The following is a 55,113-nucleotide window of genomic DNA, read 5'->3' as shown; positions in this document are numbered from 1 at the left end:
TCGCCCGCCGGCTGGGCCGCGACCGGCTCGACGCCCGCGAGATCGCCGCGCACGACCCCGACGCCCTCGTCGCCCTGTTCGCGACGCCGCGGGCGCTGCACCGCTACCCGAAGTCGATGGCCGGGCGGGTGCAGGCGCTGTGCGCGGCGCTCGTCGAGACCTACGACGGCGACGTCACGCTCGTCTGGACCGGTGTCGAGGACGGGAAGGAGCTGGTGGCCCGGCTCGTCGCCCTCCCCGGGTTCGGCAAGCAGAAGGCGCAGATCTTCACCGCGCTGCTGGGCAAGCAGCGGGGCGTCACCCCTCCCGGGTGGCGCGAGGCGGCCGGCTCCTACGGCGACGAGGGCGCGCACCGCTCGGTGGCCGACGTCCGCGACCCCGAGTCGCTGCTCAAGGTGCGGGAGTTCAAGCAGGCCGCGAAGGCCGCCGCGAAGTCCGCGAAGTAGGGCCGGGACGTGCACCAGGTCCCCGAGAAGCTCCGCGACGTGCGGGTCGTCGATCCCGACCAGGTCTGCGACGCCACCGCCGTGCTCGCCGACACCGAGCAGGTGCAGCACGCCGCGGCCGTGCTCGACGCGCTCGGCGACGTCAACCGCCTGTCGATCCTGCTCGCCCTGCACCACGCCGGCGACCTGTGCGTCTCCGACCTCGCCTTCGCCGTCGGGATGAGCGACAGCGCGGTCTCGCACGCCCTGCGCCTGCTGCGCGCCCACGGGATGGTGCTCGCGAGCCGCGAGGGCCGGCTGGTGCGCTACCGCGTCACGGGCGCGCTCACCGAGCGGCTGCTCGACGTCGTCTCCGTCGGGGTGGTCGGGGAGGTCGCGCTGCACGCGCACGGCCACGCCGCCGACAGCTGAACGGAAACAAGAACGTCAAAGATTGAAGACCTGTTCATGCTTGCAGGCGCGCCCGTCCGGGTCCTAGGGTCGACCGACCGTCGCCGTCACGACCCGGGAGTCGCGCCATGCACATCGCCGAGGGGTACCTCCCCCCGCTGCACGCGGCCGCCTGGACGGTGGCGGCGGCGCCGTTCGTCGTCCACGGCGCCCGGGCCGTCGTGCGCCAGGTCCGCGAGGACCCCGACACGAAGCTGCTCCTCGGCGCGGCCGGCGCGTTCGCGTTCGTGCTGTCGGCGCTGAAGATCCCGTCGGTCACCGGGTCGAGCTCGCACCCCACCGGCACCGGCCTGGGGGCGATCCTGTTCCGGCCCCCGGTGATGGCGCTGCTCGGCACGATCGTGCTGCTGTTCCAGGCCCTGCTGATCGCCCACGGAGGCATCACGACGCTGGGCGCGAACGCGTTCTCGATGGCGATCGTCGGGCCGTGGGTCGCCTACGGGGTGTTCGTGCTGGTCGGGAAGCTCGGGGGCGGCCTGTCGGTCGGGGTGTTCCTCGCGGCCTCGCTGGCCGACCTCGCCACCTACTCGACCACCTCGGTGCAGCTCGCGCTGGCCTACCCCGACGCGGCCTCCGGCGTGCTCGGCTCGATCGTCAAGTTCGGCGCGATCTTCTCGATCACCCAGATCCCGCTCGCGGTCTGCGAGGGGCTGCTGACGGTGCTGATCGTGCGGCTGCTGGTGAAGGTCAGCCCCGCGGAGCTGCTCCGCCTCGGCGTCCTGCGCCGCCCCGCCACGACCCCCGCCCCGCAGGAGGCCTGACGTGTCGCGCTCCGCACTGGTCAACTGGCTGCTCGTGCTCGCCGTGGTGGTGATCGCCGCCGTCCCGCTGGTGTTCATCGGCAGCGACACCGAGTTCGGCGGCGCCGACGGGCTGGCCGTCGAGCAGATCGAGGCCGACCACCCCGGCTACGAGCCCTGGTTCACGCCGGTCTTCCAGCCGGAGGCGGAGACGGCGTCGACGCTGTTCGCGCTGCAGGCGGCCGTCGGCGCGGGCTTCCTGGGCTACCTGTTCGGCACCCTGAACACCCGGCGCCGGCTGGCCCGCCCGGCCGCCGTCGCGGACGCACAGCCCGACGACCGGGCCTGATGCACGGGCTGGACACCCTCGCGCAGACGACGCCCTGGCGGCGGCGGCACCCGGGGGAGAAGGCGCTGCTGGCCCTCGGGCTGGTCGGCGCGGCGGTCGCGCTGCCGCCGTGGCCGGGCGCGCTCGTCGTCGGGGCGGTGGCGCTCGCGCTGCTGCTCGGCCCGCTGCGCCTGCGGCCCGGGCAGGTGCTGCGCGCGGTGCGGGCACCGCTCGTGTTCGTCGTCGTCGGGTCGGTGCCGCTGCTCGTCGCCGTCGGCGGCGACCCGCTGGTGCGCTGGGCCCCGGAGGGCCTCGGCCCCGCCGTCGCACTGGCCGGGCGCGCCACCGCCGCGCTGCTCTGCCTCGTCCTGTTCGCGGCCAGCACCCCGCTGGCCGACGCGCTGCCGCGGCTGGAGCGCCTCGGCGTGCCCGCCGCCGTCACCGAGGTGGCGGCGCTGGTCTACCGGCTGCTGTTCCTCCTGCTGGAGACGGCCGGCACCGTCCGCGAGGCGCAGGCCGGGCGGCTGGGCTTCCGGACCTGGCGCACCACCTACCGCTGCGTCGCGGGGCAGGCCGCTGCGGTCTTCGTCGGGGCGTTCGACCGGGCCCGGCGCCTCGAGCAGGGGCTCGCGCTGCGCGGCTACACCGGGTCGCTGCGGGTGCAGGTCGACGAGCGGCCGCTGTCGGTGCCGTTCGTCGTCGCCTCGGCGGTGCTGGTCGGGGCCGTCGTCACCGTGACGCTGGTGCTGGCGTGACGCCCGTCCTGGAGGCCCGGGGCCTCTGCTTCGCCTACGAGGCGGGCCGGCCGGTCCTCGACGGCGCCGACCTCGCGCTGCACGCCGGCCGCCGGGTCGCCGTGCTCGGACCCAACGGCGGCGGCAAGACGACGCTGTTCCGCCTGCTCGCCGGCGCGCTCGCGCCCGGTGCGGGGGAGGTGCTGCTCGACGGCGAACCCGTGCGGCGCACCCGCCGCGGGCTCACCGCGCTGCGCACGCAGGTGCAGCTGGTCCTGCAGGACCCCGACGACCAGCTGTTCTCCGCCAGCGTCGGGCAGGACGTGTCGTTCGGGCCGGTCAACATGGGCCTGCCCGCCGACGAGGTGCGCGCCCGCGTCGACGCCGCCCTGCTCGCGCTGGGCATCACCGGCCTCGCCGACCGGCCCACACACATGCTGTCGTTCGGGCAGAAGAAGCGGGTGGCCATCGCGGGGGCGGTCGCGATGGCGCCCCGGCTGCTGGTGCTCGACGAGCCCACCGCGGGTCTCGACCCGGCCGGCGTCGAGGAGCTGCTCGAGACCCTCGCCGGGCTGCACGCCACCGGCACCACGCCCGTCCTGTCGACCCACGACGTCGACCTCGCGCACCGCTTCGCCGACGAGGTCGCGGTCGTCGTCGACGGCCGGGTCGTCACCGGGGAGACGTCGGAGGTCCTCGGCGACGCCGCCCTGCTGCGCGCCGCCCGCCTCGGCCCGGCGTGGGCGCCCGCGGTGCACCGCCTGCTCGCCGCCGCGGGGTCCGGCGCACGCCCGCGCACGGCCGCCGAGCTGCACGAACTCCTCGCCGCCGTGGTGCAGACCACCTCTGCAGGGGCAGGGTCGACGGGCGCCCCGCAGGGGTGAGTGGCACCATGGAGTCGGCGGTCGAGTGGCCCGTCTCCCGTGGCCACCGCTGGTTCCCAGCGCCGCCGGTGAGGGCGCCTCACGGCGCCGGCGAAGGAGTCACCGTGGCCGACCCGCAGCATGCGGCGAACCCGGTCCTGATCACGGACGCGGCGATGTCCTACGAGGAGGAGCTCGCCGCGCGCAAGCACCGGTACAAGATCATGATGGGGATGCGGATCCCGCTCATGGTCCTCGCGGGCGTGTTCTACACGATCCCCTGGCTCGCGGTCGCCCTGCTCGTCATCTCGATCCCGCTGCCCTGGATGGCCGTGCTGATCGCGAACGACCGGCTGCCGAAGAAGCGCGAGGAGGTCAGCCGCTTCCAGGCCGACCGCCCGCAGATCGAGGCCCCCGCGGCGCGCGCGGTCGAGCACCGCGTGATCGACCAGGAGGACTGAGGCCCGGGCGGCTGCACCCGGGCGCTGCGCCGGGTGCGTCCCCGCCGGGGCGGCCGCTCAGGCGGCCTGTCCGAAACGCGTCCACAGGGACGACAGGCCGGTGACGGGCGCGACCAGGTCGTGCACCCCCTGGTCGAACAGGACACCCGCGATGCCCCCGGCGGCGAGGGTCGGGGCGAGTCCGGTGAGGTCGGCGGGCGTGATGGTCATGGCGGCGGTGGCGCCCGCGGACCCGGCGCCGTCGCGTGCTCCCGCGAACGCGGCCACGTGGTGCCGACCGGTGAACGCGAGCAGGAAGCGCTGCTCCCCGACGACGCCCACCAGCGGCCTCGGGTCCTCGGCCGTGCCGGTCGGCAGCAGCCACCAGTGCTCCAGGCCGTAGACGGCCTCCCACAGCCGGACGAGGTTCGGCCCGGAGGGGTCGGTGCGCGCGGACGCCGCGATCTCGTCGACGACGGGTGGTGGGGTCATGCCGCCATGCTAATGCTTCCGAACGGAAGGATTCTAGATCTCGCCGGCCTCGGCCCGCGCGCGGCGCGACGGCGTGAACACGCACAGGTCGAGCAGGCCGGGCGGGTCGTCGACGCCGGGCCCGCCCGCCTGCACCCAGGCGACGACCTCGTCCACCGTCTCCGGGTGCAGCACGTTGGCCAGCCAGACCGGCCTGGCCCCTGCGGCCCGGCCCGCCGGGGAGGGGCCGACGACCACGACGTTGGACCGCTCGCAGGCGTCGAGGCAGTCGGTGACGCGCACGCGCCCGGCCCCGCCGACGCCGTCCCGGAGTGCCGCGACCTGGCCCGCGTGGTCGACGCCCGGGTGCTTGCGCTCGGTGCCGCAGCAGCATCCGCGGCAGACGGTGACGGTGCACCCGGCCGGGAGCGAGGGGGAGTTGCGGCGGCGTGACATGAATCCACCCTATGCATGCACACCTGCGCAGATACCACTCGAACGGCGCAGGCGCCGTCAACATCACGGTAATACCGTGCTCCCAGACTGGTGCAGCTTCCGGCCCCGGGAGCAGCCGGGGAGGTCCCCATGGTCGCCGAGACGCTCGACGTCGCCTTCGTCGTCCCGAGCAGCGGGCCGTCCGGAATCTACGGCCCGTCCTGCTGGGCGAGCGGGCGGCTGGCCGTCTCGGAGATCAACGAGGACGGTGGCATCCTCGGTCGTGAGGTCCGGCTGCGCTCGGTCGACGGCGGGCGGTCGCCGCAGGAGGTGGCCGCCGAGGTCGGGTCGCTGGTGGCGAGCGGGGCTGTCGGCGCCGTCGCGGGGTGGCACACCTCCGCCGTCCGGCAGGCCGTCGCGCCACGCCTGGAGGGGCGGGTGGCCTACGTCTACACCGCGCTCTACGAGGGCGGGGAGCGGACGCCGGGAGTGTTCCTGACGGGCGAGACCCCGGCCGGACAACTGCTGCCCGCACTCCGCTGGATGGCGGGCGAGCTGGGCGTCCGGAGCTGGTGCATCGTCGGCAACGACTACGTCTGGCCGCGGGCGTCGGCCCGGGTGGCTCGGACGTTCGCCGCGTCGGTGGGCGCGGAGATCCGTGACGAGATCTACGTGGGCCTGGGTACCGAGGAGTTCGGCCCGACGCTGCGCCGCGTGGAGCGTTCGCGCGCGCAGGGCGTGCTGATGTTCCTCCTGGGTTCCGACGCCGTGCAGTTCAACCGGGCGTTCACCGAGATGCGCCTGCACGACCACTGCGTCCGGCTGAGCCCGCTGATGGACGAGAACATGCTCCTGGCCACCGGGGCCGCCAACACCCATGAGCTGTACTCCGCCGCGGGGTTCTTCGAGGCGCTCGGCACCCCGCACGGCCTCGACTTCGAGCGCCGCTACCTCGATCGGCTGGGGTCCACCGCCCCGGCGATCACCTCGCCGGGCGAGTCGTGCTTCGAGGGGATGACCCTGCTGTCGCACCTCGCGGCGGCGGCGCGGAGCACCGATGTGGCGCCGATCAGCGCGACCGCGGAGTCGGTCACCTACGAGGGTCCACGGGGCGCCGTGCGGATGCACGACAGGCACCTGATGCAGCGCATCTACCTGGCGAGGGCCGACGGCCTGGAGTTCGACGTGCTCGCCGAGCTCAGCGGCGGCGCCTGAGCCGGGCACGCCCGGTCGTCGGGGCGTTCAGCCGCCCGAGACGAGCTGGTCGAGCAGGTCGAGCAGCGCCGGTGCGTCGCCACCGACCCCGCCGAGCACGTCGGCCTCGACGTCCCGCACCGCGGGGGACAGGCGCGTGTGCACGGCGTGACCCTCGTCGGACAGGAACACCAGGACGCGCCTGCGGTCGCGCGCGTCCGCGAGGCGGTAGACCCGGGCCGTGTCGACGAGCCGGTCGACGAGCTTGGTGAGCGTCGGGCTCGGCACTCCGACGGCCGCTGCGATGCCGGACATTGTGTGGCCCCCGCCGTCGGAGAGCAGGTCGAGCACCCGCCACTGGTCGATGGTCAGCCCGTCGGTGGCCACGACGGCCTCGATGCGGCGTGCCACGAGGTATTCGGCCCGGCCGAGCAGTCGATCCAGCGGGGCACGTCGTCCCGAGTCCTGCCCCGTCGCCGTCACGTCGCCTCCTGCCGTCGCGCTCCCGGCCCGGAGGCCAGGAGCACGGTCATCGTAAAGCAAAGGACACCTCCGAGGTATTTCCGTTCGACACTATTCCGATAGACTGTATCTGTGCGACGGAACCGAGGTGCGGTGTGGTGACCGGCCTGCGCTACGAGCTGGCCGGCGTGATCGGCGGCGCCGACGCGCTCTCCGGCGCCGCCGCGGTGCTCGGGATCGAGGCCGTGCCGCTCGACGCGGCGGACCTCGTGCTGCTGCCGGTCACGGCGGAGCTGGCCGCGCAGGTCACGCCGGCCGCCCTGTGCGCGCTCGGGATGGACGCCATGCCGGGCGGCACGCCCCAGGCGGCGCAGCGCAGGGAGACCTGGTTGACCGGCCCGGAGTCGGGGTTCTCCGTCCTGACGCCCGGCCTGGTCGCACTGCTGGAGGCCGCGTCGACGCGGGGCTCGCTCGCCTACGTCGAGGCCGACTACCTGGGCCTGGTCGGGCACCAGACGGCCGCGGTGTGGCGTGCGGGGAGCCTCGTGACCGGCCCTCTGCTGCTGGGGCGCCAGGAGGAGTTCGTGTCGTCCACCGCTCCCGTCTCCGTGGCGCTGCGCGAACTCGGGGTCGTGGCCGCCGGCCGCAGCGACGAGTTCGTCGTCGCCGGGCTCGGCCGGCACCGGCGCACCGCCGACTGGCTGCGGCCCGGTCGTCGCCGCCCCTGAACCGCACGTGCCCGTCCCGCCGACGAGGAGCAGCAGCAGATGACGACCACGAACCCGATCGTCCCCCGGCCGGGGTGCGACCACCGCCGCGTGCTCCTCGGCCGGATCTCCGGCCCGGTGCGTCCGGGGGTCGGCGCGTGATCCCCGCCCACGACCGGGTGCGGCTCACCGAGCGGGAGCGCCTGGAGCTCGGTCGGATGGAACGGGGCCTCCTGGCGCCGTCGGCCGGCCCGACGCCCGCGACGCTGCTGACCGCGGGTCTGCTCGTCATGGTGGTGGGGGTCGTGGCCGTGAGCCCGGCCGGGCTGTTCGCCGGGATCGGGCTCTCCCTGACCGCGCTCGGCCGCGCCCTGCTGGCCGGCCGGTGAACGGGCCGGACGGGGTTGACACCTACTTCCGGCAGATATAGTTTCAGATGACAGTAATGGTCGTCGAGAGGGGTCCCCATGCCGACCTACCAGCACACCTGCGTGCGGTGCGGGCCCTTCGACGTGATCCGTCCGATGCGCGAGTCCGCTGCGGACGCCACCTGCCCGACCTGCACCGAACCGTCCCGCCGGGTGTTCGGGGCTCCGGCGCTGCGCGCGCTGCCCGCCGGTCTGCGCGGCGCGCTCGACGCCCAGTACCGCAGTGCCGACGCTCCCCGGGTCGTCACGTCGCTGCCGGGCCGGCCCGGTCGCACCCAGCGCCGCGCGACCGACCCCCGGCAGCTGCGCCTGCCTCGCCCGTAGCCCCCGCTGCGTCGCCCGTCCCCCCCGCCCGAGTGGTACTCCCAGGAGGTTCGCCGTGCCCGACGTCGTCTTCAGCGTGGACCAGGCCAAGTCGATGCGTGACCAGGTCGTCCCCGGTCACAACCGCTGGCACCCCGACATCCCGCCCGCCGCCACGGTGAAGCCGGGTTCGTCGATCCGCATCGAGTGCCGCGAGTGGACGGACGCCCAGATCGGCAACAACGACTCCGCCGACGACGTCCGCGACGTGTACCTCGACGGCTGCCACATGCTGTCGGGCCCCATCGCGATCGAGGGCGCGGAGCCGGGAGACCTGCTCGTCGTCGACATCCTCGACCTCGGACCGGTCCCGCAGGAGATCGGTGACGCACCCGGGCAGGGCTGGGGCTACACCGGCATCTTCTCCAAGGCCAACGGCGGCGGCTTCCTCACCGACCAGTACCCCGACGCGTACAAGGCCATCTGGGACTTCAGCGGGCAGAAGGCGACCTCGCGGCACATCCCCGGCGTCAGCTACACCGGGATCACGCATCCGGGGCTGTTCGGCACCGCGCCGTCGCCGCAGCTGCTCGCGAGGTGGAACGAGCGGGAGCGCGCCCTGATCGCCACCGACCCGGACCGCGTGCCCCCGCTCGCACTGCCGCCCCTGGAGGCGGCCGTCCTGGGCGGTACCGCCACCGGCGAGATGCTCTCCGGGATCGCCCGCGACGGGGCCCGCACCGTCCCCCCGCGCGAGAACGGCGGCAACCACGACATCAAGAACTTCACGCGCGGCTCGCGGGTCTTCTACCCGGTGCACCACCGCGGCGCCCTGTTCTCCGGCGGTGACCTGCACTTCTCCCAGGGCGACGGCGAGATCACCTTCTGCGGGGCCATCGAGATGGGCGGGTTCATCGACTTCCACGTCGACCTGATCAAGGGCGGAATGGAGACCTACGGCGTCACCACCAACCCGATCCTGATGCCCGGCAACGTCGAGCCGCGCTACAGCGAGTTCGTGACGTTCATCGGCATCTCGGTCGACCACGAGACCAACACCAACCACTACAACGACGCCACGGTCGCCTACCGCAACGCCTGCCTCAACGCGATCGAGTACCTCAAGAAGTTCGGGTACTCCGGCCCGCAGGCGTACCTGCTGCTCGGATCGGCCCCGATCGAGGGCCGGGTCAGCGGCGTCGTCGACATCCCGAACGCCTGCTGCTCGCTCTACCTGCCCACCGCGATCTTCGACTTCGACATCACCCCGTCGGCGTCCGGTCCGATCATGGCCGACCGCGGGGCCTGTGCGGTCTCGACGTGAACCGGGTCGGGGTCGCGGTGCTCAGCCACACCGTTCCGGCGCCGCGCACCCGCGCGGACGTGCGGCGCAACTACCTGCAGATCGCCGACCTCGTCGTCGGCATGAAACACGGTGAGCCCGGCCTCGACCTGATCGTCTTCCCCGAGCACGGCACGCACGGGTTCGGCCCCCCCGGTCGGGACGCACTGACGATGCCCGGCGAGGACGTCGCGGTCTTCGCGAGGGCCTGTCGCGCCGCCGCGGTCTGGGGCGTGTTCTCGGTCAGCGGCGGCCGCAGCCGACCCGATCCCGACCACACCGTGGTGCTCATCGACGACCGGGGCGAGGTGGTGCTGCGGCACAGCCGGGCCGCCGGCCGCCGCGGCGGCGATCCGCCCGACGTCGTCAGCGGGCCGGGCGGGCTGCGGACCGGCCTGAGCATCTGCCGCGACGACAGCGCCGTCGGCGAGGGCTGCCAGTTCCGCGGCGCGGAACTGCTGGTCCGCTACCAGGCCGAGCCCGACGTGCCCGCCTACGCACAGGTGCTGGCCGCGCGGGCGGCGGCGTGGATGGGCACCTGCTACGTCGTGGCCCCGAACGCGGCCGGCCACGCGGGTGGGCGTCGCTGGTCGGGCCACTCCGCGATCGTGGGCTTCGACGGCGTCACCCTCGGCGAGTGCGGCGACGAGGAGTACGAGTTCCAGTACGCCGAGCTGTCGGTCAGCGCTCTGCGCCGGGCCCGGGCCGGGCGGTCACTGCTGGAAAGCACGCTGCGGACGCGGGCCATGACCCGCGCCTCCTGAACGCCCCAGAAGTCCGAGAACCACCAGCCGCGAGGAGCTTGCAGACGATGTCGGACGACCACGGACACGGACACGGACACGACGATCCCCACGACACGACGCTGGCTCGCATCGAGGCGCTGAGCAAGGAGAACGTCCACCACGCCGGGGACCACGAGGGCCCGTTCTCCCTGCACGTCCTCGGCCTGGGCGCACCCGGTGCGGCCGTCGTCGCGGAGATGCTCAAGGACGCCCCCGAGGGCTTCACCGCGCTGGCGGTCAACATCGGGGACGGGCCGCTCGCGGCCGTCCGCGCCGCGGCGGGGGAGACGCCGGGCATCGTCACGGTGGACCTGCCCATCCCGAGCCGGGCCGGTTTGTCGGCGTCGCTCAACCGGTACCGCGAGTTCCTCAAGATGGAGTACCCGCGCTACTACTGGAACCCGAACTACGAGCCGTGGCTGCCCGGTGACCTGGCGCTGCCCGGCCCGGGGGAGCTCGTGCCGCGGGCGGTCGCCAAGGCGATCTACAACTGCGAGTACTACCAGAACCAGGAGATCACGACGGCGATGGAGGCGTTCGCCGCGGGCGTCCTCGCCAGCGACAAGACGCCCGTCGTGGTGATCCCGTTCTCGCTCGGCGACAGCATCGGCAGCGGGCTGGTCGTCGACATCGCCCGCCACCTGTCGTCCATCAAGCTGGGGCGCCGCCCGTGGGTGGTCGGCGTCGGCATCACCCCGACCACGCCGTCCGCCGAGTTCTTCCCGGTGATCAACGAACTCGACTGCATGATCGACACTCCGAAGAACCAGGGCGTCATGGCGGTGTGGGGCGACCTCTACAAGAACCCGTTCACCGGCGGCTTCTTCGCCGTTCCCGAGGCACCCGGTGCGGACGTCGTCCCCGGCGTCGCGAAGTTCCTGTCCGCCGGCGGTGGCAAGGACCTCTACGAGTCGCTCAAGGCGCTCAACTGGCTCGCCGTCCCCGGCGACCAGTGGCACCCCGCCATCCGGGGCGAGCAGAGCGACAAGTGGCTCAACATCCTGGCCGTCTCGACGCTGGACGACGCCGGCACGCTCGGTGACCTGGGCCTGGTCAAGGGCTTCTCGACGGAGTACGCCGAAGCCCGCGTGTTCGGCTCCGGCGAGGCGGCCGCGGCTGCGGCGGAGGCCGTGGCGGGCGCGATCGGCGAGGTCGCCACCACCCGTGTGGATCCCGTCGTCAAGACCGCGGCGGGGGCCGACTTCGTCAGCGTCGTCCTGCCGCGCGCCACCAAGCTCGACCTGGAGGCGTTCGTCCCGTCCCGCGACCTCTACGACCCGCTGGAGTGGGACGACAAGCTGCTCCTGCACTCGTGGATCCTCGACCTCGGCGTGATGCTCTGCGAGCCGTCCATCCGGTTCGACGGCATGGGCGGCGAGTGCATCTGGGGCTGCGCCTGCTGGGTCGTCGTCCCGCACGCCGCGATCCGCGGGGAGTCCGTCGCCTCCCCGATCACCGACGCGGAGGTCGCGGCCATCGCCACCTCCGGCGCCGGTGTGGCGGCGTCCGGCTGATGGCCACCGACTGGGCCGACGTCGTCACGCGCTACCGGGACGGTGCCGAGCTCCCGTCGATGCCGGGGGCCCGCACGCTCAAGGTCACCGGCGCCGACGAGGGCTACGTCTACGTCTCGCACCGGCTCTGGAAGGACCGAATCACCCGCGCCCACCTCGAGAAGGCGATGACGCTGCTCGACGAGGGGAAGATGACCCGCAACTACGGCGACGTCATCGACCACTACCGCACCTACATCGCCGACGAACGGCCGACGACGGCCGCCACCATCCTCAAGGACCTCGGCTACCTCGACTGACCGTCCGCACCCACCAGGACGTACCGCGCTGACGCACGCCCGAAACAGGAGGATCCGCAATGGGACTGTCCATGTACCACAGTGCGACCGGCGCGCAGTCGCCGCACTGCATCCACGCGATCGGCATCGGCAAGATGGGTGCCTACATGGTGGAGGCGCTGCTGCGCACCGGCGAGATCGAGGACATGCTGGAGGACCCGCGCGCCCGGTTCACCGGCCTCTCGATCGACATCGGCGACCAGGACCAGCACGAGCTCAAGGAGTACGTGAGCGGCTTCGACCAGCGCCTCGCGGAGCGCGGCATCCCGACCGAGCGGGCCCAGGTCCGCACCGTGTCGCTGGACGTGCCGGAGAAGAAGGACCTCATGACCAGCCTCAACCGCTGGCGCGAGTACCTCAAGATGGAGTACCCCCGGTACTACTGGAACCCGAACTACGAGCCGTGGTTGCCCAGCGACACCGAGATGCCGAAGGCCGGGGACTCCATCCCCCGCGCCATCGCCAAGGCCATCTACGGGCACTACTACTACGGCGAGGACAAGTCGCTGGAGAAGGAGCTCGACGACTTCGTCGCGAGCATCAACCAGACCAAGCTCCCGTCGCTCGTGCTCGTGTTCTTCTCCCTGTCCGGCGGCACCGGATCGGGCATGGTCGTCGACCTGGCGCGGCACCTGTCCAACGTCAAGCTCGGCCGCCGCATCCCGGTGGTCGGCGTGGCGGCCATGCCGTTCTCCGGCGACGAGGCGCACGTCGGCGGCGACGCCGCGCTGTACCCGACGATGAACGAGATCGACTGCATGCTCGACGACGCCAAGAACCAGGGCGTCATGGCGGTGTGGGGCGACCTCTACAAGAACCCGTTCACCGGCGGCTTCTTCGCGCTGCCGCAGGAGCACTCCTGGCAGCGCCTGGGCTCGTACACGAAGACCGGCAGGCCGGCGATCCGCGACGCGCTCCGCAAGGGCGTCACGCGGAAGTTCGTGAACGACTCCTTCATGCGCTTCGTCGTGCAGGACTACGGCCGCCTGCTGTTCAAGATGCTGCGCCCGATGGGCTTCACCGGGGCCCCGCACGAGCGCAACATCTCCGGCGACCGCACGTGGACGGTCTTCGACGTCGCGAAGTACACCCACCCGGGCGTGGAGGTGCTGCCCGGCGAGCCGCGCAGCAAGTGGCGCGCGGTCGTCAGCAAGTGGATCGGCTACATCCCGCAGTGGTCGGGCCTCAAGGAGGGTTTCAAGACCGACTACATCGAGGCGCACACCGTGGCTCCGCGCGAGCTGTGGAACGAGACGCTGGAGACCAAGCTCAAGGAGACGCTGCAGGGCTTCGTCCTCGACGGTGACGACGGCACGGTCAACACCTCGGTCGGCGAGTTCTTCGACGAGCTGACCGCGTACTCGAACATCATCATCCCGGGTGTGGCGAAGACCGACTTCACGGCCTTCTACGCGGCCCGCGACGCCTACGACGCGATCGAGTCGTGGGACGAGAAGCTGATGATGCACTCCTGGCTCCTCGACCTCGGCGTGCTCCTGTCCGAGCAGTCGATCCGGTTCGACGGCATGGCGGGCGAGTGCATCTGGGGCTGCGCGTGCTGGGTCGTCATCCCGCACGAGGCCATCCGCGGCGACGCCCCGATCTCGAAGGACGTCACCATCGTGCAGGCCGAGCACATCGCGATGATGGTCAAGACGGTCGTCCCGACCCCCTGACCGGTACCGGGCCGGCCGGCGCTCGGCGCCGGCCGGCCCTGTCCCCTCCGCCACGCCCAGGAGACAGCCATGCCCGCCATGGGAGACAGGGCCCCCGACGCCGTGACCGGGGCGGACTGCGCGCAGGAGTTCGACGAGTGGCTCGGCCGGGTCGGTGCGCTCTTCGAGGCCGTGCGGTTCACCTGCACCCACCGCCTCGCCGATCCGACGCTGGCCGAGCAGGTGAGCGTGCAGGTGGTCGCGGGGATGGTGGCCCGACCCGCGGTGTTCCGGTACTTCGGGCTGCCGTTCTCCGGCCGGATCGCGAAGCTGGCCGAGGGGCTGATCGCCACGGCCGACGCCGGTGGGCTGGCCGTCGTGTGCGGCTGGCCCGAGCTGCGCGACCGGATCGCGGACCTGCCCCAGGAGCACCGCGAGCCCTTCGTGGTGACCTGCCTGCGCGGAGGTGACGTCGAGGAGCTCGCGGCGGTGCTGTCGTGCGACGTGGCACTGGCCGAGGGCCGCCACGAGGCGATGCTCGCGCACGTGGAGGAGCTGGTCCGACCCGGCACGGCGCCGGTGCGGGTGGAGAGGGGCTGACGGTGCCACTGGACTGGACACGGGTCATGGACCGCTACGACGGCGGGGTGAGGATCCCGACGGTCGCGGGCGGCAAGACGCTGGAGATCACCGGGGTCGACGACACCGGCGTGCACATCCGCAACTCGCTGTGGCGCGACGTGCTCGCGCGCGAGCACCTGGAGAAGGCCGCCGGGCTGATCGAGTCCGACCGGATGAGCCGGCACGCCGGGCTCTTCGTCGAGGAGTACCGGGCGCTGGTGGCCGACGTGCGGGCGACGTCGGCGGCGCACGTGCTCAAGGACCTGGGCTACCTGGAATGAGTCTCGACTGGGCCTCGGTGCTGGACCGCTACCGCGGTGGCCGGACCGTGCGCCCGCTCGTCGGGAGCTCGACGCTGCGGGTGGAGGTCGACGGCGACGCGCTGGTCGTCACCCAGCGGCTCTGGCGGGCCGAGGTGACGCGCTCGGAGCTGCAGGTGGCGCTGGACCTGCTGGGGGACCGCGGGGCGCAGGTCGGTGCCGTCGGGTTCTCCGAGGAGCTGCGCCGCCACTACTCCGGTGGTCCGCAGGTGCAGCCGACCTGCTCGCGCACCCCCAACCTGAGCGCGGTGGTCCTCGTCGACCTGGGCCACCTCAGGGTGTGAGGGGCCGGGCGCCCGGGTGCCGCACGGCGGCAGCGCCGGCGGCGCAACCGGCCGCCAGCGCCTCCTCCGGGCCCGCGCCCGCCAGCCGGGCGGCCAGCAGCCCGGCGTCGAACGCGTCGCCGGCGCCCGTCGGGTCGACCGGGGTGACGGCCCGCGGCACGACCGACCAGGTCCCGGAACGGTCGACCCAGCGCGCCCCGCGCCCCCCGTCGGTGACGGCCACGGCGCCGACCACGTCGAGCAGCGCCCGCGCCGACCCGCCCAGCGCGGCGAGCTCGTCGGCGTTGGGCAGCAGCAGGTCGACCCCGCGCACCCACCGCAGGAACTCCGGCGTCAGCGCCGGCGCGGCCTGGGGGTCGACCGAGGTCGTCCACCCGGCGGCGCGCGCGGCGGCCAGCGCGGCCAGGCCCGCGGGGCGCGACGGCGGGTCGAGCAGCACGTACCCGGACAGGTGCAGGTGCCCGCGTCCGGTGAGCGGCGGCAGGTCGTCGGGGGAGAGGCGGGCGGCGGCACCGCGGTCGGACAGCATCGTGCGGTCGCCGTCGAGCAGGACGACGACCGTGCACGTCGGCGCGTCCGGGTCCACCGCCGCGGCCACCCGCACCCCGGACGCCCCCAGCTCGGCCACCGCCGCCCGTCCGGGCCCGTCGTCGCCGACGCGGGCCACGAGCGTCACCGGCGCGCCGAGGTGGGCGAGCCAGGCGGCGGTGTTCGCGCCCGCCCCGCCCGCCGTCGTCCGGATGCGGGCGGGGACGTCGGCCCCGGGGACGGGTGGCGTCGACGGCGTCACGAGCACGTCGACGCCCAGGTCGCCGACGACGACGACCGGGGTCACCCTCCGGCCAGCGCCACGGCCACCCGCGCGGCCAGCCCGGCGTTCGCGCGCACCAGGGCGAGGTTCGTGCGCAGGCTCGCGCCGTCGCTGCCGGCGTGGAAGTGCTCCAGCAGGGCCGGCGTGACGTCCTTGCCGGTGATCCCGCGCTCGGCCAGCAGCGCGAGCCCCTCGGTCAGCAGGCGGTCGTGCAGGGCGGCGTCGAGCTCGTCGTCGACGGGCACGGGCTGGGCCAGCACCGCACCGACGCCGGGGGAGAGGTCGCGGTGGGCGCGCCAGACGGCGGCGGCCTCGGCGGGGGAGTCGACGCGCCACGGCACGGCGTGGCCGGAGTCGCGGCGGTAGAAGCCGGGGAAGGCGTCGGTGCCGTAGCCCAGCACGGGCACCGACTCGGTCTCCAGCACCTCGAGGGTGGCGGCGACGTCGAGGATCGACTTCACCCCGGAGCACACGACGAGCACACCGGTTCGGGCGAGCGCGGCGAGGTCGGCCGAGACGTCCCAGGTGTCGCGCGCCCCGCGGTGCACCCCGCCCAGCCCGCCGGTGGCGAAGAGGGGCACGCCCGCGGCCGCGGCGAGCGCGGCGGTGGCGGCCACCGTCGTGGCGCCGTCGCGGCCGAGGCCGACGGCGACGCCGAGGTCGCGGACCGAGAGCTTGTCGAGATCGCCGCCGCAGACGCGGTCGAGCTCGGCGGCGTTGAGCCCGACGCGCGGCACCCCGTCGAGCACGGCGACCGTCGCCGGCACCGCGCCGTGCGCGCGCACCTCCTCCTCCAGCTCGTCGGCGGCGTCGCGGTTCTGCGGCGCGGGCAGGCCGTGCGCGAGGATCGTGCTCTCCAGCGCGACGACGGCACCGCCGGACGCGAGCGCGTCGGCCACGTCACGGGACAGGGCGGGGAACGAGACGGAACGGGACACGTGGGGCATCATGGACGACATGGCGACCCAGGTTCTGCCCGACGTCGAGACGCGGCCCGAGGGCACCGACAGCACGGGCACCGACGAGCCCAAGATGTTCCACTACGTCAAGAAGAACCGGATCGCCGAGAGCGCGGTGCTGGGCAACATGGTGCAGGCCCTGTGCGGGGAGACGTTCCCGGTCACGCGCTCGCCCAAGCCCGGCTCCCCGGTCTGCCCGGACTGCAAGAAGATCTTCGACGGGCTGCGGCCCGGCGGCGACGACTGAGCCGCGGGTGCCCACACGAGCCGCCGTGCGTGGCTGGTTGTACGACCGCGCGATCACGGGCCTCACGGCCGGCTGGTACCGCGCCGTGTTCGAACGGCTCCCCGACGGCGCCCGCATCCTCGACGTCGGCATCGGCACCGGCACCGCGCTCGCCCGCGGCGGTGAGACCGTCCGGCGGAAGAACCTGCAGATCACGGGTCTCGACATCGACCGCGACTACCTCTGCCGCTGCGTCGAGGAGATGGCCCGCGCCGGGCTCTCGGAGCACGTCACGCCGAAGCTGGAGTCGGTGTACGACCACCGCGACGGCCCCTACGACGCCGCCTACTTCAGCGCCAGCCTGATGCTGCTGCCCGACCCGGTCGCCGCGCTGCGCCACGTCTCCGGCCTGCTCGCGCCCGAGGGCCAGCTGTTCTTCACCCAGACCTTCCACCACCGGCGCTCGCCGCTGCGGGAGAAGGTCAAGCCGCTGATGCGCCACGTCACCACGATCGACTTCGGCACGGTCACCTACGAGGACGAGTTCCGCCGGGTGCTGGCCGCCGCCGACCTCCAGGTCGTGGAGCTCGTCACCCTGGGCACCACCCGGTCCTCGTCCTACCGCCTCGCCGTGGCGGTGCCCGACGGGGGCAAGCGCGCGGCCGCCTAGTGTCCTGAGTCGGAAATCCCTCAGTTAAACGCTGTCGCGGTGCAGACTCCTGTCGTCGGTGACGAGGGGAGGCGGCGGTGGCGGTACGGGGTCGGCCGGTGGCGGTGGTGGTGCTCGGCGTCGAGGACCGTGAGGTGTTGGAGCGGTGGGCGCGGCGGCCGAGTTCGGCGCAGGCTCTGGCGCTGCGGTGCAAGATCGTGCTGGCCGCGGCGGACGGGTTGTCGAACACCGAGATCGCGGAAAAGCTGGGCTGTCACAAGGTGACGGTCGGGAAATGGCGGGCCCGGTTCGTCGCCGACGGGATCGACGGGCTGTGGGACGAACCCCGACCGGGAGCGCCTCGCACGATCACCGACGCCGATGTCGAGCGGGTCATCGTGGCCACCCTCGAGCAGACCCCGCGCGATGCGACGCACTGGTCGACGAGGTCGATGGCCGCGGCGACCGGGATGAGCCAGTCCGCGGTGTCGCGGATCTGGCGGGCGTTCGGTCTCAAACCCCATCAGGTCGAGTCGTTCAAGCTGTCCCCGGACCCGCAGTTCATCGACAAAGTCCGCGACGTCGTCGGGTTGTATCTGAACCCGCCCGACGCGGCGGTGGTGCTGTGCGTGGACGAGAAGACCCAGATCCAGGCGCTGGACCGGACCGCGCCGGTGCTGCCGATGCTGCCCGGGACGCCGGCTCGGGCCACCCACGACTACATCCGGCACGGCACCACGAACCTCTACGCCGCCCTCGACGTCGCCTCGGGCAACGTGCTGACCTCGTTTGACCGTGCGGCACCGGGCCGAGGAGTTCCGCCGCTTCCTGGCCCTGATCGACCGCTCGGTACCCGCCGACCTGGCGGTGCACGTGATCGTGGACAACAGCTCCACCCACAAGACCCCGATGATCAAGCGCTGGCTGGCCCGACACCCCCGGTTCGTCCTGCACTTCACCCCGACCTACAGCAGCTGGCTCAACCTCGTCGAGCGCTGGTTCGCCGAGCTCACCCACCGCTGGCTGCGCCGGGGCACGCACCGTTCTACCAAGGAACTCGTCGCCGCGATCCGCACCTGGACCACGATGTGGAACGAGAACCCGAAACCATTCATCTGGCACAAGACCGCCGACGAGATCCTCGACAGCCTCGCCCACTACTGCCAGCGAATCTCTGACTCAGGACACTAGGAGGGTGCTGAAAAGCTCCGGCCGTAGCGAGCGGCGTCCAGGTGGTGTCCTCGCAAGGCGGGCGGATGCGGCGATACCGCTGTTGTATCGACGTATCCGCGCAACGCCGCGAGGGCGCCGCCTGGGCGTCGCGCAGTAGGCCCGAGCTTTTCAGCGCGCTCCTAGGGCCGCTTCACTCCGTCAGGAACCGGTCGATCACCGGGGCGAGCTCCTTCGCCTCGGTGAGCAGCGCCAGGTGGCCGCCCGAGTAGATGTGCAGGCGCGAGTTCGGGATGCCGCGGTGCATGATCCGGGCGTTGACCACCGGGATGATCGGGTCGTCGTCCCCGGCCACGATCAGCGTGGGCTGCCGGATCAGCGGCAGGCCGGGCAGGCTGCTCCAGCCCGCGCCGGCGAGGAGCTGGTAGTAGTAGCCGCGCTTGGGGCCCTTGCGGGTGTAGGTGTGCAGCACCTCCGACGCCCGCTCGGGATGCGTGCGCATCGTGCCGCCGTAGATCTCCCCGGCGATCGTGCGGGCGTACTCCGGGTCGCGGTGGCGGCGCGGCGTGAGCATCTTGGCCAGCACGTTCGGCCGGGCGGGCACCATGAGCGAGCCGGTGCCGGTGGCGGCCAGCACGAGCCGGCGGCACTGCTTGCGCTGCGCCGCCGCGAACTGCTGGGCGAGCCCGCCGCCCCAGGAGAAGCCCATGACGTCGACCTCGCCGTAGCCCAGGCGGCGCACCAGGGTTCCGATCAGCGGCGCGAACGTCGACATGTGGTACGGCAGCCGCGGCATCGGCGAGCCGCCGATGCCGGGCACGTCGAACCGGATGACCTCCAGCTCGGGCGGCAGCTCGTCGACGAAGGGCTGCAGCAGCTCGAGGCTCGCCCCGATGCCGTTCATCAGCAGCAGCGGCACCCGTGAGCCCGGCCCGGCGGCCCGGCGCACCGACACGCGCAGGCAGCGGCCCCGGACGTCGATCTCGAACAGCTCGTCACCCGTCACCGCGGTCACGTGGCACGCACGTAGTCGCCGGGGGCGGGGACGAGGGCCGGCAGCCCGCGCCCGCCCAGCTCCGCCGGGGCGTCGACCTCACCGCCGCAGCGCTGACCCAGCCAGTCGGCGTGGTCGGGCCACCACGACCCCTTGACGGTCTCCGCGACGGCCAGCCACGCGTCGGCGTTGATCGGCGTCGGCGTCCGCGACGCCGGGGGCGCCACGCGGAAGCTGGCCTTCGGGTTGCCCGGCGGGTTGACCAGCGAGGCGATGTGCCCGCTCGTCGACAGCACGAACCGGCTCTCGCCACCCAGGAGCTGCGTGGTGCGGAAGCAGGACTGCCAGGCGCAGAGGTGGTCGGCGATGCCCGCGATGACGTACATGTCGCGGTCGACCTTCGACAGGTCCACCGGCGTGCCCAGCATGGTGGTGGCGTTGGGCACGACCAGCGCGTTCGCGACGGCGATGTCGATGAAGTCGCGGTGCAGCCCGGCCGTCATGCGGGTGGTGTCGGCGTTCCAGAACAGGATGTCGAACGCCTTGGGCGGGCGGCCCTTGAGGTAGTTGTTCACCCAGTAGGACCAGATGAGGTCGTTGGGCCGCAGCCAGGCGAACACCTCGGCGAGCGTGCGGCCGTCGAGGTAGCCCTTCTTCTGCGACGCCTCCACGGCCTGGCGCGCGGTGTCCGGGTCGAGCAGCGCGCCGGTGGTGCCGGACTGGGCCTGGTCGAGAACGGTGACGGCGAACGTCACCGACGCCACGCGCTCCTGCGCGCCGGTGGCGGCGAGGTGGCCCAGCAGCATCGAGGTGATGATCCCGCCCGAGCAGAACGCCATGAGCGCCGTGCTGGGCTGCCGGCTGATCTTCTCGCAGGCCGTCATGGCGTCGAGGATCGCGGAGCCGTAGGTGTCGAGGTCCCAGGCCGCGTGCTCCTCGGTGGGGTTGCGCCACGACATGAGGAACACCTGCTGGCCGGACTTCAGGAGGTTCTCGACGATGCTGCGGCCCGGCGCGAGGTCGGCGACGTAGTACTTGTTGATCGTCGGCGGGACGATCAGCAGCGGCACCTCGCGGACCGTCGGGGTCTGCGGCAGGTACTGGATCAGCTCGAACACCGGGGTGCGCAGCACGACCGCGCCCGGGGTGCACGCGACGTCCTCGCCGACGGTGAACGCGTCGGGCTCGACCATCGAGGGGACGCGCGGCTTCGTCGCGAGGTCGCCGACGAGCCGCCGGACGCCGCTGACGATGCTCGCGCCGCCGGTCTTGCGCGCCTCCTGCCACAGCGCGGGGTTGAGCAGGCTGTTGCTGGGGGCCAGCGCGTCGACGACGTTGCTCACGGCGAACTGGATGCGCTCGTGGTCGGCCCAGTCGAGCCCGGCGTCCTCGACGAGGTCGGCCGCGGTGCCGCCGGCGGCGATGTGGGTCTGCACGAGCCGGTGCAGCAGCGGGTTCTCCGTCCACGCCGGGTCGGCGTAGCGCTTGTCCTTGGGGCCCGGCTCGAGCGCCGAGGCGCCGACGCCGATCTTCGCGAGCTCGGCGGCGAGGCCGGCGCCGCGGCGGGTGAGCGTGACCGGCTTCGTGGCCAGCTTGGCGGCCATCCGCAGGCCCGCCCCGCCCGGCAGGATCCGGCGCAGCGGGCCCAGCGCGCCGTCGGACAGCAGCATGTCGAGGCCGGTGGCGACGTCGGGATCGGCGGACTGCTCGGCCGTCATCGTGGCTCCTTCGTGCTGTCGGAGGCGGTCGTCCTCGCAGCATGGGCGGCGGGGGCGGTCACCGGCAAGTCGGGGCCGGGCTCGTCGGCGACCGGGGGCATGGCCGGATGGGTGCGCATGGCGCGCAGGCGGTCCGAGCGGCGCGGCCGGGGCTCGGGGCGCGCGGGCCAGGCCTCCTCGACGGCGTTGTTGAGGTGCGCGCCGAGCACGATCGAGAGGCCGAGCAGGAACCCGAACAGCAGGAACGCGATCGGCGTCGCCAGTGCGCCGTAGGTGTAGCCGGTGCTCGTCAGCACGGCGATGTAGACGCGCAGGCCGGTCGCGCTCGCGATGAACACCACCATCGCGAGCAGCGCCCCGGGCAGCAGGCGCCGCCAGGGCAGCGTGTGCGGCAGCGCGAGGCGGTACATCGCCGTGAGCACGAGCACCGTGATGAGGGCGGCGCCGGGGTAGTAGAACGCCCCGATCAGCGACGTCGCCGCGCCCCGCCACGACGCGGGCAGGACCTGGGGGAGCAGGTCGGGGCCCAGCGCGATGACGGGCAGCGTGACGATCGCGACGACGAGCGCGAGCAGGTAGACCAGCAGCGAGAAGATCCGCTGCCACACGGGGTGGCGCACGAGTTTCTGGCCGTGCGCCTCGGTGATCGAGTCGACGAGCGAGGCGATGGCCGACGACCCCGCCCACAGCGCGATGACGAACCCGACCGACACCACGTCGGCACGGCCGTTGGTCAGGATGCTCGACGCGGTCGGCGCGATGATCTCGTCGACGACCTCGGGGGTGAACACCTGCCGCGCGAACGTGACGATGGACTCCTCCACCACCCGCACGGTGTCGTTGCCGAACCAGTCGCCGACGTAGCCCAGCGACCCCAGCAGCGCGAGGAACAGCGGGGGCAGGGAAAGCGCCTGCCAGAAGGCCGCCTGCGCAGAGTGGGAGAAGATGTCCTTGTCCCAGGCGCCACCGAGCGTCCGGCCGACCACCCGTCGCCACGTCGGGGCGGGGTCGCTGCTGGTCGGCGCGTCACTCATGGTGCGCCCAGGATGGACCACGGGGGGCGCCCGCGCCGGGCGCGACGGGTCTCGGCGAGCCGGGCGAGACCACCCCGTTACCCTGATCGACGGTCCCCCCGGAAGCCCCGCAGTCTTGGAGTCGTGTGTCCCAGGCCCCCCAGCTGGCTGCGTCGGCCCGCCCGATGCGCGCCTGGCAGCGCAAGGCGCTGAGCCGCTACCTCGCCGCCGGTCCCCAGGACTTCCTCGCCGTCGCCACGCCGGGCGCGGGGAAGACGGCGTTCGCGCTGCGCGTCGCGTCGGAGCTGCTCGCCGACCGCACGATCTCGAACATCACGGTCGTCGCGCCCACCGAGCACCTCAAGTACCAGTGGAGCCAGGCCGCGGCGGCCGTCGGCATCGCGCTCGACCCGGAGTTCCGCAACTCCGCGGGCGGCACGTCGTCGGACTACACGGGCATCGTCGTCACCTACGCCGGCGTCGCGGCGCACCCGCTGCTGCACCGGGCCCGCACGGAGAGCCGGCGCACGCTCGTCGTCCTCGACGAGGTCCACCACGCGGGCGACGCGCGGTCGTGGGGCGACGCCGTCAAGGAGGCGTTCGACCCCGCCGCGCGGCGCCTGACGCTCACCGGGACCCCGTTCCGCTCCGACGACAACCCCATCCCGTTCGTCGACTACCTCCCCGACGCCGACGGGGCCCTGCGCAGCCGCTCGGACCACTCCTACGGCTACGCGGAGGCCCTCGCCGACGGCGTGGTCCGGCCGGTGGTGTTCCTGGCCTACTCCGGCGTCTCGAGCTGGCGCACCAGCGCGGGCGAGGAGATCACCGCCCGGCTGGGCGAGCCGCTGACGGCCGAGCAGACGGCGCGGGCCTGGCGCACCGCGCTCGACCCGGGCGGCGAGTGGATCCCCGCCGTCCTCGCCGCCGCCGACAAGCGGCTCACCGGGCACCGCCTCGGCGGCATGCCCGACGCCGGCGGCCTCGTCATCGCCTCCGACCAGACCACCGCGCGGGCCTACGCGGCGATCCTCACCGACGTCACCGGCACGCCGCCGGTGCTCGTCCTGTCCGACGAGGCCGGGTCCTCGGAGCGGATCGCGCGGTTCAGCGCGTCGACGGACCGGTGGATGGTCGCGGTGCGGATGGTGTCCGAGGGCGTCGACGTCCCGCGGCTCGCCGTCGGGGTCTACGCCACGAGCGCGTCGACGCCGCTGTTCTTCGCGCAGGCGATCGGGCGCTTCGTGCGGTCGCGGCGGCCGGGGGAGACGGCGTCGGTGTTCGTGCCCAGCGTGCCGGTCCTGCTGGGCCTGGCGAGCGAGCTGGAGGCCCAGCGCGACCACGTCCTGGGCAAGCCGCACCGCGCCGAGGAGCAGTGGAACGACGAGGAGCTGGCGGCGGCCAACCGGCAGGAGGACGAGCCGGGGGAGGACGAGCCGTCGTTCACCGCGCTGGGCGCCAACGCCGAGCTCGACCAGCTCATCTACGAGGGCACCTCCTTCTCCGCGGACGAGGAGGACTACCTGGGCCTGCCCGGGCTGCTCGAGCCCGACCAGGTGCGCACGCTGCTCAACCAGCGGCAGACGGAGTGGCTGTCGCGGTCGGGCCGCAAGGCCCCGGCGGTCGTCGCACCCCCGGTCGCCGAGCCGGCCGAGCGCCCGCAGCAGTCGGTGCGGGAGCGGATCGCGGCGCTGCGCAAGGAGCTCAACACCCTCGTCGCGCTGCACCACCACCGCACCAACAAGCCGCACGGGAAGATCCACAACGAGCTGCGGACGCTGTGTGGAGGCCCGCCCACGGCGATGGCCAACATGGAGCAGCTGGAGGAGCGGATCGCGACCCTCCGCAGCTGGCGCTGACCCCACACCCCGGCGGGTGTGGCGTCAGGCCCCGCGAGTTTGCGATGACACCCGGCGAGTTTGCCGCCCACGCCCGGCGAGTTGGCTGTGGCGCCCGGCGGGTTTGCCGTTGGCGCCCGGCGAGTTGGCCGCCCACGCTCGGCGAGTTTGCCGTGACGCTCCGCGAGTTTGCCGGTGGCCCGCCGAGTTTGCGAGTGACGCCCCGCGAGTTGGCGGTGCGCCCCGCGAGTTTGGCGGTGGTGCCTCGCGAGTTTGCCGGGCGCGCCCGGCGAGGCGGCCGGGGGCGCGTGGCGCGTCGGCCGGCGGCGCCCGGCGAGTTGGCCGGGGGCGCTCGGCGAGTTGGCCATCGGCGCCCGGAGATGGCCGTCTCCGACGGGCGTGGGCGGGCGACCGAGCTGCACGAGCCCGCCGCGGGACGCTCCGGCGGTGCCCGTGATCGCCGGGAGTGTGACCTGACAGCCCTCGCCGCGACCTTCCCGTCACGGTCTCGGTGATCAAGGGCAGAGGGTGAGCGGTGATCGCCGGGAGTGTGACGTGACTGCCCTCGCCGCGACCCTCCTGTGACGGTCTCGGTGGTCAAGGGCAACGGGCGGAGTGGGACCCCGGCCGGGCCGCGCCCTCCCGACCGATCGCGACGGGAGGACAGCGGCGATCACCCTGCCCGTCCCTAAGCTCGGCCGGTCCCACCGGCCCGTTGACCGAGCGCGGGCGGCGAACCCGCCCGTCGTGAGCGGCGGACTCGGCGTCAGCGGCGGGCTCGCGGGCGCCGCGGCCGATTGGCCGGCGTCAGCGGTGAAGTCGACGAGCGCCGACGGCCGAGGCGGCCTGCGTGGAGAGCGAACACGCGGAGCGCCGGCGGCGAACAGGCCCGACGCGAGAAGCGGACTCGCCGGGCGCAAGCGGCGAACTCGTAGGGCGCGAGCGGCGAACTCGCCGGGTGCGAGCCGCAAACTCGCCGGGCGTGAACCGCAAACTCGCCGGGGGTGGGCCGCGGACTCGGCGGGCGTGAGCCGCAAACTCGCCGGGCGTGAACCGCAAACTCGCCGGGCGTGAGCCGCAAACTCGCCGGGGGTGGGGGGGTGGGAGGGGCTGCGCACGCCGGAGGGCGGGGACCGTGTGGTCCCCGCCCCTCCGGGTGTCGTGTGTGGGTGGTGTGCCGGCGTCCGGGCCGGCGCCGGTCAGCTGCCGGTCTCGACGCTCGCTTCGAGCTCGCGGAGCTTGTCGGCGTGTGCCCGGCCGTGGTGCCCGCAGAACAGCAGTTCTCCGCCGGACGGCAGGATGGCACGGACCTTCGCAGCCGCTCCGCATCGGTCGCAGCGGTCGGCAAGGGTCAACTCGGGCCGGGTCAGGGTTCCTGGCTGCATGGCGGTCTCCCTCCGTCTCGGCTCCGGTAGGCCCGGAGCCGCGTTCCTGGACGACCGCTCGCGCGGTGTGTCCACTCTCCCAGACGTTGCACACCCCCGCACGTGTTCCCGGGGCGAGTCGCGACGGTCGTCACGTTTGACGGTGAGTGACCGGTGCGGCAACGCCCAGGTGGCCTGTGCGGGACCTTCGTTGACTACGAGTGAATGATGCGTGCCCGGAAGTGACACCGCAAGGTGGCGCCGCTGAAGAAGTGTGGCCTGCTTGTTACGTTCTGGAGTCATGGTCACCGCCACCCACCAGCGGGTCCCCGCGCCCGTGCTGTTCGTCGCGGGCGGCCTCTCGATGTACGTCGGGGCTGCCCTGGCCGTGGGCCTGTTCGACGTCCTCCCGCCCACCGTGGTGGCCCTTCTGCGCCTCCTGGGGGCCGCCGCGGTGCTGCTCGCCTGGCGCCGCCCGGGCCGCGCGGCGTGGCGCGGATCACGTCTGGCGCGGGCCTCCGCCTTCGGACTGGCCACCGCCCTGATGAACCTCGCGTTCTACGAGGCCATAGCCCGGCTGCCGCTGGGCACGGCCGTGGCTGTCGAGTTCGTCGGCCCGGTGGCGGTCGCGGCGGTGGCCTCGCGGCGGCCCCGGGACGTCGCCGCCGTCGCGCTGGCCGCCCTGGGTGTGGCGCTCATCGCGGATGTGCGCTGGTCAGGGAGCCCGTCCGGAGTGCTGTGGGCGCTCGCGGCGGCGGGCATGTGGGCGGCCTACATCCTGCTCGGCAAGCGCGTCGCGACCGCGGGCAACGGGCTCGACGACATGGCGGTCGGCTTCACCGTGGCCGCCGTCCTGCTCTCGCCGCTGCTGATGGTCGGCGGCCCCACCGCGCTCGGCGCGCTCGCCGACCCGGCCGTGCTGCTGCTGGCCGTCGGCGTGGGCGTGCTGTCCAGCGTCGTGCCCTACGTCCTGGACCAGCTCGTGCTCCGCCGCGTCGGGCAGGCCCGCTTCGCGGTGCTCCTCGCGCTGCTCCCGGCCACGGCGACCGTCGTCGGGCTGGTCGCCCTCGCGCAGGTGCCCGGCCTGCTCGAGGGGGCCGGCATCGCGGCGGTCATCGCCGCCGTGGCGCTGCGCTCCCGCGACGGCGACGTGGTCCCGGACGCGGACCCCCGGTAACCCGTTCACGGACCGTAGTCCGCTCCGTTGTGACGCTGCGTCACCGAGGTCGACCCGTTCGCGCCAACCCGGATCCCAGCATGCGGACGCCTCCGGCGGGGTGTCAGCCCGGCCCGGGAGTGCGCAGCCGCGCCGACAGCGCCGGGAAGTGCCCCGGCCGCTCGCCGAACTCGAAGACCTCCGCGGCCGGCCCGACGATGAGCCGGTCGGGGTCCGTGGCGACGTCGAGGTCCTTGCCCGGGTAGTCGAACAGGCGCAGCACGTGGCGCATCGCCTCGAGCCGCGCGCGCTTCTTGTCGTTGCTCTTGATCACCGTCCAGGGCGCGTCGGCGGTGTCGGTGTAGAAGAACATCGCCTCCTTCGCCTCGGTGTAGGCGGCCCACTTGTCGAGCGACGCGAGGTCCATCGGGCTGAGCTTCCACTGCCGCACCGGGTCGACCTGGCGGATCGTGAAGCGGGTGCGCTGCTCGTTCTGCGACACCGAGAACCACAGCTTGACCAGGTGGATCCCGCTGCGGACGAACATCCGCTCCAGCTCCGGCGCCTCCCGCATGAACTCCATGTACTCGCGCGCCTCGGCGAACCCCATGACGCGTTCGACGCCCGCGCGGTTGTACCAGCTGCGGTCGAACAGGACGATCTCGCCGGCGGCAGGCAGGTGGGCCACGTAGCGCTGGAAGTACCACTGCGTGGACTCGCGCTCGGTCGGCTTCTCCAGCGCGACGACCCGGGCGCCGCGCGGGTTGAGGTGCTCCATGAAGCGCTTGATCGTGCCACCCTTGCCGGCCGCGTCGCGCCCCTCGAACAGGATGACGACCCGCTGTCCGGTCTCCTTGACCCAGTTCTGCAGCTTGAGCAGCTCGATCTGCAGCAGCCGCTTGCCGCGGTCGTACTCGGCGCGCGAGAGCCGCTCGTCGTACGGGTAGCCCTCGCGCCAGGTGTCGACGTGGGCGCCGTCGGGGCCGACGAGCACGGGGTCGTCGTCGTCGGAGTCGTCGACGCGCAGGGCCGAGTGGTCGGCGAGGAGGTCGGGGAGGTCCACGCGCGCACGATCGCCGGTCGGGATGGCCGGACGGTGAACGCCGCATGGACGCGTGCGGTCGTCACACCCGCGCCGCTCCCGTCGCCGGGACTACTGGTCCGAACGGAGTAGCCCTGAGTGTCACTCACAACAAACTCGGGCCGTTGTCACCAGAACGTGACCGAAACGCGACGACTTGAACGATCCAGTGTGCTTGGCACCACTCCAGGTGGGGGCATACGTTGCCGGTCACAACATTCCCCTCCTCCGACGACGTGGAAGGTCCCACAGCATGCGCACCAGGAGAACCGCTCAGCTCGCACTCGGGCTGGGAGTAGCCCTCACGCTGGCCGCGTGCGGTCAGAACGCCGCCGCGCCGACCGCCGCGCCCGGCGCCGAGGTGGCCGAGGACGCGCCGCGCGTCGGCGTCATCCTCCCGGAGACCGAGAGCTCCGCCCGCTGGGAGGGCTTCGACCGGCCCCTGCTCACCGCCGCGATGGCCGAGGCCGGCCTCGACGCCGACATCCAGAACGCGCAGGGCGACGAGCAGACCTTCACCACGCTGGCCGACGGCTTCATCGCCAGCGGCGTGGACGTCCTCGTCATCGCCGCGATCACCAGCGAGTCCGGTGCCGCCGTGGCCGCCAAGGCCAAGGCCCAGGGCATCCCGACGATCGACTACGACCGCCTGAGCCTCGGCGGCTCCAGCGACTACTACGTGTCCTTCGACAACGAGGGCGTCGGCGCGCTGCAGGGCGAGGGCCTGGCCCAGGCGCTGACCGGGGCGCAGGGCGCCCAGGTCATCGAGATCCGCGGCGCGCCCACCGACAACAACGCGACGCTGTTCTACAACGGCGCGCAGACGGTGCTCAAGCCGCTCTACGACTCGGGCGCGCTCAGCCTGGTCGCCAGCCAGCCGATCGAGGACTGGGACAACCAGATCGGCGGCACCACCTTCGAGCAGCTGCTCACCAGCAACGGCGGCCAGGTCGGCGGCGTGCTCGCCGCCAACGACGGCCTCGCCGGCGCGATCATCACCGTGCTGCAGAAGTACGGCCTGAACGGCTCCGTGCCCGTCACCGGCCAGGACGCCACCCCGGACGGCCTGCAGGCCATCCTGCGCGGCGACCAGTACATGACGGTCTACAAGCCGATCCAGGAGGAGGCCCAGGCCACCGCGGAGCTCGCCGCCGCACTGGCCAAGGACGACACCGCGGCCGCCGACGCCATCGCGACCGACACCGTCGACGACCCGGAGGGCAACCGCCAGGTCAAGTCGGTCCTGCTCACCCCGCAGCTGATCACCCGTGACAACGTCAAGACCGTGATCGACGACGGCGCGGTCCCCGCGTCCGAGGTCTGCGTCGCCGACCTGGCCGCGGTCTGCACCGAGCTCGGCATCAGCTGACCCACTACCCCTCGTGCGCGGGAACCGTGGCCCCGGCCACGGTTCCCGCGCACAGGCACGGAGGTGCCGCATGAGCGACCCGATCCTGCAGTTGCGCGGGGTGAACAAGAGCTTCGGCGCCGTGCAGGTGCTGCACGACGTCGACTTCACGGTGCGGGCCGGTGAGGTCACCGCGCTCGTCGGCGACAACGGCGCCGGCAAGTCCACGCTGGTCAAGTGCGTCGCGGGCATCCACCCCACCGACAGCGGCGAGGTGCTGTTCGACGGGCAGCCGGCGACGGTCGCAGCCCCGGCCGACGCCGCCAAGCTCGGCATCGAGGTCGTCTACCAGGACCTCGCGCTGGCCGACAACCTCGACATCGTGCAGAACATGTTCCTCGGCCGCGAGCGCGGGAAGCCCTGGCTGCTCGACGAGGCCGACATGGAGCAGGCGGCCCGCGACACCCTCGCGTCGCTGTCGGTGCGCACGGTCACCTCCGTCCGGATGCCCGTCGCGGCGCTCTCGGGCGGGCAGCGGCAGACCGTCGCCATCGCCAAGGCCGTGCTGTGGGACTCCAAGGTCGTGCTCCTCGACGAGCCGACCGCCGCGCTGGGCGTCGCCCAGACCCGCCAGGTGCTCGACCTGGTCCGCCGCCTCGCCGAGCAGGGTCTCGGCGTCGTGCTGATCAGCCACAACATGGCCGACGTGTTCGAGGTCTCCGACCGGATCGCGTGCCTCTACCTCGGACGGATGGTGGCCCAGGTGCCGACGAAGGACGTCAGCCACGGCCAGGTCGTGGAGCTCATCACGGCCGGCCGCTCCGGCGACCTGGGCCTGCAGCGCCCCGAGGCGGTGACGGTCTGATGAGCGCCCCCGAGAAGCCCGACCTCGAGAAGAAGTCGGCGGCCGAGCGCGCCGCGCCGGCGTCGAGCCGCGCGGCCGACTTCGGCATCGACACCACCGCCCGCACGACGGGCCAGGCCGTCGCGGCCTACCTGCGCGGCCTGCGCACCGGCGAGCTGGGCGCGCTGCCCGCGCTGCTCGGCCTGCTGGTGCTGCTCGTCCTGTTCAGCGTGCTCGACTCCACCGGCACGTTCCCGAGCCTGCTCAACCTGGCCAACCTGCTCCAGCAGGGCGCCGGGCGCACGATCATCGCGATGGGCCTGGTGTTCGTCCTGCTCACCGGCGAGATCGACCTCGCGGCCGGCACGGCCTCCGGGCTCGCGGCCGCGGTGATGGCGCTGCACCTGGTCAGCGGCGGCAACCTGCTCGGCGGCATGGGCACCACGGTGTTCGTGCTGTTCCTGCTGGTCGTGGTGCTGGCGATCGTGCTGGCGCTGCTGCTGAGGATCTGGGCGGGGGCCGTGCTCAGCGCCGTGGCCCTGCTGCTCCTGGTGATCGGCTTCCCGCCGAACCCGTGGCTGCAGATGCTGCTCGCGGTGTGCGTCGGCGTCGTCATCGGCTGCATCACCGGGTTCCTGGTGGCGCGGGTCGGCATGCCGTCGTTCGTCGTCACGCTGGCGCTGTTCATCGCCTGGCAGGGCATCATCCTGGCGCTCATCGGCGACGGCGGCACGCTCGGCCTGCGCGACCCGGTGATCAACGCGGTCGCCAACGGCAACCTGTCGACGCTGGGCAGCTGGGTGCTGTTCGTCGTCGCCGCGGGCGGCTACGCGGCCGTCCTGCTCAACCGGCAGGTCTCGCGGCGCAAGCTCGGCCTGGTGGCCCAGCCCACCGGGCTGGTGCTGATCAAGGTCGGCGCCGTCGTCGTGCTGGGCGCGATCGCCACGTTCCTGCTCACGCTGAACCGCTCACCGGGCGACACCCTCATCGAGGGCGTGCCCTTCGTGGTGCCGATCGTGCTGGCGCTGCTGGTCATCGGCACCTACGTGCTCGACCGCACCCGCTTCGGCCGGCACGTCTACGCCGTCGGCGGCAACCGGGAGGCCGCACGGCGCGCAGGTATCGACGTCGTGCGCATCCGGGCGTCGGTGTTCGTCATCGCCTCGGCGTTCGCGGCGATCGGCGCGATCGTCTACTCGTCGAAGGTCGGGTCGGTCAGCCCCGGCGCGGGTGGCGGCAACACGCTGCTGTTCGCGGTCGGCGCGGCCGTCATCGGCGGCACGTCGCTGTTCGGCGGGCGCGGGCGGATCAGCAACGCGGTGATCGGCGGCGCGGTCCTCGCGACCGTCGAGAACGGCCTGGGCCTGCTCCGGCAGCCTGCGGCCGTGGTGTTCGTGGTGACCGGGCTGGTGCTGCTGCTGGCGGCGTCGGTCGACGTCCTCTCGCGGCGGCGGTCTGCGGTCGCCGGCAGGTGAACACCGCCGACGGGCCCGGGGATCGGCGGTGAACCGGGCCTGGGTGGGAGAGCACGGCAGCGGCTCGTCGGGGGCCCGCCCCGACGAGGCGCGCCGGCACAACCGGGCCGCGCTCCTGCGCCGGCTGCACGTCGACGGGCCCTGCACCCGGGCCGTGCTGGCCGCGGAGCTGGGGCTCAACCGCAGCACGATCAAGGCGGTGGTGGACGGCCTGGCGGAGTCCGGTGTCGTCACCGAGGCCGTCCCGGCGCGCCGCACGGGCGCCGGGCGGCCGTCGCTGATGGTGCTGCCGCAGCCCGAGTCGGCGGTGGTGCTCGCCGTCGACGTCCGGGTGGAGCAGGTCGCGATGTCCATGGTCGGGCTCGGCGGCCAGGTGATCGGGCGGCACAGCTGGAACCTGCGCCGCTCCACCCGCACGCCGGGCGAGGTGATCACCCACGTCGCGGAGTCGGCGCAGCTCCTCGCCGAGGAGCTGGCCGTGACCCCGTCGGGCGCGGGCATCTCGGTGCCCGGCGTCGTCCGCCGCGACGACGGCTGGGTGCACGAGGCGCCCAACCTCGAGTGGCGCGACATCGCGCTCGGCGCCCGGCTCGCGGCGGTGCTCCGGCTGCCCGTGCAGGTGGCCAACGACGCCGAGATGGGCGCGCTGGCCGAGCACGTGAGGGGCGTCGCGCGGGAGGTCGCCGACCTCGTCTACATCTCGGCGGACAAGGGCGTCGGCGGCGGCGTCATCTCCTCGGGACGGCCGCTGCGCGGCACCCGCGGCTACGTCGGCGAGCTCGGCCACCTGGTCGTGCGGCCCGGCGGGCGGCCCTGCTACTGCGGGTCGCGCGGCTGCTGGGAGACCGAGGTGGGGGAGGCGGCGCTGTGCCGCGCGCTCGGGATGCCGGAGGACACCCCGCGCGGGGTCGTCGTCGCGGAGCTGCGGTCGCTGGAGACGGCGCCGGTGCCCGGCCCGCTCGACGAGTTCGCGGAGTGGCTGGCCACCGGGCTCGTGACCGTCGTCAACATGATGGCGCCCGAGCTCGTGGTGCTCGGCGACCTGTTCACCGCGCTGCCGCCCGGGGTGGTCGGGCACGTCCGCACGCTGGTGCACGAGCGCAGCCTGGTCAGCCGGGCGGTCGGCGGGACGCGGATCGAGACCAGCCCGCTGGGCCGCGACGCCAAGCTCGTCGGGGCGGCGGAGCTGGCCTTCGAACCGGTGCTGGGCGCCGTCTGAGACCCGTGCCGTCTAGGAGCGCGCTGAAAAGCTCGGGCCTACTGCGCGACGCCCAGGCGGCGCCCTCGCGGCGTTGCGCGGATACGTCGATACAACAGCGGTATCGCTGCATCCGCGCGCCTTGCGAGGACACCACCTGGACGCCGCTCGCTACGGCCGGAGCCTTCAGCACCCTCCTAGGCCCGGGTGACGTTCAGCTCGACGTCGCGCCCCTCGATCGCGTCGACCCGCACGAGCAGGCCCGCCACCGGGGCGCTCCCACCGGGGGCCAGCGTCGCGGAGTCGCCGCGGGCCGACACCGTGACCGCCGTCGGGGTGATGGCCGAGACCCGCAGGTCGCGCTCCAGCGAGCCGATCTCGACCTCGACGGTCTGCTCTCCGGACAGCGAGATCGAGCAGACGCCGCCTGAGCAGCTGCTGGAGCGGGACGTGCCCGTGCAGGCGCCGAGGGCGAGCAGGGCGGACAGGACGACGAGGACGACGCGGGCGCGCACGGGACTCTCCGGATCAGGTCGGGTCGGGGTGTGACGCGGCCCAGTCTCGGGCACGGGGCCGGGAGGGGTCCCGGCGCGTGGCGGGGTCCAGGCGCGCCGCGTAGAGTCCGGGCCGACCCGCGGGAGCCCACGATCCGAGGCTGAGAGGGCGGCAGGACACGGCCGTCGACCGTTCGAACCTGACCCGGTTAGCACCGGCGTAGGGAGGACCGTCATGGCCCGTGCTCTCGCTGTCCTGCTCGCGACGCTCTCGCTCGTCCTGGCCGCCTGCTCCGGCGCGCCGCCCGGGCGGACCCCGATCCGGGTGGCGCTGGACTGGACGCCCAACACCAACCACACCGGCCTCTACGTCGCCCAGGTGGAGGGCTGGTTCGCCGAGGCCGGCCTCGACGTGGAGTTCCTGCCCTACAACTCCACCTCGCCCGACACGCTCGTGTCGGCCGGTGCCGCGGAGTTCGGCATCTCCTTCCAGGACTCCTTCACCTACTCCAAGGCCGCCGGCGCCGACATCACCTCGGTGATGGCCGTGCTGCAGCACTGGGGCAGCGAGATCGCGGTGCGCGCCGACCGCGCCGACATCACCAGCCCCGCCGACCTCGACGGCTCCGTCTACGGCGGCTTCGGCGGGCCGGGCGAGGCGCCGAAGATGCAGGCGGTGATCCGCGGTGCGGGCGGGGTGGGCGAGTTCGAGACGGTCGTGCTCGGCACGTCGGCCTACGAGGCGCTGTACTCCGGCGACGTCGACTTCACCGAGCCCTTCGTCGCCTGGGAGGGCATCGAGGCGGAGCTGCGCGGCGAGCCGCTCAAGACGTTCGCCTACACCGACTACGGCTTCCCCGACGCCTACAGCGTGCTGCTGATCGGCAACTCGCCCTGGCTCGCCGGCCATCCCGAGGAGGCCCGCGCGTTCGTGCAGGCCGCGCAGCGCGGCTACCAGCTGGGTGCCGACGACCCCGCGCGCGCCGCGCAGCTGCTCATGGACGCCAACCCCGGCGTCTTCGCCGAGCCCGAGCTCGTGACGCGCAGCCAGGACCTGCTGGCCGCGGAGTACCTGCGCGACGAGTCGGGCGCGGTGGGCCCGCAGACGCTGGAGCGCTGGAGCGGCTACTCCGGGTTCGTCGTCGACTCCGGGTCGCTGACGGGGCCCGACGGGAGCCCGGTGACCGAGCGCCCGGACTTCGCGACGTGGTTCACCAACGAGTACCTGGCGCCGTGACGACCCGGATCGCGACGACCCGACTCGCGCGCAGCAGCACCCCGACCCGCGGGGGGGTCGGGCTGGTGTGGCCCGCGCTGCTGCTCGTCGCGCTCGGGCTCGTGGCCTGGCAGGTCGGCGTCGACGCCTCGGGCGTGCGGCCGCAGGTCCTGCCCTCGCCGCTGCGGGTCGTGGAGCAGGGGTGGGCCTACCGCGGGCCGATCTGGGAGAACACCGTGCCGACGCTGCAGGCCACGGCCGTCGGGTTCACGGTGTCGCTCGCGCTGGCCTGGACGCTCGCCGTCGCCGTCGACTTCTCCCCGTGGCTGCGCCGCGCGCTCACCCCGCTGCTGGTGGCGTCCCAGACGCTGCCGATCATCGCGATCGCGCCGCTGCTGATCATCTGGCTGGGGTTCGGGCTGGCGCCCAAGGTCGTCGTCATCGCGCTGGTGACGTTCTTCCCGATGGCGGTGGGGCTGATCGAGGGCTTCGCGTCCACGCCGCGCCAGGCCACCAGCCTGCTGCGGAGCATGGGCGCCTCGCGCTGGGCGCAGTTCCGGCACGTGCGGCTGCCCGGGGCGATGCCCTCGTTCTTCACGGCCCTGCGCATCGGCATCACCTACGCCGTGACCGGCGCGATCTTCGCCGAGTACGTCGGCGCGACGGCCGGGCTCGGCATCTTCATGAGCGTGCAGAAGAACTCCTTCCGCACCGACCTGGTCCTCGCCGCCGTCGTCGTCACGGCGCTGCTGTCGGTGGCGCTGTTCGCGCTGACGTTCCTCGTGCAGCGGCTGGTGGCCCCGTGGAGCCGCGACGGGGGGAGCCGGGATGTCTGAGTCGAAGCTGCTCGTCGACCACGTCCACCTCGCGTTCGGCGACCTGCCCGTCCTCGATGGCGTCGCGTTCGACGTGGCGCCGGGGGAGTTCGTGTCGCTGGTCGGGCCCAGCGGCTGCGGCAAGTCGACGCTGTTCGACGTGATCGCGGGGCTGCGCCGGCCCGACGCCGGGCGGGTCGTCGTCGACGGGGAGGACGCGACCGGCCGCGTCGACCCCTTCGCCTACATGCCCCAGCAGGACCTGCTGTTCCCGTGGCGCACGGTGCTCGACAACACCGCGCTCGGGCTGGAGGTCGCCGGCGTCCCGCGGCGCGAGGCCCGGCGGCGGGCGGGGGAGCTGTTCGGCCCCTTCGGCCTGGCGGGATTCGAGCGGGCCCGGCCCGCGGAGCTGTCGGGCGGCATGCGCCAGCGCGCCGCGCTGCTGCGGACCGTCGTGCAGGACCGGGCGGTGCTGCTGCTCGACGAGCCCTTCGGCGCGCTCGACTCGCTCACCCGCGCCGACCTGCAGGCCTGGCTCGACGACGTGCGCGCCGGCTTCGGCTGGACCGTCCTGCTCGTCACCCACGACATCCGCGAGGCCGTGCGGCTCTCCGACCGCGTCGTCGTGCTCGCGCCGCGGCCGACCCGGGTGCGGCGCGAGGTCACCGTCGACCTGCCGCGCCCGCGCACGACGGAGTCCGTGCTCTCGCCCGCCTTCGCGGCGGTCGAGGCGGAGGTGCTGGCGGCGCTGCGCGAGCCCTGAGCCCGGGCTCGGGCATCAGGCCGTCAGGCGCAGGCCCTGCGGCGAGCCGACGTCGGCGAGGTCGGCGCGCAGCGCGCGGGTGTCGGGGTGGTCGGGACCGAGCAGGTCGGTGCAGTCGGCCAGCGCCCGCTCCAGCGCCGCGACGGCCTCCGGCCCGCGCCCGAGCGCGGCGAGGCAGCCGGCCAGGGCCGCGCGGACGGTGATCGTGTGCAGGTGCCGGGCGCCGTGGGCGAACTCGGTGTCGCGCAGCGCCGACTCCAGGACGGTGACGGCGGCGGCGGTCTGCCCGGCGGCGGCCTGGGCCAGGGCGAGGCCGGTGCGGGCGGCGATCGTCGAGAGGTCGGCGGGGCCGAGATCGCGGCGGCGGGCGTCGGCCACCCGGGAGGCCAGCTCGACGGCCTCGGCGTGCCGGCCGCCGAGGCGGTAGGCGGTGGCCAGGGCGTCGCGGGCGTCGACGGTGCGGGGGTCGTCGGGACCCAGGACGCGCGCCCGCTCGTCGACCGCGGAGAGCAGGAGGTCGACCGCCTCGCGGTTCCGGTCGGCGACCGCGGTGGCGACGGCGAGGTTGCCCTCCGCGACGAGCGTGTCGGGGTGGTCGTCGCCGAGCAGGGCGCGGCAGGCGACGACGGTGGACGTCAGGAGGCGCACCGCCTCGTCGGGCTCCCCGTCGGCGAGCCGGGCCGCGGCCTCCGCGTTGCGCCCTGCGAGTGCCTCGATCCGCTCCGCGCGCGTGCCGTGACGCGGCGTTCCGGAGCGACGGTCGTCCTTGCGGTTCCACCACGCCATGTCGCGAACGGTACGGTTCCTGCGCCCGTTCGTGGTAGTCGCTGTGACCTGTTCGGCGCAATCGTGCCAATTTCTCACGGGGCGTGAGGACGGGGTCACGACGGGGTGATCTCCTACGATGGCGGCGTGCGACTGACGCGCAGCGCCCGCAAGCACGGGCTCACCGCCGACGAGGTCCGCCGCGTGCTCGACGCCCCGCTGCGCTCGGTGCGCCAGCCCTCCGCGCACGGCGAGGTGGTGCTGCACATCGGGGTCACCGACCGGCGCGATCTGGTCGAGGTCGTCGTGGCGCCGGGGGACCCGCCGGTCGTGCTGCACGCCATGCGCCTGCGCCCCGCCAACTATCCGCACCTCACCGGCGTTACATCCCACGGAGAACCCGCCCGGAAGGGATGACGTGCGGGAACGCGGGCTAACCGATCCGGCCCGTCCGGCGATACCCCGGGCATGACCGTGATCACCTCGTCGCCGGCCTCCGGCCGCGTCGTCGCCCCCGGCCCGCACCTCATGGCCGTCCCCGTCGTCGACCGCGTCGTCGGCGTGCTGTTCACCCTGACCGTCGCCCTGTTCCTCATCGGACTCCTCGTCCTCGGGATCTGAGCCCGTCCCGAGGCCTGCTCCCCGCGTAGCCTGCGCGGGTGACGAGCGCCCCCGGCCACACCGTCCTCGCCGACGCCGACGGCACCGCGTACGCCTCGCTGCGGGCCCGTCCCGTCGAGCGGTCCGAGCGCCAGGCGATGGGCCGGGCGCTGCGCAAGCGGGTGCCGCGCTCCTCGCTCGCCGACTGGACGGCCCTGCCCGGCCGCCCCGACCCCGTCGCGCAGATCGCGGAGTCCCACGTCGGGCGCGTCGAGTCGCTCGTGCCGATCCGCGTCGGCCGGATGACCGCCTCCCCGTACGGCTTCCTGCGCGGCACCGCCGTCGTCATGGCCACCGACGTGGCCTCGCTGCCGCGCACCGGGATCACCCCCGTCGTCTGCGGCGACGCCCACCTGGGCAACTTCGGCTTCTACGCCTCGCCCGAGCGCGACCTCGTCATCGACCTCAACGACTTCGACGAGGCCCACCCCGGCGCCTGGGAGTGGGACCTGCGCCGGCTCGTCGCGAGCACGTGGGTGGCCGGGCGGCACGGCAAGGCGTCCGAGGAGCAGTGCGCCGAGGCCGTCCGCACCTGCGTGTCCGCCTACCGCGACGAGGTGCGGTACCTGTCGGAGAAGCCGCTGCTCTCGCGCTCCTACGAGCGCCTCGACGTCGTCCGGCTCGCCGAGGAGAGCCCGCGCGCGCTGCGGTCCGAGGTGGTCCGGGCCGCACGGCGGGCCCGGCGGCGCACCGGGGACCGCGCGCTGCCCCGGTTCACCGAGGAGTTCAACGGGACGCGGCGCCTGGTCGAGGAGCCACCGCTGATCACGCGGCTGCCCGGGAGCGAGGCCGACCTCGTCGCCGCGGCGCTGGACGACTACCTGCAGACCCTCGCCCCGCACTGGCGGCGCGTGCTCGGCGGCTACACGCTGCTCGACGTCGGGCACAAGGTCGTCGGCGTCGGCAGCGTCGGGCTGCGCGCCTACGTGGCGCTGCTGGAGGGCTCCGCGCCCGACGACGTCGTGTTCCTGCAGCTCAAGCAGGCGCGGCGCTCGGTGCTGGCCCGCCACGTGCACGGCGACTCGGCGCTGCACGCCCACCAGGGCCAGCGCGTCGTGGAGTACCAGCAGGCGCTGCAGACCGTCAGCGACCCGCTGCTGGGCTGGGCGACCGTCGGCGACCTCCAGTTCTACGTGCGCCAGTTCCGCGACATGAAGGGCTCGATCGACCTCGAGGGCATCCGGCCGGCCGCGCTCGTCGACTACGCCGGGGTGGTCGGGCACCTGCTCGCCAAGGGCCACGCGCGCACCAGCGGGGCGTCGATGATCGCGGGCTACGTCGGGCGCGGCGACAACCTCGACCGCGCGCTCAGCACGTTCGCCCGCCGCTACGCCGACCAGACCGAGGCCGACCACGCCGCGCTCGTCGCCGCCGTCGGGCGCGGGCTGGTGCCCTGCGAGCCGGGGTACTGACGTGCGGATCGCGTCGCTGCTGCCCGCCGCCACCGAGATCGCCGCGGCCGTGGGCCTCGTCGACGACCTGGTGGCGGTCACGTTCGAGTGCGACCACCCGGCCGGGATCCGCGACCGCGTGCCCGTCGTCGTCGACACCCCGCTGCCCGCCGGCCTCACCCCCGGCGAGATCGACGCCGCGGTGCGCGACCGGATGGCGCGCGGGCTGCCGATGTACGAGGTCGACGCGCCCGCGCTGGGCCGCCTCGCGCCCGACCTGATCCTCACCCAGGACCTGTGCCGGGTCTGCGCGCTGCCCGCGGGCTCGGTCGCCGACGCGCTGGCCCTGCTCGGCTCCGACGCCGAGGTCCTGTCGATCGACCCGCACTCCGTCGACGACGTGCTGGCCGCGATCACCGAGGTCGGGCACCGGGGTGGTGCGGCCGCGCGGGCCGACGCGCTGGTGGGGGAGCTGCGGGAGCGGCTGGCGGCCGTGGCCTCCGCGGTGGCGGGGCGGCCGCGCCCCCGCGTGCTGGTGCTGGAGTGGACCGACCCCCCGTTCCTGGCCGGGCACTGGGTGCCCGAGCTCGTGCGCCGGGCCGGGGGTGAGCCGGTCGGGGGCGCCGACGCCGGGCGCAGCACCACCGCGACCTGGGACTCCCTCGCCGCGCACGCCCCCGACCTCGTCGTGGTCGCGCCGTGCGGCTACGGCCTCGGCGACGCCGTCGCCCAGGCCCGGGCGGTCCGCGACCTGCTCCCGGCGGTGCCGGTGGTGGCGATCGACTCCGCCGCCTACGTGGTGCGCGCCGGCCCCCGGCTCGTCGACGGGATCGAGGCGCTGGCGTGGGCGCTGCATCCGGACGCCGTCGTGGAGCCGCCGATGGGGCGGGTGGTGCGGGTACGGGGGTGATCGGGCAACCGTCACGGGGTCGGGTGATCGTCGGAAAGGTGACGTGAGGGTCCTGGCGGGGGCGGTGGTGGTGCACTTTCGGCGATCAAGGCCGGCGGGTGAGGTGGGCGAGGCCGGTGATCGCCGAGAGTGTGACGTGAGGGTCCTGGCGGGGGCCGTGAGGTGACACTTCCGGTGATCACCCGAGTTGGCCCGGGCCGCCCGGTGGCGGGGCGGTCCACCGCGGCGATCCTCGCGGCGGTTGTCTCGGTGATCGTCGGGAGTGTGGCGTGAGGGTCCTGCCGGGGGCCGTGGTGGTGCACTCTCGGCGATCAAGGCCGGTCGGTGCGGCGCGCGAGGCCGGTGATCGCCGGGAGTGCGACGTGGCGGCCCCCGGCGGCGACCGTGGCGTGACACTTCCGCCGATCACCGGCCGTCTGGTGCGGCGCCAGGCTGCGACGGCGAGGCACCGCAGGGACGGCGGCCGTGCCCCCCGTCACCCCCGCGTCAAGATCGCGTCAACACCGGGCCCCCGACCGTCAAGCACCCGTAGCGGCGGGCCCGCGGCGCCCCGGGCCGGCGCAGGCTCGGCCCGTCCACCGGAACGGCCGGTGGGGTGGAGGGGTGGCGTGATGGCGGACGTCGCGTACGTGCTGCTGGTCGTCGGCGGGTTCCTGGTGCTCGCGACGGTCCTGCGCGGACTGGAGCGGCTGTGAGTGCCACGAACGTCGTCGGGGCCGTGCTGGCGCTGGCGCTGCTCGCGTACCTGTTCGTCGCGATGGTCCGCCCGGAGCGGTTCTGATGACGACGACGGTGGCCGGGCTCGTGCAGGTCGGTGCGCTCCTGGTGCTGCTCGCGGTCGTGTACGTCCCGTTCGGCGACCACATGGCCCGGGTCTACGGCAGCGACCGGCACTGGCGGGTGGAGCGGGCGTTCTACCGCGTGGTCCGGGTCGACCCGGACTCCGAGCAGCGCTGGCCGGTCTACGCCGCCGCGCTGCTCGCGTTCTCGTTCGTCTCGGTCCTGTTCCTCTACCTGCTGCAGCGCCTGCAGGGCCTGCTCCCGCTGAGCCTGGGGCGGGGAGCGGTGGAGCCGGGCGTCGCGTTCAACACCGCGGTGTCGTTCGTGACCAACACGAACTGGCAGTCCTACGTGCCCGAGACCGTCATGGGCCATCTCGTGCAGATGGCCGGGCTGACGGTGCAGAACGTCGTGTCGGCGGCGGTCGGGATGGCCGTGGCGGTCGCGCTGGTGCGCGGGTTCGCCCGCAGCGGCGGCGACGGGCGCATCGGCAACCTGTGGGTCGACCTGACCCGCGGCGTGGTGCGGATCCTGGTGCCGGTCTCGGTGGTCGCGGCGGTGGTCCTGCTCGCAATGGGCGTGACGATGTCGCTGCGCGCGGGCGTCGACGTCACCGGCGTCGACGGCTCGACGAGCACCATCGCGCTGGCCCCCGCGGCGAGCCAGGAGGCCGTGAAGCTGCTGGGCACCAACGGCGGCGGCGTGTTCAACGCCAACTCCGCGCACCCCTTCGAGAACCCCGGCCCGCTGTCGAACCTCCTCGAGGTCTTCCTGCTGCTGGTGATCCCGGTGTGCCTGACGCGCACGTTCGGGACCATGATCGGCGACGTCCGCCAGGGCCGGCTGCTCGTCACCGTGATGGCCGGGCTGTGGGGGCTGCTGCTCGCGGTGGCCTGGCTGGCCGAGTCGTTCCCGAACGGCCCCGCGCACCTGCTGGCCGGCGGGGCGATGGAGGGCAAGGAGACGCGCTTCGGGATCCCGGGGTCGGTGCTGTTCGCGATCTCCACCACCGGCACGTCGACGGGCGCGGTCAACAGCGCGCACGACGGCTTCACCGGCCTCGGCGGCGGGACGGCGCTGCTCGCCATCCTGTTCGGGGAGGTCGCGCCGGGAGGGGTCGGCGCGGGGCTCTACGGCATCCTCGTGCTCGCCGTGGTCGCGGTGTTCCTGGCCGGGCTGATGGTCGGGCGCACGCCGGAGTACCTGGGCAAGAAGCTCGGGCGCGTGCAGATCACGGCCGCGGCCGTCGCGATCCTGGCGATGCCGACGGTGGTGCTGCTCGGCACCGGCGCCGCGCTCGCCCAGCCCGCGGAGATCGACGCCGCGCTGGCGAACTCGGGCCCGCACGGCCTGTCCGAGGTGCTCTACGCCTACGCCAGCGCGGGCGGCAACAACGGCAGCGCGTTCGCCGGGCTGACCGCCACCAGCGGCTGGTTCCAGGCCTCGCTCGGGATCGCCATGCTCGTCGGCCGGTTCGTGCCGATCCTCGCGGTGCTCGCCCTGGCCGGGTCGCTGGCCACGCAGCGCCGCACCGCACCGGGGGCGGGCAGCCTGCCCACCTCCGGCCCCCTGTTCGGCGTGCTCCTGGGCGGCACCGTCGTCCTCGTCGCCGCCCTCACCTTCTTCCCGGCGCTCGCGCTGGGCCCGTTCGCGGAGGCACTGCTGTGACCGCCGGCCTTGCCACCCCCCGACCCCCCGTGCGGGACCGGCCGGAGCAGTCGCCGGTCGCCGCGGGCGCCTTCGCGCCGTCGCAGCTCGTGGCCGCGCTGCCCGCGGCGCTGCGCAAGCTCGACCCGCGCACGCAGCTGCGCAACCCCGTGATGGTCGTCGTCTGGGTCGGGTCGGTGCTGGTCACCGTCCTGACCGTGCTCGACCCGAGCGTGTTCTCCGTGCTCATCGCGGTGTCGCTGTGGTTCACGGTCCTGTTCGCGAACCTGGCCGAGGCCGTGGCGGAGGGCCGCGGGAAGGCGCAGGCGGAGGCGCTGCGCCGCACGAAGACCGAGGCGGTCGCGCGGCGGCTGCGCGCCGACGGCACCGAGGAGCGCGTGCCCGGCACGCAGCTCGCGATCGGCGACCGGGTCGTGGTCGAGGCGGGGGAGCTCGTGCCCGGCGACGGCGACGTGGTCGAGGGCATCGCCACCGTCGACGAGTCGGCGATCACCGGCGAGTCCGCGCCGGTCGTGCGGGAGTCCGGGGGCGACCGCTCCTCGGTCACCGGCGGCACGACCGTGCTCTCGGACCGGATCGTCGTGGAGATCACGACGCGGCCGGGGGAGTCGTTCGTCGACCGGATGATCGCGCTGGTCGAGGGCGCGCAGCGGCAGAAGACGCCCAACGAGATCGCGCTGACGATCCTGCTGTCCGCGCTGACGATCGTGTTCCTGCTGGCCGTCGTGGCGCTGCAGCCGATGTCGGCGTACTCGGGGCGGGAGCAGTCGCTCGTCGTGCTGACGGCGCTGCTGGTCTGCCTCATCCCGACGACGATCGGCGCGCTGCTCTCCGCCATCGGGATCGCCGGGATGGACCGGCTCGTGCAGCGCAACGTGCTGGCGACGTCCGGGCGGGCCGTGGAGGCCGCGGGCGACGTCGACACGCTGCTGCTCGACAAGACCGGCACCATCACCTTCGGCAGCCGGCAGGCCACCGGGCTCGTCCCCGTCGACGGGACGCCGCCCGCGGAGCTCGCGGCCGCGGCCCGGCTCTCCAGCCTCGCCGACACCACGCCCGAGGGCCGCTCGATCGTCGCGCTGTGCGCGGCCGAGCACGGGCTCCCGGCCGAGGCGACGGCCGACGAGGCCGTGCTGGAGTTCGTCCCGTTCACCGCGCAGACCCGGATGTCGGGCGTCGACGCCGACGGGCGGGAGATCCGCAAGGGCGCGGCGTCGGCGGTGCTGGCCCGGGTGGCCGCGCCGTCGGCGCAGGTGCGGGAGGTCGTCGACCGGATCGCCGGCGAGGGCGCGACGCCGCTGGTCGTCACCGACGGCGACCGGGTGCTCGGCGTCGTCCGGCTCTCCGACGTCGTCAAGCCGGGCATGCGCGCGCGGTTCGACGCGATGCGGGCCATGGGCATCCGCACCGTGATGGTCACCGGTGACAACGCGCTCACCGCGGCGGCCATCGCGCGCGAGGCCGGCGTCGACGACGTGCTGGCCGAGGCCACGCCCGAGGACAAGATCGCGCTGATCCGGAAGGAGCAGGAGGGCGGACGGCTGGTCGCCATGACCGGTGACGGCACGAACGACGCCCCCGCGCTCGCGCAGGCCGACGTCGGCGTCGCCATGAACACGGGGACGGCCGCGGCCAAGGAGGCCGGCAACATGGTCGACCTCGACTCCGACCCGACGAAGCTGATCGAGATCGTCGAGATCGGCAAGCAGCTGCTCATCACCCGCGGCGCGCTCACGACGTTCTCGGTGGCCAACGACCTCGCCAAGTACTTCGCGATCCTGCCGGCCATGTTCGCGGCGCTGTACCCGCAGCTCGGCCGGCTCGACGTCATGGCGCTGGCCACGCCGCAGTCGGCGATCCTGTCGGCGGTGGTCTTCAACGCGCTGGTCATCGTCGCGCTGATCCCGCTGGCGCTGACCGGCGTGCGCTACCGCCCCACGAGCGCGGCGAACCTGCTGCGCCGCAACCTGTTGATCTACGGGCTGGGCGGCGTCGTCACGCCGTTCGTCGGGATCTTCCTCATCGACCTGCTCGTCCGCCTCATCCCGGGGATCTGATGCTCACCACCATCGCCCGCCAGTCCGCGGCCGCCGTCCGCGTGCTGCTCGTCCTGACCCTGCTGCTCGGGCTCGCCTACCCCCTGGGGATCTGGCTGGTCTCCCGCCTGCCGGGGCTGTCCGGGCCGGCGGAGGGCTCGATCCTGCGCTCCGCGGACGGCACGGCCGTGGGGTCGTCGCTGATCGGGATCGACCCGGTCGCCGCCGACCCGGCCGCCGACCCCTTCTTCCACACCCGGCCCTCGGCCACGGCGCAGGACGGGCTGGGCCTGGGCCCGGGCGACCCGTCGACGTCGGCCGGCGCCAACCTCGGCGGCTTCGACGAGGGGCTGGTCGCGACGGTCGCGGCGCGGCGGGAGGCGATCGCGGCCCGCGAGGGCGTCGACGTCGCCGCGGTGCCGGTGGACGCGGTGTCGAGCTCGGCCTCGGGGATCGACCCGGGCATCAGCCCCGCCTACGCGGCGCTGCAGGTGCCGCGGGTGGCGCGGGTGACGGGGCTCGGCGAGGAGGAGGTCCGGGCGCTGGTGGCCGGGGCGACGGACGGCCGGGCCCTGGGGTTCCTCGGCGAGCCGACCGTGAACGTGACGGAGCTGAACCTGGCGGTGGTGGGGGCGCGGCGGGGCTGACCGGGACTTGCAGGAAAGCCACGTTCCCGCCGTCGGATTGCGTGAACGTGGCTTTCCTGCAACGGGGGGACGGGAGCGTGCAACGGAGCCGGGAGCCTCCGACGGGGCGGGAGCAGGAGAGGAGGATGGTCCACGTGGGTGAGCGCGGTGAGCTGCGGATCTACCTCGGCGCGGCACCGGGGGTCGGCAAGACCTTCGCGATGCTCGGCGAGGCCCACCGGCGCCGCGAGCGCGGCACGGACGTCGTCATCGGCCTCGTCGAGACCCACGGCCGCGCCCGCACCGCGGAGCTCGTGGAGGGGATCGAGGTCGTGCCGCGCCGCCGGTCGGTGCACCGCGGCGCCGTCCTGGAGGAGATGGACGTCGACGCCGTGCTGGCCCGCCGCCCCGAGGTCGCCGTCGTCGACGAGCTGGCCCACACCAACGCCCCCGGCTCCCGGCACGCGCGGCGCTGCCAGGACGTCGCGGAGCTGCTCGACGCGGGCATCGACGTCCTCACGACGGTCAACGTGCAGCACCTGGAGTCGCTCAACGACGTCGTCGAGCGCATCACGGGGGTCCGCCAGCTCGAGACCGTGCCGGACGAGGTGGTGCGCCGCGCCGAGCAGATCGAGCTCGTCGACATCACCCCGGAGGCGCTGCGCCGCCGCATGGCGCACGGCAACGTGTACGCGGCGGAGAAGGTCGACGCGGCCCTGTCCAACTACTTCCGGCCCGGCAACCTCATCGCCCTGCGCGAGCTGGCGCTGCTGTGGGTGGCCGACCAGGTCGACGTCGCGCTGCAGCGCCACCGCACCGACCGCGGCGTCACCGACACCTGGGAGACCCGCGAGCGCGTCGTCGTCGCGCTGACCGGTGGCCCGGAGAGCGAGACGGTCCTGCGCCGGGCCGCGCGGATCGCCCAGCGCGCCGGGTCGGCCGAGCTGGTGTGCGTGCACGTGCTGCGCGGCGACGGCCTCGCGGGCGCGCCGGTCGGCGCGCTCGCCCGGCTGCGCACCCTGGCCGACGACGTGGGCGCCTCGTTCCACACCGTCGTCGGCGGCTCCGGCGACGGCGGCGTGCCGGCCTCCCTGCTCGAGTTCGCCCGCGGCGTCGACGCCACGCAGCTGGTGCTCGGCACGTCGCGCCGCTCGCGGCTGGCCCGCGCGCTCGACGAGGGCATCGGCACGCGGGTCGTGCAGGAGTCCGGCCCGATCGACGTCCACATGGTCACCCACCCCGAGGCCGGCGGGCGCGGGATCCGGGCGCCGGGGCTGCGCCTGCGGGTGCCGGGCCGGCGCGGCGTCGTCGGCTGGGGCCTGGCGGTGGCGCTGCCCGCGCTGGCGACGGTCGCCGGGCTGCTGCTGCTCGACCTCGTCGACCTCTCCACCGACGTCGTCCTGTTCTTCCTCGCGACGGTGGTGGTCGCGCTGGTCGGCGGGCTCGGCCCGGCGGTGCTCGCCGCGCTCGCGGGCGGGCTGATGCTCAACTTCTTCCTCACCCCGCCCACCGGCAGCCTGACGATCGCGCAGCCGGAGAACGCGGTGACGATCGTGGCGATGGTGGTGGTGGCGGTGCTCGTCGCGCTCGTCGTCGACCGGGCCGCGCGGCGCACCGAGCAGGCCCAGCGGCTGCGCACCGAGGCGGCGCTGCTGGCGTCGTTCTCGCGCACCGTGCTCACCCGCACCGACCCGCTGCCCCGGCTGCTGGAGAAGGTGTCCGAGGCGTTCGGGCTGGCGTCGGTCGCGGTGCTGGAGCACGCGGAGGGGGAGTGGCGGCGGGTCGCGGGCGTCGGGCCGCCCGCGGGGGACGGGCAGCCGGGCTCGTGGGACGTCGACGTCGCCGTGGAGCCCGGGCTGCACCTCGTCGGGCACGGGCGCGCGCTGCCCGCGGCCGACCGGCGGCTGCTGGAGACCGTCGGCGGGCAGGCGCTGCTCGCCCTGCGCAGCCAGCGCGACGCCGCCGCGGCCGCGGCCGCCCGCCGCCGCGCGGAGGCCACCGAGATGCGCGGTGCGCTGCTCTCGGCCGTCGGGCACGACCTGCGCACGCCCCTGACCTCGATCAAGGCCGCCGCCGGCAGCCTGCGCGACGAGCGGCTGCGCCTCTCGGCCGCCGACCGCGCCGACCTGGCCGCCACCGTCGAGGAGTCGGCCGACCGGCTCACCGCGCTCGTCGACAACCTGCTCGACTCCTCCCGCCTCGCCGCCGGCGCCGTCGCCCCGCTGCTCGCACCCGTCGGCTACGACGAGGTCGTGGTGCGCGCTCTGGACGGGCTGGAGGGGGCGTCGCGGGTGGAGGTGGAGGTCGACGAGGCCCTGCCCGACGTCACGGCCGACGCCGGCCTGCTGGAGCGGGTCGTGGCCAACCTCGTCGACAACGCACTGCGCCACGGCCGCGGCGCCCCGGTGGCCGTGCGCGCCAGCGCCCACGCCGACCGCGTCGAGCTCCGCGTCGTGGACCGCGGGCCGGGCACCGCGCGCGAGGACCTGTTCGTCGCCTTCCAGCGCCGCGGCGACCGCCACCCCGCGGGCGGTGTCGGTCTCGGGCTCAGCGTCGCGCGGGGGTTCACCGAGGCCATGGGCGGTGCGCTGACCGCCGAGGACACCCCCGGCGGCGGGCTCACGCTCGTCGTCGCCCTGCCGGCGGCGCGACGACCCACCCCCGCGGTGCCCGCGTGACCCGCGTCCTCGTCGTCGACGACGACCCGCAGATCCTGCGCGCGCTGCGGATCAACCTCACCGCGCACGGCTACGACGTCACCGTGGCCCCCGACGGCGCCGGGGCGCTGCGCGCGGCCGCCGACGTGCCGCCCGACGTCGTCGTGCTCGACCTGGGCCTGCCCGACCTCGACGGCACCGAGGTCATCGCCGGGCTCCGCGGCTGGACGCCGGTGCCGATCATCGTCCTGTCCGCGCGCGTCGGGTCGAGCGACAAGGTCCACGCGCTCGACGCCGGCGCCGACGACTACGTCACCAAGCCGTTCGGGATGGCCGAGCTGCTCGCGCGGCTGCGGGCGTCGGTGCGGCGGGCGGCCGTCGCGACCGTCGACGGCGAGCCGGTCGTCGACGCCGGGGGGTTCCGCGTCGACCTCGCCGCGAAGAAGGTCGTCCGCGACGGCGCCGAGGTGCACCTGACGCCGACCGAGTGGGGGATCCTCGAGCTGCTCGTGCGCCACCGCGGCAAGCTCGTCGGGCAGCGCGAGCTGCTGCGGGCGGTGTGGGGCCCCGGGTACGGCACCGAGACGAACTACCTGCGGGTCTACCTCGCGCAGCTGCGCCGCAAGCTGGAGGCCGACCCGTCGCGGCCCGAGCACTTCATCACAGAAGCGGGCATGGGCTACCGGTTCGAGGTCTGATCGGGGGGTGCCCGCAGTGAAGGAGTCCCTCGCCCTGGTCGCGCGCGAGCTCGCCCCGGTCCTGGGCGTCGGGCGCCGCAGCGCGCGCCGGCACCCGGTCTGGACCGACCCGGACCCGGTCGACGGCCGCGGGCTCGGCGTCGTCGTCGTGCCCGGGTTCGGCGGCGCGGACGCGTCCATGGCGGTGCTCCGCGGGTGGCTCGCCTCCCGCGGCTACCGGCCCGCCGGCGCCGGCCTGGGCGTCAACGTGGGCTGCAGCGCCGACCTCGTCGACCGGCTGGAGCGCCGCGTGGCCGAGCACGCCGCCGCGACCGGCGGCCCGGTCGTCCTGCTCGGGCACAGCCGCGGCGGCTGGATCGGGCGCCTGGTCGCCGTCCGGCGCCCTGACCTGGTGCGCGGGCTGGTCATGATGGGCACGCCGGTGCTGAACCCCCTGGACACCCGCGGCGCGGTGACGGTCGCCTGCCGCGCGCTGATGGCGCTGTCGGACCTCGGCCTGCGCGGGCTGCTGGAGCGCGACTGCGTCGACGGCACCTGCCGCGCCGCCACCGAGGCCGGCCTCACCGCGCCGCTGGAGATGCCCGTGGTGGCCCTCTACTCGCGCAGCGACGGGCTCGTCGGCTGGCGCTCCTGCCTCGCGCCCGGGGCCGAGCACGTCGAGGTGACGTGCAGCCACACGGCGATGGTCCACGATCCGGCGCTGTTCACCGCACTGGCACCGCGCCTGGCCGCATGGGTACCCCGTCCGGAGTAACCCGGGGTACGGTTCTCCCACGACGTGCACGTGGCCCCATCGGGGCCGGCGGCACGCAACACGAGGGAGTCACCGCGTGAGCTGGACCGGAAGCCCGACGACGAACGACGAGGGCGGCCGCTTCGCCGCCGCGCAGGCCGCGAACGAGACCAACACCGACCTGCAGAACCGGCGCGCCGCACGCGTGGTCGCGGGCCGCGCGATCGACGTCGACGACTGCGCCGAGATGCTGGCGATGCTCGGCCTGGACGCGAACGACCGGGTGGCCGTGGACTGAGGTCCACCGCTCCGGGAGACCCGGTCTGCCCTGCGTGACGCGGGGCCGGCCGGGTCTTCGTCTGCCCGGGTCGTCTGGCCGGAGCCCCGTCACCGCCTGCGGGTTAGAGTCACGCCGTCACACGTCCGGGCCCGACGGAGAGGCGGACATGCTCGCTGTGCCCCGTCTCTGGTGGCTGCGGCGGCCCGTGCGCACGGGTGCCGGGCCGGAGGCCGTCGGCGCGCTCACGGCGGGCCGGCGGATCGCGACGGAGCTGCGGGGCGGGCTCGACGGGCCGGGCGCCGTCGTCGCCGCGCGGGAGCTGCGCCGCCTGCTCGACGTCGCCTCGGTCGGGCTGGGCGGGCTCGAGGGCGAGGTGGTGTGGGGCGGGCGGCCGTCGGATCCGCGCGCCGCGGCGGCCGTCGTCGAGGGCGTGCTGCGCACCGACTCCCGGCACCGCCGCGCCGACCTCGTCGCGGTGCCGGTGCACGCCCGGGACGAGCTGACCGGCGTGCTCGTCGTCCAGGGCGGGCTGTCCACGGCCCAGGTGCGCGAGGCCGCGGCGTGGGTGGGGGAGGCGCTGGAGCGGGCGCGGCTGGAGGCGTCGGCCGGCGTCGCGGAGGCCGCCGAGCTGCGGGCGCTGCGCGCGGAGATCTCGCCGCACTTCGTCTACAACTCGCTCACCGTCATCGCCTCGTTCGTGCGCAGCGACCCCGAGCGGGCGCGGGAGCTGATGCTCGACTTCGCCGCCTACACCCGCCACAGCCTGGCCCGCAGCGGCGACTACACGACGGTCGCGGGCGAGTTCGCGGCCATCGAGGCCTACCTCGCGCTGGCCCGCGCGGTGCTGGGGGAGCGGCTGCGCGTGCAGGTCCGGATCGCGCCGGAGATCCTTCCGGTGGCGCTGCCCTACCTGGCGCTGCAGCCGCTGGTGGAGAACGCGGTGCGGCACGGCGTCGAGCTGGGGCCGGGCGGGCTGGTGCAGGTCACCGGGGAGGCGCAGGGGGGCGAGTGCGTGATCAGCGTGGAGGACGACGGCCCGGGCATGGACCCCGCCTACGCCGCCGCCGTGCTGGCCGGGCGGGGCAACCCGGGCAGCCTCGGGCTGGTCAACGTCGACCGCAGGCTGCGCCGCGTGTTCGGACCGGGTTACGGGCTCGTGGTCGAGACCGCCGACGGCGCCGGGACGAAGGTCGTGCTGCGGGTGCCGCGGTTCCAGCCGGGCGTGGCGGCGTCGTGACCCCCGCCGTGCTCGTCGCGGGGGTGGCGCGGTGAGGGTCCTCGCCGTCGACGACGTGGCCCCCGCCCTGGAGGAGCTGCGCCGGCTGCTGCTGGAATCGCCCGGGGTCGAGGAGGTCGCGACGGCGCCGGGGCCGGTCGAGGCGCTGCGCCGGATCCAGGCCGACCGGTTCGACGTGGTCTTCCTCGACGTCTCGATGCCCGCGATGGACGGCATGGAGCTGGCGTCGCTGCTCGCGCGGATGACCGACCCGCCCGCGATCGTGTTCGTCACGGCCTTCGAGGAGCACGCGGCGTCGGCGTACGGGATCGGGGCGGTCGACTACCTGCTCAAGCCGGTCGGGCCCGAGCGGCTGGCCGCCGCGCTCGACCGGGTCCGGCGCTTCACCGCGGCGGCGGCGCCCGACCCGGGGACGGAGACGGGCGGGCCGGTCGACGCGCTGGCCGCGGTGCCGGTGGAGCTGGGTGGCCGCACGCGGTTCGTCCGCCGCGACGACGTGCGGTTCGTCGAGGCCCAGGGCGACTACGTCCGGCTGCACACGACGACCGGCGGGCACCTGGTCCGCATCCCGATCTCGCGGCTGGAGGAGCACTGGGCCCCCGCGGGCTTCGTGCGGGTGCACCGCAGCTACCTGCTGGCCGTGCCCGCGGTGCGCGAGCTGCGCAGCGACGTCAGCGGGGGGCTGCTCGCCCACACCGACGCCGGCGACGTCCCGGTGAGCCGCCGCCACGCCCGGGAGCTGCGCGAGCTGCTGCTCGAGGCGGCCACGCGCGGCGACTTCGACCCCCGCGGGCAGCGATGACGGGGTGGGGGCGGTGACCAGGCAGCGGCGCGTCGCCGTCACCAGTCCGCAGACCCGGCTGGTGATCGCGCGCCGGCGCTCGGGGGCGCGCGTCGACCCGCCGCACCTCGCGGCGCCCGAGATGGAGCGCGCCCGCCGCGTGCACCGCGAGCAGCTGCGCCGGGCCATGGGCGCGGTCGCCGGGCTCGCCGGGCTGATCATCGGTCTGCCGCTGGTGCTGGCCGCGTTCCCGGAGCTGGACGCCGTGCGGCTGTCCGGCGTGCCGGTGTCGTGGCTGGCGGTCGCGGTGCTGCCCTACGCCGTGCTGGTCCTGCTCGCCGGGTGGCAGCTGCGCCGGGCGGAGGAGGCCGAGGAGTGATCGCCGCGGGGATCGTCCTGGTCGTCCTCGCCACGCTCCTGATCGGCGCGCGCGGGGTCGCCGCGATGCGCAGCACCTCGGACTTCCTGGTCGCCTCGCGGCGCATCTCGCCCGCCCTCAACGCCGCCGCGGTGTCGGGGGAGTACCTGTCGGCGGCGTCGTTCCTGGGCGTCGCGGGGCTCGTGGTCAAGGACGGGATCGGGGCGCTGTGGTACCCGGTCGGGTTCACCGCGGGCTACCTGGCGATGCTCGCGCTGGTGGCGGCCCCGATGCGGCGGACCGGCGCGCTGACCGTCCCCGATTTCGCCGAGGCCCGCCTGGGGTCGGCCGGGCTGCGGCGGCTCTCGGCCGTGGTCGTGCTGGTGATCGCCACGCTGTACCTGGTGCCGCAGTTCAAGGCGGCCGGGCAGGTGCTCGCCGTGGTGGCGGACACGCCGTACTGGGTCGGGGTGGTCGTCGCGGGGGCGGCGGTGAGCGTCACGCTCGCGCTCGGCGGGATGCGCGCAGCCACCTACGTGCAGGCGTTCCAGTTCGGGCTGAAGCTCGTCCTGTTCGTCGTCCCCGCGCTCTGGCTGGTGCTCAGCGTGAGCGCCGAGACGCGCGGGGCGGCGCTGTCGCCGGTGGAGTTCACGACGTTCGCGCGCACCACGCCCGTCGACTTCCGCCTGGGCACCGAGCTGTCGCTCACCGAGCCGACGTCCGTCGCGATCGACGGCCGCACGCCCGAGCTGCTGGGCCCGGGCCGGTACGAGGTCGAGGGCGGCAGCCGGTGGGTGTTCGCGGCGGGCTCGGACGTGCCCGACGTCGACGGGGCGGTACCGCCGGGCGGCTCGGGCTGGTCGCGGCCGCTGCTCGACCCGGGCGGCGCCGGCTACCCCGTGCTCGCGACGCTGTCGATCCTCGTCGCCACCGTCCTCGGGACGATGGGCCTGCCGCACATCCTGGTGCGCTTCCACACCAGCCCCGACGGGCGCGGCGCGCGGCGCACGGCGGCGATCACCGTGGCGCTGCTCAGCGCGTTCTACCTGTTCCCGGCCGTGTACGGCGTGCTCGGCGCGGTGCTGCTGCCCGAGCTGTACCTCTCCGGCGGCACCGACACCGTCGTCGTCGCCCTGCCCGCGCGCGTCGACGGCGGGTGGGCGGGCACCTTGTTCACCGCCCTGCTGACGGCGGGCGCGTTCGCCGCGTTCCTGGCCACGTCGCTGGGGCTGCTGCTCGCGCTGTCCGGCGCGGTCTCGCACGACCTGCTGCCCGGCACCACGCTGCGGCGGCTGCGGCTGACCTCGCTCGCCGCGGCCGCGCTCGTCGTCGCGCTGGCGCTGCCGGCGGTGCACCTCGACGTCGGCGTGCTCGTGACCTCGGCGTTCGCCGTGGCCGCCTCGACGTTCTGCCCGCTGCTGGTGCTGGGCATCTGGTGGGCCGGGCTGACCGCCCGCGGCGCGGCCGTCGGCATGGTGGTGGGGCTGGTGGCGTCGGCGGGCGTGATCGGCGTCGACCTCACCCTGGGCTCGCCCGACGGCATCGCCTCGATCCTGCTCGGCCAGCCCGCGCTCTGGTCGGTGCCGCTGGCCTTCGCGACGATGGTGCTGGTGTCGCTGCGCGGGCACCCGCCGGCGTGGGCCGCGGCCGCGATGCTGCGGCTGCACCTCGACGAGACGCGGCCGCGGCCCTGACCGCTGACCCAGCGTGACCGCTGGACGGCGACGACAACCGTTCGTCGACCGTTCGTCGCCCGTGCGGGTGTTGTGTCGTGCGCCACTTCCGGGCTACGGCGGGAACCGCTTTCCTGGGCGCCCATGTGTGCGGGCGAGTGCGAGGAGGCACCGTGAGTACCACCGATCCGGATCCGGTTCCGGCAACGGGGACCCGGGACTGGCAGGCCATCGAGGCCGAGCCGGACTTCCAGGAGCTCCGCCGCCGGCTGCGCGGTTTCGTCTTCCCGGTCACCGGCCTGTTCCTGGGCTGGTACGTGCTGTACGTGCTGCTGGCGACGTACGCGTCGGGCTTCATGTCCATCAAGCTGTGGGGCAACATCAACGTCGGACTGGTGCTCGGGCTGCTGCAGTTCGTGTCGACGTTCGCGATCACCGCCTGGTACGTGAAGTTCGCCGACCGCCGGCTCGACCCGCTGTCGAGCTCCATCCGTGAGGGCATCCAGGGGGCCGACAAGTGACCACCACCGTGCTGGCCCAGGGCGTCGAGGGCAGCAACCCGGTCCTCAACATCACGATCTTCGGGCTGTTCGTCGTCATCACGCTCGGGATCGTCGTCTACGTGAGCCGCCGGGCCACGTCGAGCGCCTCGGACTTCTACACCGCGGGCGGTGGCTTCTCCGGCCCGCAGAACGGCGTCGCCATCTCCGGCGACTACCTCTCGGCCGCGTCGTTCCTCGGCATCGCCGGCGCCATCGCGCTGAACGGCTACGACGGCTTCCTCTACTCCATCGGCTTCCTCGTCGCGTGGCTCGTCGCGCTGCTGCTGGTGGCCGAGCTCCTGCGCAACACCGGCAAGTACACGATGGGCGACGTCCTGGCGTTCCGGATGCGGCAGCGGCCCGTCCGCGCCGCCGCCGCCACGTCGACGCTCGCGGTGTCGTTCTTCTACCTGCTCGCGCAGATGGCCGGGGCCGGCGGCCTCGTCGCGCTGCTGCTCAACGTGACCGACAAGTTCATGCAGGGTGTCGTCATCGCGATCGTCGGCGCGGTCATGATCGCCTACGTCCTCATCGGCGGCATGCGCGGCACGACCTGGGTGCAGATCATCAAGGCCGTCCTGCTCATCGCGGGCGCCGGCATCATGACGATCTGGGTCCTCGCGCTCTACGGCTTCAACTTCTCCGCCGTGCTGGCCGACGCGGTCCGCGCCGGCGGCGAGACCGGTGAGGCGCTGCTCAACCCGGGCAAGCAGTACGGCAAGACCGCGATCACCCAGATCGACTTCCTGTCCCTGGGTCTCGCGCTCGTGCTCGGCACCGCCGGCCTGCCGCACATCCTCATGCGCTTCTACACCGTGCCCACGGCCAAGGAGGCCCGCCGCTCGGTGGTCTGGGCGATCTGGCTGATCGGCCTGTTCTACGTCTTCACCCTGGTCCTGGGCTACGGCGCGGGCGCGCTGGTCGGCCCCGAGGAGATCCGGGCGGCTCCGGGCGGCGCGAACTCCGCGGCCCCGCTGCTGGCCTACGAGCTCGGCGGCACGGTGCTCCTGGGCGTCATCGCCGCGGTCGCGTTCGCCACGATCCTCGCGGTCGTCGCGGGTCTGACGATCACCGCCTCGGCGTCGTTCGCCCACGACATCTACGCCAACGTGATCAAGAAGGGCGAGCTGACCGACCCGAACGAGGAGGTGAAGATCGCCCGCATCACGGCGGTCGTCATCGGCATCGTCGCGATCCTGGGCGGCATCCTCGCCAACGGCCAGAACATCGCGTTCCTCGTGGCGCTGGCCTTCGCGGTCGCCGCCTCGGCGAACCTGCCGACGATCCTCTACTCGCTGTTCTGGAAGCGCTTCAACACCCAGGGCG

At 74.0% G+C, this 55,113-nt stretch carries 60 protein-coding genes and 1 pseudogene (2 of these 61 running past the window's edge); 49 read left to right on the top strand and 12 right to left on the bottom strand.

The features are described 5' to 3' along the window. From HOP40_RS29075 to HOP40_RS29045, 7 genes are all read left to right on the top strand, one after another. Window positions 1-446 carry the 3' portion of an HhH-GPD-type base excision DNA repair protein gene (locus HOP40_RS29075; RefSeq protein ID WP_172164769.1) on the top strand. The gene continues 130 nt to the left of window position 1, outside the view, so 446 of the gene's 576 nt are visible here — the last part of the coding sequence; its start codon lies beyond the left edge, outside the window; the stop codon is at window positions 444-446. 9 nt (window positions 447-455) lie between these two features. Then, a complete protein-coding gene (locus HOP40_RS29070) occupies window positions 456-857 on the top strand; it encodes an ArsR/SmtB family transcription factor (protein ID WP_172164766.1) in 402 nt (133 codons plus the stop codon). Window positions 858-964: 107 nt separating this feature from the next. Further along, the gene (locus tag HOP40_RS29065; protein WP_172164763.1) at window positions 965-1,657 is read left to right on the top strand and encodes an energy-coupling factor ABC transporter permease; all 693 of its coding nucleotides are present in this window, start codon (window positions 965-967) and stop codon (window positions 1,655-1,657) included. A gap of 1 nt (window position 1,658) precedes the next feature. After that, window positions 1,659-1,985 carry an energy-coupling factor ABC transporter substrate-binding protein gene (locus HOP40_RS29060; RefSeq protein WP_172164760.1) on the top strand — a complete coding sequence of 109 codons (327 nt, stop codon included), beginning with the start codon at window positions 1,659-1,661 and terminating at the stop codon, window positions 1,983-1,985. Continuing rightward, entirely contained in the window at window positions 1,985-2,719 is a 735-nt protein-coding gene (gene cbiQ / locus HOP40_RS29055) for a cobalt ECF transporter T component CbiQ (protein WP_172164757.1), read from the top strand. Before HOP40_RS29060 ends, cbiQ begins: the two co-directional genes overlap by 1 nt. Further along, window positions 2,716-3,582 carry an energy-coupling factor ABC transporter ATP-binding protein gene (locus tag HOP40_RS29050; RefSeq protein ID WP_172164754.1) on the top strand — a complete coding sequence of 289 codons (867 nt, stop codon included), beginning with the start codon at window positions 2,716-2,718 and terminating at the stop codon, window positions 3,580-3,582. The genes cbiQ and HOP40_RS29050 overlap by 4 nt, the downstream gene beginning before the upstream one ends. Before the next feature lie 104 nt (window positions 3,583-3,686). Further along, window positions 3,687-4,022, top strand: coding sequence for a DUF3099 domain-containing protein (locus HOP40_RS29045; RefSeq protein WP_275691317.1), 336 nt, complete (start codon window positions 3,687-3,689; stop codon window positions 4,020-4,022). A 57-nt stretch (window positions 4,023-4,079) separates the two neighbouring features. Here HOP40_RS29045 and HOP40_RS29040 read toward each other — a convergent pair whose 3' ends face one another. Both HOP40_RS29040 and HOP40_RS29035 read right to left on the bottom strand, forming a co-directional pair. Further along, window positions 4,080-4,493, bottom strand: coding sequence for a hypothetical protein (locus HOP40_RS29040; protein ID WP_172164748.1), 414 nt, complete (start codon window positions 4,491-4,493; stop codon window positions 4,080-4,082). 33 nt (window positions 4,494-4,526) lie between these two features. Beyond that, entirely contained in the window at window positions 4,527-4,928 is a 402-nt protein-coding gene (locus tag HOP40_RS29035) for a hypothetical protein (RefSeq protein ID WP_172164745.1), read from the bottom strand. Window positions 4,929-5,057: 129 nt separating this feature from the next. Between HOP40_RS29035 and HOP40_RS29030 the strand changes: the two genes are divergently transcribed. Continuing rightward, window positions 5,058-6,122, top strand: a complete 1,065-nt coding sequence (locus HOP40_RS29030; RefSeq protein WP_172164742.1) for a substrate-binding domain-containing protein — start codon at window positions 5,058-5,060, stop codon at window positions 6,120-6,122. A 27-nt stretch (window positions 6,123-6,149) separates the two neighbouring features. On the opposite strand, the gene HOP40_RS29025 is transcribed toward HOP40_RS29030, so the two are convergent. Further along, window positions 6,150-6,584 carry a MarR family winged helix-turn-helix transcriptional regulator gene (locus HOP40_RS29025; RefSeq protein WP_172164739.1) on the bottom strand — a complete coding sequence of 145 codons (435 nt, stop codon included), beginning with the start codon at window positions 6,582-6,584 and terminating at the stop codon, window positions 6,150-6,152. A 137-nt stretch (window positions 6,585-6,721) separates the two neighbouring features. Between HOP40_RS29025 and HOP40_RS29020 the strand changes: the two genes are divergently transcribed. The 11 genes from HOP40_RS29020 (at window position 6,722) to HOP40_RS28970 (ending at window position 14,860) form a co-directional block, all read left to right on the top strand. Then, a complete protein-coding gene (locus HOP40_RS29020; RefSeq protein ID WP_172164736.1) occupies window positions 6,722-7,291 on the top strand; it encodes a hypothetical protein in 570 nt (189 codons plus the stop codon). A 137-nt stretch (window positions 7,292-7,428) separates the two neighbouring features. Further along, entirely contained in the window at window positions 7,429-7,659 is a 231-nt protein-coding gene (locus HOP40_RS29015) for a hypothetical protein (RefSeq protein WP_172164733.1), read from the top strand. A 78-nt stretch (window positions 7,660-7,737) separates the two neighbouring features. Next, on the top strand, window positions 7,738-8,022 hold the full coding sequence (locus tag HOP40_RS29010; RefSeq protein ID WP_172164730.1) for an FmdB family zinc ribbon protein: 285 nt from the start codon (window positions 7,738-7,740) through the stop codon (window positions 8,020-8,022). Window positions 8,023-8,077: 55 nt separating this feature from the next. Beyond that, the gene (fmdA, locus tag HOP40_RS29005; RefSeq protein ID WP_172164726.1) at window positions 8,078-9,325 is read left to right on the top strand and encodes a formamidase; all 1,248 of its coding nucleotides are present in this window, start codon (window positions 8,078-8,080) and stop codon (window positions 9,323-9,325) included. Further along, window positions 9,322-10,107, top strand: a complete 786-nt coding sequence (locus HOP40_RS29000) for a nitrilase-related carbon-nitrogen hydrolase (protein ID WP_172164723.1) — start codon at window positions 9,322-9,324, stop codon at window positions 10,105-10,107. The genes fmdA and HOP40_RS29000 overlap by 4 nt, the downstream gene beginning before the upstream one ends. Window positions 10,108-10,154: 47 nt before the next feature. Beyond that, the gene (locus HOP40_RS28995; protein WP_172164720.1) at window positions 10,155-11,642 is read left to right on the top strand and encodes a hypothetical protein; all 1,488 of its coding nucleotides are present in this window, start codon (window positions 10,155-10,157) and stop codon (window positions 11,640-11,642) included. Then, a complete protein-coding gene (locus HOP40_RS28990; RefSeq protein WP_172164717.1) occupies window positions 11,642-11,941 on the top strand; it encodes a hypothetical protein in 300 nt (99 codons plus the stop codon). Before HOP40_RS28995 ends, HOP40_RS28990 begins: the two co-directional genes overlap by 1 nt. 59 nt (window positions 11,942-12,000) lie before the next feature. Continuing rightward, on the top strand, window positions 12,001-13,656 hold the full coding sequence (locus HOP40_RS28985) for a tubulin-like doman-containing protein (RefSeq protein WP_172164714.1): 1,656 nt from the start codon (window positions 12,001-12,003) through the stop codon (window positions 13,654-13,656). A gap of 69 nt (window positions 13,657-13,725) precedes the next feature. Beyond that, the gene (locus tag HOP40_RS28980) at window positions 13,726-14,235 is read left to right on the top strand and encodes a hypothetical protein (protein WP_172164711.1); all 510 of its coding nucleotides are present in this window, start codon (window positions 13,726-13,728) and stop codon (window positions 14,233-14,235) included. A gap of 26 nt (window positions 14,236-14,261) precedes the next feature. Next, a complete protein-coding gene (locus tag HOP40_RS28975) occupies window positions 14,262-14,537 on the top strand; it encodes a hypothetical protein (RefSeq protein ID WP_240157345.1) in 276 nt (91 codons plus the stop codon). Then, window positions 14,534-14,860, top strand: a complete 327-nt coding sequence (locus HOP40_RS28970; RefSeq protein ID WP_172164705.1) for a hypothetical protein — start codon at window positions 14,534-14,536, stop codon at window positions 14,858-14,860. The genes HOP40_RS28975 and HOP40_RS28970 overlap by 4 nt, the downstream gene beginning before the upstream one ends. On the opposite strand, the gene HOP40_RS28965 is transcribed toward HOP40_RS28970, so the two are convergent. Then, a complete protein-coding gene (locus tag HOP40_RS28965) occupies window positions 14,850-15,695 on the bottom strand; it encodes a carbohydrate kinase family protein (protein WP_172164702.1) in 846 nt (281 codons plus the stop codon). The genes HOP40_RS28970 and HOP40_RS28965 overlap by 11 nt on opposite strands. Then, window positions 15,692-16,618 carry a pseudouridine-5'-phosphate glycosidase gene (locus HOP40_RS28960; protein ID WP_240157842.1) on the bottom strand — a complete coding sequence of 309 codons (927 nt, stop codon included), beginning with the start codon at window positions 16,616-16,618 and terminating at the stop codon, window positions 15,692-15,694. The genes HOP40_RS28965 and HOP40_RS28960 overlap by 4 nt, the downstream gene beginning before the upstream one ends. A gap of 10 nt (window positions 16,619-16,628) precedes the next feature. Here HOP40_RS28960 and HOP40_RS28955 point away from each other — a divergent pair, with 10 nt between their 5' ends. The 3 genes and pseudogenes from HOP40_RS28955 (at window position 16,629) to HOP40_RS28945 (ending at window position 18,696) form a co-directional block, all read left to right on the top strand. Continuing rightward, window positions 16,629-16,877: a DUF3039 domain-containing protein gene (locus tag HOP40_RS28955; RefSeq protein WP_172164696.1), complete on the top strand. Its 249-nt coding sequence runs from the start codon at window positions 16,629-16,631 to the stop codon at window positions 16,875-16,877. A 25-nt stretch (window positions 16,878-16,902) separates the two neighbouring features. Next, entirely contained in the window at window positions 16,903-17,526 is a 624-nt protein-coding gene (locus tag HOP40_RS28950) for a class I SAM-dependent methyltransferase (protein WP_172164693.1), read from the top strand. 77 nt (window positions 17,527-17,603) lie between these two features. Next, window positions 17,604-18,696, top strand: a pseudogene (locus tag HOP40_RS28945) (IS630 family transposase). Window positions 18,697-18,868: 172 nt separating this feature from the next. On the opposite strand, the gene phaZ reads toward HOP40_RS28945, so the two are convergent. From phaZ to HOP40_RS28930, 3 genes are read right to left on the bottom strand one after another with little or no spacing between them, the layout of a single operon-like run. Further along, window positions 18,869-19,681: a poly(3-hydroxyalkanoate) depolymerase gene (phaZ, locus tag HOP40_RS28940; protein WP_240157344.1), complete on the bottom strand. Its 813-nt coding sequence runs from the start codon at window positions 19,679-19,681 to the stop codon at window positions 18,869-18,871. Between the two features lie 5 nt (window positions 19,682-19,686). Then, a complete protein-coding gene (locus HOP40_RS28935; RefSeq protein WP_172164690.1) occupies window positions 19,687-21,387 on the bottom strand; it encodes a PHA/PHB synthase family protein in 1,701 nt (566 codons plus the stop codon). After that, a complete protein-coding gene (locus HOP40_RS28930) occupies window positions 21,384-22,421 on the bottom strand; it encodes a YihY/virulence factor BrkB family protein (RefSeq protein WP_172164687.1) in 1,038 nt (345 codons plus the stop codon). The genes HOP40_RS28935 and HOP40_RS28930 overlap by 4 nt, the downstream gene beginning before the upstream one ends. A gap of 164 nt (window positions 22,422-22,585) precedes the next feature. On the opposite strand from HOP40_RS28930, the gene HOP40_RS28925 reads away from it, so the two are divergent. Beyond that, entirely contained in the window at window positions 22,586-24,259 is a 1,674-nt protein-coding gene (locus HOP40_RS28925) for a DEAD/DEAH box helicase (protein WP_172169428.1), read from the top strand. Window positions 24,260-25,437: 1,178 nt separating this feature from the next. On the opposite strand, the gene HOP40_RS28920 is transcribed toward HOP40_RS28925, so the two are convergent. Then, window positions 25,438-25,623 carry a DUF7455 domain-containing protein gene (locus HOP40_RS28920; protein ID WP_172164684.1) on the bottom strand — a complete coding sequence of 62 codons (186 nt, stop codon included), beginning with the start codon at window positions 25,621-25,623 and terminating at the stop codon, window positions 25,438-25,440. Window positions 25,624-25,903: 280 nt separating this feature from the next. Here HOP40_RS28920 and HOP40_RS28915 point away from each other — a divergent pair, with 280 nt between their 5' ends. Then, the gene (locus HOP40_RS28915; protein WP_240157343.1) at window positions 25,904-26,779 is read left to right on the top strand and encodes an EamA family transporter; all 876 of its coding nucleotides are present in this window, start codon (window positions 25,904-25,906) and stop codon (window positions 26,777-26,779) included. A gap of 103 nt (window positions 26,780-26,882) precedes the next feature. On the opposite strand, the gene ppk2 is transcribed toward HOP40_RS28915, so the two are convergent. After that, complete coding sequence (gene ppk2, locus HOP40_RS28910; RefSeq protein WP_205346960.1) at window positions 26,883-27,821, bottom strand: polyphosphate kinase 2; 939 nt, start codon at window positions 27,819-27,821, stop codon at window positions 26,883-26,885. Between the two features lie 271 nt (window positions 27,822-28,092). On the opposite strand from ppk2, the gene HOP40_RS28905 reads away from it, so the two are divergent. From HOP40_RS28905 to HOP40_RS28890, 4 genes are all read left to right on the top strand, one after another. Continuing rightward, a complete protein-coding gene (locus HOP40_RS28905; protein WP_172164681.1) occupies window positions 28,093-29,208 on the top strand; it encodes a sugar ABC transporter substrate-binding protein in 1,116 nt (371 codons plus the stop codon). A 70-nt stretch (window positions 29,209-29,278) separates the two neighbouring features. Further along, a complete protein-coding gene (locus HOP40_RS28900) occupies window positions 29,279-30,052 on the top strand; it encodes an ATP-binding cassette domain-containing protein (RefSeq protein WP_172164678.1) in 774 nt (257 codons plus the stop codon). Further along, window positions 30,052-31,506, top strand: a complete 1,455-nt coding sequence (locus HOP40_RS28895) for a sugar ABC transporter permease (protein ID WP_172164675.1) — start codon at window positions 30,052-30,054, stop codon at window positions 31,504-31,506. Before HOP40_RS28900 ends, HOP40_RS28895 begins: the two co-directional genes overlap by 1 nt. 28 nt (window positions 31,507-31,534) lie before the next feature. Then, window positions 31,535-32,725 carry an ROK family protein gene (locus HOP40_RS28890; protein ID WP_240157342.1) on the top strand — a complete coding sequence of 397 codons (1,191 nt, stop codon included), beginning with the start codon at window positions 31,535-31,537 and terminating at the stop codon, window positions 32,723-32,725. Window positions 32,726-32,901: 176 nt separating this feature from the next. Here HOP40_RS28890 and HOP40_RS28885 read toward each other — a convergent pair whose 3' ends face one another. Beyond that, complete coding sequence (locus HOP40_RS28885) at window positions 32,902-33,219, bottom strand: hypothetical protein (protein ID WP_172164672.1); 318 nt, start codon at window positions 33,217-33,219, stop codon at window positions 32,902-32,904. 214 nt (window positions 33,220-33,433) lie between these two features. Here HOP40_RS28885 and HOP40_RS28880 point away from each other — a divergent pair, with 214 nt between their 5' ends. Genes HOP40_RS28880 through HOP40_RS28870 form a run of 3 tightly spaced genes read left to right on the top strand, consistent with a single transcriptional unit; the run spans window position 33,434 to window position 35,992 of the window. Further along, window positions 33,434-34,435 (top strand): ABC transporter substrate-binding protein, encoded by a 1,002-nt coding sequence (locus HOP40_RS28880; protein ID WP_172164669.1) that lies wholly within the window; start codon window positions 33,434-33,436, stop codon window positions 34,433-34,435. Next, complete coding sequence (locus HOP40_RS28875; protein ID WP_240157341.1) at window positions 34,432-35,250, top strand: ABC transporter permease; 819 nt, start codon at window positions 34,432-34,434, stop codon at window positions 35,248-35,250. Before HOP40_RS28880 ends, HOP40_RS28875 begins: the two co-directional genes overlap by 4 nt. Next, complete coding sequence (locus tag HOP40_RS28870; RefSeq protein WP_172164666.1) at window positions 35,243-35,992, top strand: ABC transporter ATP-binding protein; 750 nt, start codon at window positions 35,243-35,245, stop codon at window positions 35,990-35,992. Before HOP40_RS28875 ends, HOP40_RS28870 begins: the two co-directional genes overlap by 8 nt. 15 nt (window positions 35,993-36,007) lie before the next feature. On the opposite strand, the gene HOP40_RS28865 is transcribed toward HOP40_RS28870, so the two are convergent. Next, window positions 36,008-36,778, bottom strand: coding sequence for a tetratricopeptide repeat protein (locus tag HOP40_RS28865; RefSeq protein ID WP_172164663.1), 771 nt, complete (start codon window positions 36,776-36,778; stop codon window positions 36,008-36,010). A 105-nt stretch (window positions 36,779-36,883) separates the two neighbouring features. On the opposite strand from HOP40_RS28865, the gene HOP40_RS28860 reads away from it, so the two are divergent. The 18 genes from HOP40_RS28860 to HOP40_RS28775 form a co-directional block, all read left to right on the top strand. Then, on the top strand, window positions 36,884-37,174 hold the full coding sequence (locus tag HOP40_RS28860; protein WP_172164660.1) for a hypothetical protein: 291 nt from the start codon (window positions 36,884-36,886) through the stop codon (window positions 37,172-37,174). 51 nt (window positions 37,175-37,225) lie between these two features. Then, window positions 37,226-37,378, top strand: a complete 153-nt coding sequence (locus tag HOP40_RS28855; RefSeq protein ID WP_172164657.1) for a hypothetical protein — start codon at window positions 37,226-37,228, stop codon at window positions 37,376-37,378. Window positions 37,379-37,416: 38 nt separating this feature from the next. Next, window positions 37,417-38,829, top strand: a complete 1,413-nt coding sequence (locus HOP40_RS28850; protein ID WP_240157340.1) for a DUF2252 domain-containing protein — start codon at window positions 37,417-37,419, stop codon at window positions 38,827-38,829. Between the two features lies 1 nt (window position 38,830). Continuing rightward, a complete protein-coding gene (locus HOP40_RS28845) occupies window positions 38,831-39,718 on the top strand; it encodes an ABC transporter substrate-binding protein (RefSeq protein ID WP_172164654.1) in 888 nt (295 codons plus the stop codon). 691 nt (window positions 39,719-40,409) lie between these two features. Beyond that, window positions 40,410-40,499 (top strand): K(+)-transporting ATPase subunit F, encoded by a 90-nt coding sequence (kdpF, locus tag HOP40_RS28840; RefSeq protein ID WP_172164651.1) that lies wholly within the window; start codon window positions 40,410-40,412, stop codon window positions 40,497-40,499. Next, window positions 40,499-42,166, top strand: coding sequence for a potassium-transporting ATPase subunit KdpA (gene kdpA / locus HOP40_RS28835; protein ID WP_172164648.1), 1,668 nt, complete (start codon window positions 40,499-40,501; stop codon window positions 42,164-42,166). Before kdpF ends, kdpA begins: the two co-directional genes overlap by 1 nt. Before the next feature lie 29 nt (window positions 42,167-42,195). Continuing rightward, the gene (gene kdpB / locus HOP40_RS28830) at window positions 42,196-44,223 is read left to right on the top strand and encodes a potassium-transporting ATPase subunit KdpB (protein WP_240157339.1); all 2,028 of its coding nucleotides are present in this window, start codon (window positions 42,196-42,198) and stop codon (window positions 44,221-44,223) included. Further along, entirely contained in the window at window positions 44,223-44,849 is a 627-nt protein-coding gene (locus HOP40_RS28825; protein WP_172164642.1) for a potassium-transporting ATPase subunit C, read from the top strand. Before kdpB ends, HOP40_RS28825 begins: the two co-directional genes overlap by 1 nt. A 125-nt stretch (window positions 44,850-44,974) precedes the next feature. After that, entirely contained in the window at window positions 44,975-47,506 is a 2,532-nt protein-coding gene (locus tag HOP40_RS28820; RefSeq protein ID WP_172164639.1) for a sensor histidine kinase, read from the top strand. Further along, window positions 47,503-48,183, top strand: a complete 681-nt coding sequence (locus tag HOP40_RS28815; RefSeq protein WP_172164636.1) for a response regulator — start codon at window positions 47,503-47,505, stop codon at window positions 48,181-48,183. Before HOP40_RS28820 ends, HOP40_RS28815 begins: the two co-directional genes overlap by 4 nt. A gap of 7 nt (window positions 48,184-48,190) precedes the next feature. Continuing rightward, complete coding sequence (locus HOP40_RS28810) at window positions 48,191-48,937, top strand: alpha/beta fold hydrolase (protein ID WP_240157338.1); 747 nt, start codon at window positions 48,191-48,193, stop codon at window positions 48,935-48,937. A 76-nt stretch (window positions 48,938-49,013) separates the two neighbouring features. Then, complete coding sequence (locus tag HOP40_RS28805) at window positions 49,014-49,214, top strand: hypothetical protein (RefSeq protein WP_172153795.1); 201 nt, start codon at window positions 49,014-49,016, stop codon at window positions 49,212-49,214. A 148-nt stretch (window positions 49,215-49,362) separates the two neighbouring features. Continuing rightward, window positions 49,363-50,433, top strand: coding sequence for a sensor histidine kinase (locus tag HOP40_RS28800; RefSeq protein ID WP_172164633.1), 1,071 nt, complete (start codon window positions 49,363-49,365; stop codon window positions 50,431-50,433). A 31-nt stretch (window positions 50,434-50,464) separates the two neighbouring features. Then, the gene (locus HOP40_RS28795; RefSeq protein ID WP_172164630.1) at window positions 50,465-51,235 is read left to right on the top strand and encodes a LytR/AlgR family response regulator transcription factor; all 771 of its coding nucleotides are present in this window, start codon (window positions 50,465-50,467) and stop codon (window positions 51,233-51,235) included. Between the two features lie 13 nt (window positions 51,236-51,248). Next, window positions 51,249-51,593, top strand: coding sequence for a hypothetical protein (locus HOP40_RS28790; RefSeq protein ID WP_172164627.1), 345 nt, complete (start codon window positions 51,249-51,251; stop codon window positions 51,591-51,593). Further along, window positions 51,590-53,266 carry a sodium/solute symporter gene (locus HOP40_RS28785; RefSeq protein ID WP_240157337.1) on the top strand — a complete coding sequence of 559 codons (1,677 nt, stop codon included), beginning with the start codon at window positions 51,590-51,592 and terminating at the stop codon, window positions 53,264-53,266. Before HOP40_RS28790 ends, HOP40_RS28785 begins: the two co-directional genes overlap by 4 nt. A gap of 152 nt (window positions 53,267-53,418) precedes the next feature. Continuing rightward, window positions 53,419-53,766: a DUF485 domain-containing protein gene (locus HOP40_RS28780; RefSeq protein ID WP_172164624.1), complete on the top strand. Its 348-nt coding sequence runs from the start codon at window positions 53,419-53,421 to the stop codon at window positions 53,764-53,766. Next, window positions 53,763-55,113: the 5' portion of a solute symporter family protein gene (locus tag HOP40_RS28775; RefSeq protein ID WP_172164621.1), read on the top strand. Its footprint extends 296 nt past the window's final position; only the first 1,351 of its 1,647 coding nucleotides appear in the window; it begins with the start codon at window positions 53,763-53,765; the stop codon falls past the right edge of the window. Before HOP40_RS28780 ends, HOP40_RS28775 begins: the two co-directional genes overlap by 4 nt.

The sequence above is a fragment of the Pseudonocardia broussonetiae genome, assembly GCF_013155125.1.
In the GTDB taxonomy this organism is placed as follows: Bacteria; Actinomycetota; Actinomycetes; order Mycobacteriales; family Pseudonocardiaceae; genus Pseudonocardia; species Pseudonocardia broussonetiae.
Note: the sequence above shows the minus strand (reverse complement) of the source record. Positions and strands in the feature narration are given on the sequence as shown.

What these genes read in the sequence shown, in the direction of transcription:
- HOP40_RS29065 (WP_172164763.1), top strand. Translation starts at nt 965, where the DNA reads ATGCACATCGCCGAGGGGTACCTCCCCCCGCTGCACGCGGCCGCCTGG.
- cbiQ (WP_172164757.1), top strand. Translation starts at nt 1,985, where the DNA reads ATGCACGGGCTGGACACCCTCGCGCAGACGACGCCCTGGCGGCGGCGG.
- HOP40_RS29040 (WP_172164748.1), bottom strand. Translation starts at nt 4,493, where the DNA reads ATGACCCCACCACCCGTCGTCGACGAGATCGCGGCGTCCGCGCGCACC.
- HOP40_RS29035 (WP_172164745.1), bottom strand. Translation starts at nt 4,928, where the DNA reads ATGTCACGCCGCCGCAACTCCCCCTCGCTCCCGGCCGGGTGCACCGTC.
- HOP40_RS29030 (WP_172164742.1), top strand. Translation starts at nt 5,058, where the DNA reads ATGGTCGCCGAGACGCTCGACGTCGCCTTCGTCGTCCCGAGCAGCGGG.
- HOP40_RS29010 (WP_172164730.1), top strand. Translation starts at nt 7,738, where the DNA reads ATGCCGACCTACCAGCACACCTGCGTGCGGTGCGGGCCCTTCGACGTG.
- HOP40_RS28995 (WP_172164720.1), top strand. Translation starts at nt 10,155, where the DNA reads ATGTCGGACGACCACGGACACGGACACGGACACGACGATCCCCACGAC.
- HOP40_RS28990 (WP_172164717.1), top strand. Translation starts at nt 11,642, where the DNA reads ATGGCCACCGACTGGGCCGACGTCGTCACGCGCTACCGGGACGGTGCC.
- HOP40_RS28985 (WP_172164714.1), top strand. Translation starts at nt 12,001, where the DNA reads ATGGGACTGTCCATGTACCACAGTGCGACCGGCGCGCAGTCGCCGCAC.
- HOP40_RS28980 (WP_172164711.1), top strand. Translation starts at nt 13,726, where the DNA reads ATGCCCGCCATGGGAGACAGGGCCCCCGACGCCGTGACCGGGGCGGAC.
- HOP40_RS28975 (WP_240157345.1), top strand. Translation starts at nt 14,262, where the DNA reads ATGGACCGCTACGACGGCGGGGTGAGGATCCCGACGGTCGCGGGCGGC.
- HOP40_RS28970 (WP_172164705.1), top strand. Translation starts at nt 14,534, where the DNA reads ATGAGTCTCGACTGGGCCTCGGTGCTGGACCGCTACCGCGGTGGCCGG.
- HOP40_RS28960 (WP_240157842.1), bottom strand. Translation starts at nt 16,618, where the DNA reads ATGCCCCACGTGTCCCGTTCCGTCTCGTTCCCCGCCCTGTCCCGTGAC.
- HOP40_RS28955 (WP_172164696.1), top strand. Translation starts at nt 16,629, where the DNA reads ATGGCGACCCAGGTTCTGCCCGACGTCGAGACGCGGCCCGAGGGCACC.
- HOP40_RS28935 (WP_172164690.1), bottom strand. Translation starts at nt 21,387, where the DNA reads ATGACGGCCGAGCAGTCCGCCGATCCCGACGTCGCCACCGGCCTCGAC.
- HOP40_RS28930 (WP_172164687.1), bottom strand. Translation starts at nt 22,421, where the DNA reads ATGAGTGACGCGCCGACCAGCAGCGACCCCGCCCCGACGTGGCGACGG.
- HOP40_RS28925 (WP_172169428.1), top strand. Translation starts at nt 22,586, where the DNA reads ATGCGCGCCTGGCAGCGCAAGGCGCTGAGCCGCTACCTCGCCGCCGGT.
- HOP40_RS28920 (WP_172164684.1), bottom strand. Translation starts at nt 25,623, where the DNA reads ATGCAGCCAGGAACCCTGACCCGGCCCGAGTTGACCCTTGCCGACCGC.
- HOP40_RS28915 (WP_240157343.1), top strand. Translation starts at nt 25,904, where the DNA reads ATGGTCACCGCCACCCACCAGCGGGTCCCCGCGCCCGTGCTGTTCGTC.
- HOP40_RS28905 (WP_172164681.1), top strand. Translation starts at nt 28,093, where the DNA reads ATGCGCACCAGGAGAACCGCTCAGCTCGCACTCGGGCTGGGAGTAGCC.
- HOP40_RS28900 (WP_172164678.1), top strand. Translation starts at nt 29,279, where the DNA reads ATGAGCGACCCGATCCTGCAGTTGCGCGGGGTGAACAAGAGCTTCGGC.
- HOP40_RS28895 (WP_172164675.1), top strand. Translation starts at nt 30,052, where the DNA reads ATGAGCGCCCCCGAGAAGCCCGACCTCGAGAAGAAGTCGGCGGCCGAG.
- HOP40_RS28880 (WP_172164669.1), top strand. Translation starts at nt 33,434, where the DNA reads ATGGCCCGTGCTCTCGCTGTCCTGCTCGCGACGCTCTCGCTCGTCCTG.
- HOP40_RS28870 (WP_172164666.1), top strand. Translation starts at nt 35,243, where the DNA reads ATGTCTGAGTCGAAGCTGCTCGTCGACCACGTCCACCTCGCGTTCGGC.
- HOP40_RS28865 (WP_172164663.1), bottom strand. Translation starts at nt 36,778, where the DNA reads ATGGCGTGGTGGAACCGCAAGGACGACCGTCGCTCCGGAACGCCGCGT.
- HOP40_RS28855 (WP_172164657.1), top strand. Translation starts at nt 37,226, where the DNA reads ATGACCGTGATCACCTCGTCGCCGGCCTCCGGCCGCGTCGTCGCCCCC.
- kdpA (WP_172164648.1), top strand. Translation starts at nt 40,499, where the DNA reads ATGACGACGACGGTGGCCGGGCTCGTGCAGGTCGGTGCGCTCCTGGTG.
- HOP40_RS28825 (WP_172164642.1), top strand. Translation starts at nt 44,223, where the DNA reads ATGCTCACCACCATCGCCCGCCAGTCCGCGGCCGCCGTCCGCGTGCTG.
- HOP40_RS28820 (WP_172164639.1), top strand. Translation starts at nt 44,975, where the DNA reads ATGGTCCACGTGGGTGAGCGCGGTGAGCTGCGGATCTACCTCGGCGCG.
- HOP40_RS28800 (WP_172164633.1), top strand. Translation starts at nt 49,363, where the DNA reads ATGCTCGCTGTGCCCCGTCTCTGGTGGCTGCGGCGGCCCGTGCGCACG.